48 protein-coding genes (2 of these 48 only partly in view) are annotated in these 57446 nt (G+C 74.0%); 22 read left to right on the plus strand and 26 right to left on the minus strand.

From position 1 onward, the window contains the following. Window positions 1-131, plus strand: the 3' end of a protein-coding gene (locus tag ABZ693_RS00815) for a zinc-binding dehydrogenase (protein ID WP_359871830.1). 835 nt of this gene lie to the left of the window's left edge; the window shows 131 of its 966 coding nt (coding positions 836-966); its start codon lies off the left edge, out of view; the stop codon is at window positions 129-131. A gap of 19 nt (window positions 132-150) precedes the next feature. Continuing rightward, entirely contained in the window at window positions 151-1665 is a 1515-nt protein-coding gene (locus ABZ693_RS00820) for a cellulase family glycosylhydrolase (RefSeq protein ID WP_435842312.1), read from the plus strand. Window positions 1666-1877: 212 nt separating this feature from the next. Here ABZ693_RS00820 and ABZ693_RS00825 read toward each other — a convergent pair whose 3' ends face one another. Both ABZ693_RS00825 and ABZ693_RS00830 read right to left on the minus strand, forming a co-directional pair. Beyond that, on the minus strand, window positions 1878-2780 hold the full coding sequence (locus ABZ693_RS00825) for a PadR family transcriptional regulator (protein WP_359871834.1): 903 nt from the start codon (window positions 2778-2780) through the stop codon (window positions 1878-1880). Between the two features lies 1 nt (window position 2781). Next, the gene (locus tag ABZ693_RS00830; protein ID WP_359871836.1) at window positions 2782-3657 is read right to left on the minus strand and encodes a DUF4097 family beta strand repeat-containing protein; all 876 of its coding nucleotides are present in this window, start codon (window positions 3655-3657) and stop codon (window positions 2782-2784) included. Window positions 3658-3902: 245 nt separating this feature from the next. Between ABZ693_RS00830 and ABZ693_RS00835 the strand changes: the two genes are divergently transcribed. Then, a complete protein-coding gene (locus tag ABZ693_RS00835) occupies window positions 3903-4721 on the plus strand; it encodes a hypothetical protein (RefSeq protein WP_359871838.1) in 819 nt (272 codons plus the stop codon). A gap of 105 nt (window positions 4722-4826) precedes the next feature. Here ABZ693_RS00835 and ABZ693_RS00840 read toward each other — a convergent pair whose 3' ends face one another. Further along, window positions 4827-5012, minus strand: coding sequence for a DUF6104 family protein (locus ABZ693_RS00840; protein ID WP_010061466.1), 186 nt, complete (start codon window positions 5010-5012; stop codon window positions 4827-4829). A 104-nt stretch (window positions 5013-5116) separates the two neighbouring features. Here ABZ693_RS00840 and ABZ693_RS00845 point away from each other — a divergent pair, with 104 nt between their 5' ends. From ABZ693_RS00845 to fxsT, 7 genes are all read left to right on the plus strand, one after another. Then, window positions 5117-5602, plus strand: a complete 486-nt coding sequence (locus tag ABZ693_RS00845) for a CU044_2847 family protein (protein WP_359871841.1) — start codon at window positions 5117-5119, stop codon at window positions 5600-5602. Next, window positions 5599-7908 (plus strand): VMAP-C domain-containing protein, encoded by a 2310-nt coding sequence (locus ABZ693_RS00850; RefSeq protein WP_359871843.1) that lies wholly within the window; start codon window positions 5599-5601, stop codon window positions 7906-7908. Before ABZ693_RS00845 ends, ABZ693_RS00850 begins: the two co-directional genes overlap by 4 nt. Window positions 7909-8081: 173 nt before the next feature. Further along, window positions 8082-9089, plus strand: a complete 1008-nt coding sequence (locus tag ABZ693_RS00855; protein ID WP_359871845.1) for an AAA family ATPase — start codon at window positions 8082-8084, stop codon at window positions 9087-9089. 6 nt (window positions 9090-9095) lie between these two features. Beyond that, window positions 9096-12371, plus strand: a complete 3276-nt coding sequence (locus tag ABZ693_RS00860) for an SAV_2336 N-terminal domain-related protein (protein ID WP_359871847.1) — start codon at window positions 9096-9098, stop codon at window positions 12369-12371. Window positions 12372-12519: 148 nt separating this feature from the next. Then, on the plus strand, window positions 12520-12807 hold the full coding sequence (locus ABZ693_RS00865; RefSeq protein WP_359871849.1) for a hypothetical protein: 288 nt from the start codon (window positions 12520-12522) through the stop codon (window positions 12805-12807). 183 nt (window positions 12808-12990) lie between these two features. After that, window positions 12991-14337 (plus strand): aKG-HExxH-type peptide beta-hydroxylase, encoded by a 1347-nt coding sequence (locus ABZ693_RS00870; RefSeq protein WP_359871851.1) that lies wholly within the window; start codon window positions 12991-12993, stop codon window positions 14335-14337. Between the two features lie 55 nt (window positions 14338-14392). Next, the gene (fxsT, locus tag ABZ693_RS00875; protein ID WP_359871853.1) at window positions 14393-17419 is read left to right on the plus strand and encodes an FxSxx-COOH system tetratricopeptide repeat protein; all 3027 of its coding nucleotides are present in this window, start codon (window positions 14393-14395) and stop codon (window positions 17417-17419) included. Window positions 17420-17522: 103 nt separating this feature from the next. On the opposite strand, the gene ABZ693_RS00880 is transcribed toward fxsT, so the two are convergent. From ABZ693_RS00880 to ABZ693_RS00905, 6 genes are all read right to left on the minus strand, one after another. Continuing rightward, the gene (locus tag ABZ693_RS00880; RefSeq protein WP_359871855.1) at window positions 17523-21305 is read right to left on the minus strand and encodes a multifunctional oxoglutarate decarboxylase/oxoglutarate dehydrogenase thiamine pyrophosphate-binding subunit/dihydrolipoyllysine-residue succinyltransferase subunit; all 3783 of its coding nucleotides are present in this window, start codon (window positions 21303-21305) and stop codon (window positions 17523-17525) included. Window positions 21306-21574: 269 nt separating this feature from the next. Beyond that, entirely contained in the window at window positions 21575-22627 is a 1053-nt protein-coding gene (locus ABZ693_RS00885; protein WP_359872126.1) for a HAMP domain-containing sensor histidine kinase, read from the minus strand. Between the two features lie 293 nt (window positions 22628-22920). Further along, window positions 22921-23658, minus strand: coding sequence for a response regulator transcription factor (locus ABZ693_RS00890; RefSeq protein ID WP_359871857.1), 738 nt, complete (start codon window positions 23656-23658; stop codon window positions 22921-22923). Window positions 23659-23718: 60 nt separating this feature from the next. Then, entirely contained in the window at window positions 23719-24414 is a 696-nt protein-coding gene (locus ABZ693_RS00895) for a spermidine synthase family protein (RefSeq protein WP_359871859.1), read from the minus strand. Window positions 24415-24578: 164 nt separating this feature from the next. Beyond that, window positions 24579-25133, minus strand: coding sequence for a hypothetical protein (locus tag ABZ693_RS00900; RefSeq protein WP_359871861.1), 555 nt, complete (start codon window positions 25131-25133; stop codon window positions 24579-24581). 151 nt (window positions 25134-25284) lie between these two features. Continuing rightward, window positions 25285-26241 carry a LysR family transcriptional regulator gene (locus tag ABZ693_RS00905; protein WP_435842316.1) on the minus strand — a complete coding sequence of 319 codons (957 nt, stop codon included), beginning with the start codon at window positions 26239-26241 and terminating at the stop codon, window positions 25285-25287. A gap of 122 nt (window positions 26242-26363) precedes the next feature. Between ABZ693_RS00905 and ABZ693_RS00910 the strand changes: the two genes are divergently transcribed. Then, window positions 26364-27296, plus strand: coding sequence for a zinc-binding dehydrogenase (locus ABZ693_RS00910; RefSeq protein ID WP_359871865.1), 933 nt, complete (start codon window positions 26364-26366; stop codon window positions 27294-27296). 38 nt (window positions 27297-27334) lie between these two features. Further along, window positions 27335-28423, plus strand: coding sequence for an alpha/beta hydrolase family protein (locus tag ABZ693_RS00915; protein WP_359871867.1), 1089 nt, complete (start codon window positions 27335-27337; stop codon window positions 28421-28423). 35 nt (window positions 28424-28458) lie between these two features. Here the strand turns inward: ABZ693_RS00915 and ABZ693_RS00920 are convergent, their stop codons facing one another. From ABZ693_RS00920 to ABZ693_RS00930, 3 genes are all read right to left on the minus strand, one after another. Beyond that, the gene (locus ABZ693_RS00920) at window positions 28459-28860 is read right to left on the minus strand and encodes a hypothetical protein (protein WP_359871869.1); all 402 of its coding nucleotides are present in this window, start codon (window positions 28858-28860) and stop codon (window positions 28459-28461) included. Continuing rightward, window positions 28857-29327, minus strand: coding sequence for a DUF4259 domain-containing protein (locus tag ABZ693_RS00925; RefSeq protein WP_359871871.1), 471 nt, complete (start codon window positions 29325-29327; stop codon window positions 28857-28859). Before ABZ693_RS00925 ends, ABZ693_RS00920 begins: the two co-directional genes overlap by 4 nt. Before the next feature lie 95 nt (window positions 29328-29422). Further along, window positions 29423-29785 (minus strand): hypothetical protein, encoded by a 363-nt coding sequence (locus tag ABZ693_RS00930; protein WP_359871873.1) that lies wholly within the window; start codon window positions 29783-29785, stop codon window positions 29423-29425. Window positions 29786-30100: 315 nt separating this feature from the next. On the opposite strand from ABZ693_RS00930, the gene lon reads away from it, so the two are divergent. Together lon and ABZ693_RS00940 are read left to right on the plus strand one after the other, a co-directional pair. Beyond that, the gene (lon, locus tag ABZ693_RS00935) at window positions 30101-32512 is read left to right on the plus strand and encodes an endopeptidase La (RefSeq protein ID WP_359871875.1); all 2412 of its coding nucleotides are present in this window, start codon (window positions 30101-30103) and stop codon (window positions 32510-32512) included. Between the two features lie 84 nt (window positions 32513-32596). After that, window positions 32597-33190 carry a DUF4240 domain-containing protein gene (locus ABZ693_RS00940; RefSeq protein ID WP_359871877.1) on the plus strand — a complete coding sequence of 198 codons (594 nt, stop codon included), beginning with the start codon at window positions 32597-32599 and terminating at the stop codon, window positions 33188-33190. A gap of 18 nt (window positions 33191-33208) precedes the next feature. Here the strand turns inward: ABZ693_RS00940 and ABZ693_RS00945 are convergent, their stop codons facing one another. Then, the gene (locus ABZ693_RS00945; RefSeq protein ID WP_359871879.1) at window positions 33209-34105 is read right to left on the minus strand and encodes a lytic polysaccharide monooxygenase auxiliary activity family 9 protein; all 897 of its coding nucleotides are present in this window, start codon (window positions 34103-34105) and stop codon (window positions 33209-33211) included. A 301-nt stretch (window positions 34106-34406) separates the two neighbouring features. Then, the gene (locus ABZ693_RS00950) at window positions 34407-35249 is read right to left on the minus strand and encodes a lysozyme (RefSeq protein ID WP_359871881.1); all 843 of its coding nucleotides are present in this window, start codon (window positions 35247-35249) and stop codon (window positions 34407-34409) included. 279 nt (window positions 35250-35528) lie between these two features. Here ABZ693_RS00950 and ABZ693_RS00955 point away from each other — a divergent pair, with 279 nt between their 5' ends. After that, window positions 35529-36008, plus strand: coding sequence for a MarR family winged helix-turn-helix transcriptional regulator (locus tag ABZ693_RS00955; RefSeq protein ID WP_359871883.1), 480 nt, complete (start codon window positions 35529-35531; stop codon window positions 36006-36008). A gap of 121 nt (window positions 36009-36129) precedes the next feature. Here ABZ693_RS00955 and ABZ693_RS00960 read toward each other — a convergent pair whose 3' ends face one another. Continuing rightward, the gene (locus ABZ693_RS00960) at window positions 36130-36918 is read right to left on the minus strand and encodes a protein phosphatase 2C domain-containing protein (RefSeq protein WP_359871885.1); all 789 of its coding nucleotides are present in this window, start codon (window positions 36916-36918) and stop codon (window positions 36130-36132) included. 373 nt (window positions 36919-37291) lie between these two features. Here ABZ693_RS00960 and ABZ693_RS00965 point away from each other — a divergent pair, with 373 nt between their 5' ends. The 5 genes from ABZ693_RS00965 (at window position 37292) to ABZ693_RS00985 (ending at window position 43739) form a co-directional block, all read left to right on the plus strand. Then, the gene (locus ABZ693_RS00965; RefSeq protein ID WP_359871887.1) at window positions 37292-40732 is read left to right on the plus strand and encodes a nitrate- and nitrite sensing domain-containing protein; all 3441 of its coding nucleotides are present in this window, start codon (window positions 37292-37294) and stop codon (window positions 40730-40732) included. Beyond that, window positions 40729-41229 (plus strand): roadblock/LC7 domain-containing protein, encoded by a 501-nt coding sequence (locus ABZ693_RS00970; protein WP_359871889.1) that lies wholly within the window; start codon window positions 40729-40731, stop codon window positions 41227-41229. The genes ABZ693_RS00965 and ABZ693_RS00970 overlap by 4 nt, the downstream gene beginning before the upstream one ends. Continuing rightward, window positions 41226-41639 (plus strand): DUF742 domain-containing protein, encoded by a 414-nt coding sequence (locus tag ABZ693_RS00975; protein WP_359871891.1) that lies wholly within the window; start codon window positions 41226-41228, stop codon window positions 41637-41639. The genes ABZ693_RS00970 and ABZ693_RS00975 overlap by 4 nt, the downstream gene beginning before the upstream one ends. Continuing rightward, on the plus strand, window positions 41620-42381 hold the full coding sequence (locus ABZ693_RS00980; RefSeq protein WP_381670062.1) for a GTP-binding protein: 762 nt from the start codon (window positions 41620-41622) through the stop codon (window positions 42379-42381). Before ABZ693_RS00975 ends, ABZ693_RS00980 begins: the two co-directional genes overlap by 20 nt. A gap of 122 nt (window positions 42382-42503) precedes the next feature. Further along, complete coding sequence (locus ABZ693_RS00985; RefSeq protein WP_359871893.1) at window positions 42504-43739, plus strand: styrene monooxygenase/indole monooxygenase family protein; 1236 nt, start codon at window positions 42504-42506, stop codon at window positions 43737-43739. A gap of 77 nt (window positions 43740-43816) precedes the next feature. On the opposite strand, the gene ABZ693_RS00990 is transcribed toward ABZ693_RS00985, so the two are convergent. The 4 genes from ABZ693_RS00990 to ABZ693_RS01005 all read right to left on the minus strand — a co-directional run bounded on the left by ABZ693_RS00990 (window position 43817) and on the right by ABZ693_RS01005 (window position 47515). Then, window positions 43817-45124, minus strand: coding sequence for a C40 family peptidase (locus ABZ693_RS00990; protein ID WP_359871895.1), 1308 nt, complete (start codon window positions 45122-45124; stop codon window positions 43817-43819). A 77-nt stretch (window positions 45125-45201) separates the two neighbouring features. Then, window positions 45202-45513: a DUF8847 domain-containing protein gene (locus tag ABZ693_RS00995; protein ID WP_359871897.1), complete on the minus strand. Its 312-nt coding sequence runs from the start codon at window positions 45511-45513 to the stop codon at window positions 45202-45204. A 163-nt stretch (window positions 45514-45676) separates the two neighbouring features. After that, window positions 45677-46399: a TetR/AcrR family transcriptional regulator gene (locus ABZ693_RS01000; protein WP_359871899.1), complete on the minus strand. Its 723-nt coding sequence runs from the start codon at window positions 46397-46399 to the stop codon at window positions 45677-45679. Between the two features lie 171 nt (window positions 46400-46570). Continuing rightward, window positions 46571-47515, minus strand: coding sequence for an AurF N-oxygenase family protein (locus tag ABZ693_RS01005; RefSeq protein ID WP_359871901.1), 945 nt, complete (start codon window positions 47513-47515; stop codon window positions 46571-46573). A gap of 261 nt (window positions 47516-47776) precedes the next feature. Here ABZ693_RS01005 and ABZ693_RS01010 point away from each other — a divergent pair, with 261 nt between their 5' ends. Beyond that, window positions 47777-48892 carry a ferritin-like domain-containing protein gene (locus ABZ693_RS01010; RefSeq protein WP_359871903.1) on the plus strand — a complete coding sequence of 372 codons (1116 nt, stop codon included), beginning with the start codon at window positions 47777-47779 and terminating at the stop codon, window positions 48890-48892. Between the two features lie 93 nt (window positions 48893-48985). Here ABZ693_RS01010 and ABZ693_RS01015 read toward each other — a convergent pair whose 3' ends face one another. The 7 genes from ABZ693_RS01015 to ligD all read right to left on the minus strand — a co-directional run bounded on the left by ABZ693_RS01015 (window position 48986) and on the right by ligD (window position 57366). Then, window positions 48986-49339 carry a hypothetical protein gene (locus ABZ693_RS01015; protein ID WP_359871905.1) on the minus strand — a complete coding sequence of 118 codons (354 nt, stop codon included), beginning with the start codon at window positions 49337-49339 and terminating at the stop codon, window positions 48986-48988. Continuing rightward, on the minus strand, window positions 49336-49815 hold the full coding sequence (locus ABZ693_RS01020) for a hypothetical protein (RefSeq protein WP_359871907.1): 480 nt from the start codon (window positions 49813-49815) through the stop codon (window positions 49336-49338). The genes ABZ693_RS01015 and ABZ693_RS01020 overlap by 4 nt, the downstream gene beginning before the upstream one ends. A 68-nt stretch (window positions 49816-49883) precedes the next feature. After that, window positions 49884-51359, minus strand: a complete 1476-nt coding sequence (locus tag ABZ693_RS01025; protein WP_359871909.1) for a penicillin-binding transpeptidase domain-containing protein — start codon at window positions 51357-51359, stop codon at window positions 49884-49886. Next, entirely contained in the window at window positions 51356-52756 is a 1401-nt protein-coding gene (locus ABZ693_RS01030) for an FtsW/RodA/SpoVE family cell cycle protein (RefSeq protein ID WP_359871911.1), read from the minus strand. Before ABZ693_RS01030 ends, ABZ693_RS01025 begins: the two co-directional genes overlap by 4 nt. Window positions 52757-52925: 169 nt before the next feature. Next, window positions 52926-55016, minus strand: coding sequence for a PBS lyase (locus ABZ693_RS01035; RefSeq protein ID WP_359871913.1), 2091 nt, complete (start codon window positions 55014-55016; stop codon window positions 52926-52928). Window positions 55017-55396: 380 nt separating this feature from the next. Beyond that, the gene (locus ABZ693_RS01040; RefSeq protein ID WP_359871915.1) at window positions 55397-56368 is read right to left on the minus strand and encodes an ATP-dependent DNA ligase; all 972 of its coding nucleotides are present in this window, start codon (window positions 56366-56368) and stop codon (window positions 55397-55399) included. A gap of 104 nt (window positions 56369-56472) precedes the next feature. Continuing rightward, on the minus strand, window positions 56473-57366 hold the full coding sequence (gene ligD, locus ABZ693_RS01045) for a non-homologous end-joining DNA ligase (RefSeq protein WP_359871917.1): 894 nt from the start codon (window positions 57364-57366) through the stop codon (window positions 56473-56475). A gap of 51 nt (window positions 57367-57417) precedes the next feature. Between ligD and ku the strand changes: the two genes are divergently transcribed. Then, window positions 57418-57446, plus strand: the 5' portion of a protein-coding gene (gene ku / locus ABZ693_RS01050) for a non-homologous end joining protein Ku (protein WP_359871919.1). 1138 nt of this gene lie beyond the right edge of the window; the window shows 29 of its 1167 coding nt (coding positions 1-29); it begins with the start codon at window positions 57418-57420; its stop codon lies beyond the right edge, outside the window.

A 57446-nucleotide genomic window follows, 5' to 3' on the forward strand; every position in this document is an offset into this window, starting at 1 on the left:
TGTCCTTCTGCGCCGCCACCGGCGTGCGTCCGGTGATCGACCAGGTGCTGCCGCTCGACCGGGCGCGCGAGGGCTTCGAGCGGATGGCCACCGGCGACCTCTTCGGAAAGATCGTGCTGACGACCTCTTGATGACCCGTCAGTAATACTGATGGGATCTCCGGCACCCGCACCTCGTCCCCACCCCCGTGCCGGAGGTCCCATCGTGTTGCGAACCACCTTGGCGGCAACCGCCGTTGCCGCAGCCCTGATCGCCCCCACCACCGCCCACGCCCAGGCCACGAGCGCCCGACCCGGGGGCACCACGGCCACCGGCGTGGCCCCGAGGCCCGGCGGCGGGCAGCCCGGCCGGCCCGGTCCCGGGGTCGCGGGCATACCCGCCCTCACGGACGCCCAGGGCCGTGTCCTGACCCTGCGCGGCTGGAACGTCGGTGACAAGGCCAACCAGGGTGACCAGGCCCTCTCCGCGATCACCGAGAAGCACTTCCGCGACATGCGCGCGAAGGGCTTCGACTTCGCCCGGCTCCTGGTCTTCTGGGACGACCTGGAGCCCCGGCCCGGCCAGTACAGCAAGAACTACCTCCGCAAGATCGAACGCGTTCTGGACTGGGCCCGGAAGTACGACGTCAAGGTCCTCCTCGACGCGCATCAGGACGTCTTCGGGCCCGCCTTCGGGCACCGGGGCATCCCGGAGTGGGCCACCCGGACCGACGGCCTGCCCTTCACCCCGCACCCCGACGACTGGTTCGCCGAGTACTTCGAACCGGCCGTGCAGCGTGCCTTCACCCATCTCTACGAGGACCCGGACCTGCGACGCGCCCAGGCCCGGATGTGGCGGACGCTCGCGGACCGCTTCGGCGACCACCCCGCCGTCCTCGGCTACGACCTGATCAACGAGCCCATGGGTGAGCTCAAGGAGGGCGAGGACCTGCCCACCGCCGCCCGCCGGATCGAACGCGACCAGCTCACCCCGATGTACAACCGCCTCGCGGACGCGATCCGTTCGGCCGACCGGGACGGCTGGGTGTTCGTCGAACCGACGCCGATCGTCGGCGAGGGCGTGCCGACCGGGCTCGGCCGGATCGACGACCCGAAGATCGTCTACGCCCCGCACTTCTACAACGCCGGCATGGAGGCCGGCGCCGACTACGACCCGGCGGCAGGCTGGCTCGAGGCCTACGAGCAGGCCGTCACCCGGTATCCGAAGGAGTACAAGGTCCCCGTGGTGGTGGGGGAGTGGGGGCCCCTCAACAACTCCCTGCCGAACATGAACCGCTTCTACCGGGAGGCGATGGCCTCGCTCGGCCGCTACAGCTCCGGCTGGGCGGGCTGGGAGTGGTGCTACGGCGGCGGCTACTGCGCGGTGGACGACGCCGGGGCCTTCCGTACGAACAAGGAGCTGACCGCCGAGCCGTACGCCGAGGCCGTCGCCGGAACGGTCCGCTCCACCGCGTACGATCCCGCGGCGGGCCTCTACCGACTGGAATACGACGCCGGCCGGCGCGGCTCCCGGGTCACCGAAATCTCCCTGCCCCCGGGCGCGTGGCAGGTCACGGCCCGGGGACAGGCCGCCGTGGTGCGCCCTGCCAAGAACCGCAACCGCGCCCTGGTCATCGCCGCCCCCGGCGCCCGCGTGACCGTGACGGTGAAGGCCGGACGCGGCTGACCCCAGCGACGGGGGCAGGCAGGAACGGCGCGGGCAGGGGCCGGGGCTCGCGGCCCGGTGCCACCCGGCCCGGCGCCACCCGCCTCGGTCGGCCCGGCCTGGGGCCGCCCGGGTCCGCGCCGGGATCACCCCGGCCGGGTCCCGGGCGCCTCGCCTGCTCGACACCCCGTGCCCTGAGGCCGACGGCCGGGCGGCCCCCGGCCCTGCCGGGGTCAGCTCTTTCTGCGGTCCGGGCTCAGCAGCGACAGGATGCTCTCCGCCGCCGTCCCCAGGTGGCGGCGGGCCTCCGCCGCCTGCTCGCGGCTCACGCCGTGGTCCCGGGCCGCGTCGCGGATGTCGTCGCGGAAGCGGTCGAGGAGACGGTCCAGCTCACGGGCCGGTTCGGCCGACTGCTCCAGGTCCTGGGCCCAGTCGGAGACGGCCTCCTCGGGGGAGCCGGGCCGGCTGCCGGCCGGTCCGTGGGCCGCGCCCGTGACCAGGTCGCCGAGCTGGGCCGTGATGCCCGAGACGTCCTCCCAGACGCCCTTGGGCCATTCCCCGCGGGTCATCCGGTCCAGCACCTGCTCCTGGAACTGCACCTGGACCTGCTTGGCCATCCGCTGGAACTCCTTGGCCTGGTGCTTGGCCGACTGGGCCTCGGCGCGCGCCTGGCGGGCCTGCTCCTTCCATTCCTGCTTGGCCTTGCGCAGATCGTCCTTGGCGTCGGAGAGCGACGAGGAACCGGCGGTGCGGGACGCGCTCGCCGCCGCCCGCATCTCGTTGCGCAGCTTGCCGGCGGCGCCCCGCACGTCGTCGCGGATCTCCGCGGCGAGTTCGGACACGGACTCGCGGATCTCCACTTCGAGATCGGCCAGCTCGCCGACCCGCGCCGCCAGCTCGGCGCGTCCGGCGTCGGTGATCGAGTAGACCTTGCGGCCGCCCTCGGTGGCGTGGGTGACCAGGCCCTCGGCCTCCAGCTTGGCGAGCCGCGGGTAGACCGTGCCCGCCGAGGGGGCGTAGAGGCCCTGGAAGCGCTCCTCCAGGAGGCGGATCACCTCGTATCCGTGCCGGGGGGCCTCGTCGAGGAGCTTGAGCAGGTAGAGGCGCAGACGGCCGTGGGCGAAGACGGGAGGCATGTCAGAGGACCTTTCCGGACGCGGGGGAGGGAGCGGACCAGTCGTCGCCCTCCGGCTCGGGCTCGGGGCGGCGCAGCAGGGCTATCGAGCCGGTGACCGTGGTCGCCTTGAGGGTGCCGCGGCCGGACCCCAAGGTGCCGGTGATGGTCTTGGTGCCCCACTGGCCGCCGACCCGCAGGTCCTCGAACGCGTTGGAGAGGGAGCCGCTGGTGGTGCTCGCCTCGACCCGGGCGTCCGCCGGGTGCGGCAGCCGGATGGCCACCTCGCCGGAGACGCTGGCGAGCCGGATGTCGGCGGGCGGCCCGTCGAGGCCCATGGCCGGGTCGAGATCGACCACCAGATCGCCGCTGACCGTCTCGGCGCGCACGGCGGCGCCCGCGCCCTCGACCACGGTCACGTCGCCGGTCACCGAGGTGATCTGGAGGTCGCCGGTGACGGACTGGGCCTCCAGGGCCCCCGAGACGGTCTCGGCGCGCACCGGGCCGGCCAGGCCCACCAGCGTGGTGTCGCCGGTGACGCCGCGCACCGCCGTACTCCCGGTGATGCCGGAGACCACGGTCTCGGCGCCGACCGCCCCCACCTCCACGTCCGTGCCCGCCGGCACGGCGAGGGAGACGACGACCCGGCGGCGGTGGCCCTTGGGGTCGAGCCACTTGAGGAGGCCCTTCCAGTGAAGGTCCTCGTAGCTCACGGTGAGGACGGAATCCTCCTCGGAGACGATGAGCGGCGGGCCCTCGATCTCGGAGATCTGCAGGCGGGCGGAACTCTCGTCGGTCCCCACCACGTTCACCACACCGTTGACGATTCTGACCTGGACCCGGCGCACGGGGCCGGTCGGCGTGATCTTCATGGGCTCGGTGACGGACCACTCTGGCATGGTGCTGACCTCCCGTGTGAGGGCCGGTGCCGCCGGCCGGCGATCCCGGCGGCGACCGAGACGCAACATATCGCGTCTCCGATAGACACGATATATCGCGGCCAGGTCAAGTCAACCCTGATTCACCCCTGAGAGGGAGCTCCGGGTTCGTCAGGGGTGGCGGGGCGGGAGCTCGGGGTGGGCGGGTGTGTCGCGGTCTGGTGCATGTGCCGTCGTACCGGGATAAATTGACCTAGCGTGGGGGCATGAACGCGACTTCGGGATCCCGCCCCGTCGGGGCGCTGCTGCTCTGCCGTGCCGAGCCGTCGGCGGTCCGCCCGCCGGCCGAGCTGCTGACGGAACAGCTGCTCCTCGCCCCCGCCGGACCCGAGTGGAGCGTTCTCGTCCCGGAGGGAAGGCCCTGGCTCGACGACGGCGAACCCGTCGAGCGGGTCGTCACCGGCTGGTCCACCGCGCTGGCCGTCGCCGTTCCCGGCCGGCCCGTCCTCGCGCTGTGGTGGGACCCCGACCGGGCCGGTTTCACGCTCGCCACGGGCTTCCGCCGCACCGTCGGCTACACCTGGCTGGCCGACGGCACCCCGGTCGGCGAGGACGAGGCCGTGCACACCTTCGCCGACCGTCTCGGGCTCGACCCGGTGCTCGACGTCCAGGCCCTGGAACCCCTCACCCGGTCCGACCCGGACGCCGACGCCGTCACCCGGCTCGTCGGCCTCACCGCCGTCCTGGCCCGCGTCGGACTCGTGCTGCCCGGCGGCGTCACCCCCGGCGCGAGCGCCGACCGGCTGCGTGCCGCCGCCCGCGCCCACGGCGCCGAACTCGTCGCCGGGACCGGCTGGCGCGAGGCCGTGAGGGCGGAACTGGAAGCGGTGGAGGAGGGCCCGTACGGCTCGTATCTCCGCGGCCCCCGGGCCCGCCTCCTCGGCGCGGCCCAGCTCGCGGCCGGGGTGCCGCTGCTCGGCTGGGGCCTCGCCCGCCGCAGCGGCGGCTGGGCGACCGCCGGCGCGCTCCTCGTCGCCCATGGGGCGCTCGGGATCCTCTACGACCGGTTCCGGGCCACCCGCTGAGGGCCGGGGCCCTCGACGACGCCCTGTGTCCGGCGTCCGACGTCCCGAAGCGCCGGTTCGTACGCCGCGCCGGGACTACGCGGCCCGATGCGGCCCGCCCGGCCCCTACTCGTCCTCGTCGTCCTCGTCGTCGAGGCGCGCCAGCCAGGTCGCGAGGCGCTCGACCGGCACCTCGAAGTCGGGGTTGAGGTCGACGAACGTACGCAGCTGCTCGGCGAGCCACTCGAAGGTGACCTCCTCCTCGCCGCGCCGCTTCTCCAGTTCCTCGATGCCACGGTCGGTGAAGTACATGCGATCAGAATAAGCCGGGCCGCGGACACGGCCCGCTTCCCCTGTTCCTCTCCGGCGGCACGGTCTAGCCTCGTTCATCATCGTTTCGGGGAGCGGGGGCCGCTGTGACGCATGGGATCGCTCGTATTCGGCTGGACGACGGCACGTCCGTCTGGGCCCGGGTCAGCGGGACGGAGGAACTGGACCGGGGCACCGGCTTCCAGGACACCGGTTTCGGCGACCGGGTCGTGTCGATGGCCGGAGGCCTGACCGACGTGGTGCGCGGGGTGGTCGGTTCGCTGCGCGCCGGACTGACCCCGGAGGGGCCGGTCGAGGTCGCCGTCAGCTTCGGCATCGAACTCTCGGCGCAGGCCGGCAAGGTGATCGGGGTCCTCGCCGACGGCGGTGGCACGGCGTCGGTCAACGTGTCCCTCACCTGGACCGAACCCGGCCGCCGGGCCGCGGCCGAAGCCGCCGAAGCCGCCGCGGCCGCCGCGGGCACCCCACCGGGTACCACCGGAGCCGGAAACGGAACCGGAATCGGGACCGGAGCGGGCTCCGCGCTCCCCGCGCCCGCGGACTCGCCGGAGAACGGCCCCGGGGCCGTATGAGCGCCTTCGACGCGCTCGTGCGCCCCTCGCTCGTACGCATCGCCGCGCCCGACGCCGGGTATGACCCGCACGGCGACCCGTACTGGGGCACGGGCTACTTCATCGCCCCCGGCTGGGTTCTGACCTGTGCCCATGTCGTGGCCAAGGGGGGTAGTGCGGTGTGGCGGAGCGAGCCGGCCCTCGGCATCACCTGGGCGGGTGGCCGGACCACCGGCCGGGTCGTGCTGGCCAAGCCGCGCCCCGCGACTCCCGAGACGGAGCCCGCCTCCTGGAGCTTCCCCGATCTCGCGCTGGTACGGGTCGAGGGCGCCGAGGACGCCGTCTGCGTCCGGCTCAGCGAGCGCCCGCCCGCCACTCCCACCGCGATCCGGCTGTACGGCTGGTCGCACCGGACCGGCGAGCCGGCCGTCCTGTCCCTGAGCGGCGAGGTGCGCGGCTCCGAGGGCAAGGCCCTGCTGCTGGACGCGGTGCCCACCGAGGGCTGTTCCGGCGGTCCCGTCGTCGACCTCGGCCGCGGCACCGTCATCGGCGTCGTCAAGGGCCGCGCCCGGGACGGGCAGGGACCGGCCCAGGGTGCCGCCACGTCGCTCACCTCGCTGCGCGAGCTGTACGACGTGCCCGGCGGCGAGGTGCTGCACGAGGTGCTGCGCGCCCACGACGGATTCCACCTCGCCCAGCACCGTTCCCTCGCGTCTCGCACCACCTGGACCGCCGTCCAGCGGGACCTGTGGGCCGGCACCGGCATCAGCCCCGCGCTGCGCGTCCAGCTGTACGGGCGGCTCGCCGCGCTGCCGTCGCCCACCGGCCCCGGCGAGGTCATGGATCTCGTCGACCGGGTCAAGCGCCGGGTCCTGCACCCCGACTACCAGGCGGTGCTCGAGAACGACGTCCGGACCTGGCGCGACGGTGTCGGCCTGCTCCGCGAACTGCACGCGGGCGACCGGCGGACCGGGGATCCGCTCGGGGACGCGCGCGAGGGTGGCTCCTGGGGCGGCGGCCCGCGGCAGAGCGACGCGTCGTCCCTCTACGCGCGCGAGGAGGGACCCGGGGGCTCCGCGGACGGCGGACGCGACGCCGTCCTGCTGTACGCGGCACACGTCGTCCGGCATGTCGCCGAGCGGTACGGGCCCGGCCCCGTACCGGGCGCCGTCGGCCTCGCGGACTGGATTCGCGAAGAGGCATATGCCGTGCATCCCGCCGTACGCGAGGACATCGCCGCCCTCCTCGACCCCGAAGCGCCGCGCGCCGGCGCACGCCCGGGGCAGGAAGCGGGCGCGCGGGCCGACGTCCGGATCGAGATCGACACCGTCCCCTGGGCCACCCCGCGACGCTACGCCTGGCGGGTCATGCTCCAGTTCGACGGCCGCACCATCAGCCCCCTGCGCGGCGACGACGGGGGCGTGCCCCGCGAGCGGCTGCGCGAGACCCTGCGCGGCCCGCTCACCGAGGCGCTCGCCCTCGGGGACAGCGGCGGCCACCTGGCCCGCGTCGAAGTGGTGCTGCCGCGCGAGCTGTTCGACGAACCCTTCGACACCTGGCGGCTCGCGCCCGACGACGAGCCGTTCGGCGAGCGCTCCCTGCCGCTCGGCCAGCGGCGCGCCGTCGTCCTGCGCGACCGGTACCGCAGCCACCATCCGCCCTCCCCGGAGTGGAGCGTGCGCTGGCGCGGCACCAAGGACGGGCCCCTGCGGGCCGTGCCGCTGCGCGAGGAGGTCCTCACCCCGGGCGCCGAGGGGCACGGCCGGCAGCTGCGCCGGGAGAGCCGGACGGCGGCGTTCGTACGCCTCGACGCGGCCGACGGCGGCAGCGTGCCCGTCTACTGCGGCCCGGTCGCGGCCGGCGACGGGCAGCGCGCCATGGAGGCCGCGCTGGCCGCCGGGCACCCGATCGCGCTGTGGCGGCGCTCGGCCGGCGATCACGCCGACTGCGCCGAGTTCCACAAGCAGGCCGACGCGTTCCTGCGGGAGGCCGGGCGCGCCGAGGACCTGCACCGGCCGGTGCGCACGCTGCGCCTGCTGACCGGGGACACCGAGGCCGACCCCCAGGACCGGTCCGAGCACGCCTGGGCCGAGGAGCTCGCGGTCCTCTACGACCCGCCCGACCGGCCGCCGTTCGACGCCCCGCTCCTCGGACCGCTTGTGCTGGACGACGCCGGTGAGACGCGAGGGGCCGGTGGGACGTACACCGGCGGCGAGGCGTACGGGACCGGCGAGGCGTACGGGGGTGCCAGGGCCAACGGGTACGGGAGCAACGGCCACGGCGGCGCCCGGGCGGCCCCCGACGAGACGCGCGCGAGGCGCGCATGAGGCCCGCATGAGGCGCGAGGACGGCGCGTGCGCGGCGCGCATGAGGCGCTTGTGAAGCGCGCAACATCCCTACGAACGGGCCGGTTTGGGCGTCGGCATACCGGTCCCGTGAGCGGTACCGTCGAAAGACCCGGCGCGCACCCCACCGTGTCACGAGCCAGGAGGGTTCAGGCGTGAACGATTGGCGGATCTACCGCGGGGCCGGCCATCCGCACGACGAGGTGCGGCGCCTGCCGCCGCCCCCGCCCTGGCGGGACTTCTCCTCCGGCGGCCCGGACGACACGCTCGCCGGCTCCGACCGGCGGCTCGGGGTGCGCCGCCGCCTCGTCCAGAACCACCACCCCCGGCCCGCCGAGACCGACGCCGTCAACGCGGCCCTCTATCTGCGCCGTCCGCTGCTGGTCACCGGCAACCCCGGCACCGGAAAGTCCACCCTCGCGCACGCGGTCGCGCACGAACTCGGCCTCGGCCGGGTGCTGCGCTGGCCCATCGTCAGCCGCTCCACGCTCCAGGACGGGCTCTACCGCTACGACGCGATCGGCCGGCTCCAGGACGTGCAGCTGGAGCGGGCCCGCGCCGACGCCGACGGCACGGCCGCGAGCCCGGCCGGCATCGGCTCGTACCTGCGGCTCGGACCGCTCGGCACCGCCCTGCTGCCCTCCGAACTGCCCCGCGTGCTGCTCATCGACGAACTCGACAAGAGCGACCTCGACCTGCCCAACGACCTCCTGAACGCGCTGGAGGAGGGCGAGTTCGCGATCCCCGAACTGGAGCGGCTCGCCGACCGCGAACCGGTCGTCGACGTGCTCACCGATGACGGGCGCAAGGTGCCCGTGCGCGAGGGACGGATCCGCTGCACCACCTTCCCGTTCATCGTGCTCACCTCCAACGGCGAGCGGGACTTCCCGGCCGCCCTGCTGCGCCGCTGCATCCGGCTGGAGCTCGAACCGCCCGGCGAGGAGCAGCTCGGCGCGATGATCGAGGCCCATCTGGGGTCCGAGGCGGCCGCGGCCGAACCCGGTCTCGTCGCCCGCTTCCTCGACCGCGAACCCGGCGAGGTCATCGCCACCGACCAGCTGCTCAACGCCCTCTACCTGACCCGGCACGCCCCGCGTACCGAGCGGGTCACCCGGGAACGCATCGCGGACATGCTCATGCAGCCGCTCGACCAGCCGAGGTGATCGTGGATGGACCGCCCGACGCGGCTGGCGGAACTCACCCGCAGACTCCGGGCCGCCGGGCAGGACCTGACGGCCGAGGAGATCGCGGACGCCGTCTGGCTCGCCCAGTGGCTGCCGTCCCCCGGCCCTGACGCGGGAGGGGCGGACGAGCCCGCCGGGACCGCCCCGGCCGGCCCGCTCGCCCCTCCCGGCCTCCCCGGTCCCCGCGACCCCCGTGAGGGGTCCGGTCCGGGCGGCCTCCACGGCTCGGACAACGGCCACCACCCCCACGACCCCGTACCGGACCGTCGGGATCCGGCCACCCTGGACGACCCGGCCACCGTCCCGCCGCCCCGGCGCGCGGAGTCCGTCGACCTCCGTCTGCCCGGGGACGTACGCGCGCGTACGGGCGGCGGCGGGGGCGCGGGCCTCGGCGCCGTGCTGCCCGTCCGCGCGCCCGGCGCCAACGCGCTGCCCGGCCTGCTCGGTCTGCAGAAGGCGCTCCGTCCGCTGCGCCGTTACGCCACCGGGCTGCCCGCCCGGCCCGGCGAGGGACGACTGGACGAGGAGGCCACCGCCGAGCACAGCGCCGCCTCCGGCATCCTCACCCCGGTCCTGCGCCCCGCCGCCGGCCGCCGCCCCGACATCCAGCTGCTCATGGACACCGGGCCCGCGATGGTCGTGTGGCAGCGGATGGTCGAGGAACTGCGCCAGGCCTGCCAGCAGTCCGGCGCCTTCCGCGACGTCCAGGTCCACCGGCTGTACGACACCGGCGAGGGCCCGCCGCTCGTCACCACCACCTCGGACCCCGAGGGCCGCCCCCGGCTGCGCCCCGCCGACCAGCTGCACGACCCCACCGGCCGCCGCCTCACTCTGCTCGTCAGCGACTGCGTCGGGCCGCTGTGGCAGCGCGGCGCGGCCCAGCGGCTCGTCCACCAGTGGCCCCGGCACGCGCCGCTCGCGCTGATCCAGCCGCTGCCGCCGCGGCTGTGGTCCCGTACGGCGCTGCGGGTCGAGCCCGGCACGCTGCTGCGGCCCGCCACGCCCGGCGGCCAGGTGCGCTTCGAGCCCGACGAGGAGGAGTGGGAGCCGGTCGCCGTCGACCGGCGGGCGGTGCCCGTGCTGACGCCCACGCCCGAGGCGTTCGCGTCCTGGGCCCGGCTGCTCACCGGGCATGGCGGGGGCGCCGTCCGCGGCTGGGCCGCGCGGGTCGGCCCGTTGCCGGTGAGCCCGTACCCGGCGGGACCGTTCGCCTCGACCGGCCCGGCGGCGGTCGGCCCGGCGGTCGGCCCGGCTGGGGTCGGCGGCGCGCCCGCCATGCCCGCCGGCGCCGCCCGGCGCACGGACGACGAACTCCTGCGCGCCTTCCGCGCCGGAGCCTCCCCCGGCGCGGTCCGGCTCGCGGTCCACCTCGCCGCCGCCCCGCTCGCCCTGCCCGTGATGCAGCTCGTGCAGCGCGCGATGCTCCCCGACACCGGCCCCATGGAGCTGGCCGAGGTCCTGCTCAGCGGCCTGCTGCGGCGGCTTCCCGGGGCCACCCCGTACCCCTGCTTCAGCTATCCGCCGGCCGTGCAGGAGCACCTCCTCGGCTCGCTCGACCGGGGCGCCGCCGCGCTGGTGCTCAAGCACTGCTCCGAGTTCGTCGAACGCCATTTCGGACAGGGCACCCGCAATTTCCCCGCCCTCGCCGCCGCCCGGCTCGCCGGGCACACCCCCGACGCCGCCGATCCCACCGACCCCGCCGGCGGTCCGGCCGCCGGGCCGGGGGAGGAGCACGAGCAGCCGGCCGGCGCCGCCTCGGAGCTGTTCGCCCGCATCCCCGCGCGCGTCCTGCGCTTCTACCAGCCCGACCTGGTCACCCCCGAACCGCTCGCCGCCGCCCGCCGCCTGTTCGCCCAGTGGCGCGGCCAGTCCGACCCGTCCCTGCTCGCCACCGCCCGCGAGATGGCCGAGGCCGCGCTGAGCGGCGACGCGGCGGGGACCGACGGCGCCCCCGTCCGCCCCGAGGAGGCCGCCGGGGCCCGGCTGGTGCTCGGGCAGGTGCTGTACGCGCAGGCCGGCACCGCCGCCGTACGCGACCGGGGGCAGCGCCAGGACCTGCTCACCCGGGCCCTCGGCGAACTCGCCCTCGCCGCGCGCGCCGCCCCGCCCGGCAGCCCCGACTGGGCCGAGGCCCGGCTCGAACAGGCCGCCACCCTGCACGCGTTGTGGCGGCACACCGGGGACGCCGCCCGCCTCGCCGCCGCCCTCGACGCGCTCGCCGGAGACGCGGCCGAGTGGCCCGAGAGCCACCGGCCCGCCCTGTTCGTGCGGCGCGGCCGACTGCTCCTCGCCCGCGGCGAAGGCCCCGGCGCCGCGGCCGCGTTCACCGCCGCCCTCGCCGTCCGCGAGACCGGCCCGCTGCTGCTCGACCTCGCCGACGCCCTCCACCTCGCCGGGGACGCGGCCGCCGAAGCCGGCGCTCTCGACCGGGCCGCGCCCCTGCTCGGCGACTCCACCGCGCTCCGGCTGCGCTGGACCACCGCCCGGGCCCGGCTGTACGACACCACCGGCGACGGGCCCGCCGCCGACGCCGCGTACGAGCGGGCCACCCTGCTCACTCCGGCCGACGGCGAACAGCGCGGCCTGCTCCTGCTCACCTGGGGCGAGTCCCTGCTGCGCCGCGCCGCCGCCGGCACCGGCACGGCCCCCGTCGACCGCGCCGAGTCCGTGCTGCGCGAGGCCCTCACCTGTCTGCCCGCCGACACCGCGGACCGCGCCCGGGCCCGCGTGCTCATCGGCAGCGTCCTCGCGCTCCGCTTCGACCGGGCCGGGTTCCTGCCCGACCTGTACGAGAGCCGCCACCTCCTCCAGCAGGCCGCCCGTGCCGCCCGCACCCCCGCGGAGCGGGCCGAGGTGTGGCTGCAACTGGGCTGGGTACGGCTCCGGTTGGCCGAGACCGGCTGGGACGAGGGGCCCGACCAGGCCCTCCTCGCCTACCGGCGCGCCGCCGAGGACGCCCGTACCGCCCACGGCGACACCCCCGGCACCGTCACCCTGGCCCGCGCGCTGCACTCCGAGGGCGCCGTCCTGCGGCTCACGGGCCGCCACGCCCGGGCCGCCGACGCCCTGCGCGCCGCCGCCGAACAATGGCGCCGGCTCGACGGCGCGCTCGTGCCGGTCGACCAGGCCGACATCGCCCGTACCCGGGCCCTCCTCGCCGAGACGGAGTCCGGCCCTGGCCCGCTGCCCGGCCGCGTCCCACCCGAGGAACGACGCCGGATCGCCCCGCCGTGGTGGCCCTGGCAGGAGGCGTCCGCATAGCGGCCAGGCCGACGTCGACGGAACGGCTCGATAACGGGGGCGTGAATGGGTGCAGTTGAGGCGAACGGGTTTCTGGCTCCACCGCGTCGGGAAGAACCGCTGCGCCACTACGGCCGTGGGGGACGAGGTCGGTGAGGAGGATCCGAGGGTGTTGGAGCACGTGGAGCCGGTGGCCGGGGACGGCCAGGACACCGGACGGACGGCCCCGAACCCGCCGGGCCTCCCCGAACCGCCCGGCCTGCTCGACCTGCTCGAAGCGGTCGAGCCACCCGGCCCCTCGGAGCTGCACGGACTGGCCGGCCTCGCCACCGCCGACCTGCGGACCCTGCGGCTCCTGGACCATCCCGCTCTGCTGGCACGGGCCGCGCGGCTGCTCGACTGTCCCGCCGACCTCGCCGAGTCCTGGGCCGGAGCCAGCGGTGACGGCCTTCGCTGAAGCCCGCCGGACCCCCGACGACCGGCGGTTTCCGGCCAGATTCGGGCGCCGGCCGGGTGCGGCGGCCGCCCGGGGAGCGCGTACGCGATACGCGCCGGGCGCGCTACGTACGGCGTGCGCGCCCCTGACACCCCGTACGGGACACGCGCCCCGCACGCCCGCCGAGGCCGCCCGGGGCCGGACATGACCTCCGCGCCGCTCAGCGACACCACCCTCACCCGGCTGGCCCGGACCCGCCCCGACCCCGCCGGTACGCCGTACCTGGGCGCCGCCCTCCGCGCCCGCCGGCGCCTGCTCCTCAAGGCCCTGCGCCTGCGCGTCGACCGGGGCCGCGACGGGCCGCGCCCCGAGCCGTACGCGCGCTTCGACACCTCCTGGGCGCTGCTGGAGCGCGCCGAACGGGACCACCCCGGCGCCGTCCGCGCCCTCGTCGACTACCCCACGACCGGGACCTGGCTGGCCGCCGTCCTCTCCGCCCCCGAGGGACCGGACTTCGAAGCGCTGCTCGCGCACTGGGACACCCTCGCCGTGGCGGCGGCGCTGCGCGCCCGCTGCCCGTTCGACCGGGAGATCGCCACCCCGGGCGGCGTGCTCGCGCTGACCGGCGCCGGACGGCTGCGGACCGGAGCCGAACGCACCCGGATCCACTACGACGGCGGCCGGACCGTCCGGATCGGCCCGGCCGGCGCCCCGCTCCGGCGCGCCTTCCCGTACGTCCTGCTGGTCACCGCCGGACCGGCGCCCGCCCGGCTGCGCGGCACCGGACCCCAGTGGAGCCCCCTGCGCGCCCTGCCCGGCGGGCGCGCCGTCCTCGACGACCTCGACCCCTACCGGGTCCCGCCCGACGGCACCGGCCTGGCCGGCCATCGCGCCGCCGGGCACAGCGCCGACGCCTATCCGGTCTGGGCGGCCCGCTGGCAGGAGGCCCGCGCCCTGCTGGCCCGTACCGACCCCGACCGGGGCCGGGAGATCACCCGCGCGGTCCGCCTCCTCGTCCCCGTGACTCCCGGCACCCCCGCCCCGGCGACCGCCCGCGCCCAGGCCCCCGGCTCCGTCCCCGGTTCCGTACCCGCCCGGCACTTCGGCGCCACCCTCGCCGCCGCGCCCGGCGCCGTCCTCACCACCCTGCCCGCGAGCCCACGGGAGCTGGCCGAGACCCTCGTGCACGAGGTGCACCACGGCAAACTCGCCGCCCTGCACGCCCTCGCCCCGCTCTACCGCCCCGGCGGCCGTGCCGTGTACCGGGTCGGCTGGCGGGCCGACGAACGGCCGGTCTCCGGCGTCTACCAGGGTGCCTACGCCCATCTCGCGCTCACCGATCTCTGGCGCCGGGCGGCCGAGGGGGACGGGCTGCCGGCCGGCTGGCGGACCCTCGCGGGGCAGCAGTTCGAGCGATTCCACGATCAGGTGGGCGAAGCCCTGGGGATCCTGCTTCAATCCGATCAACTCACCGACTCCGGGCGCGAGTTCGCCGAGCGGATGCGGACGCACCACGTGAGTCTCGGCGCCACGCGAGGCGCCCGTAGGTGACACTGTGAACGCGCCCCATGACCCAGCGTGGCGCATGAACGACGAGGGAGCACACATGGCGGAACAGGGGCGGTCGGGCGGCGGGGCCGTCGCGGACCGGGGTGGTACGACGGCACCCGAACACGTCCTGGTGGTCTTCCCGGGCTATCACCGCCCCTGGGCCACCTGGATCGCGCAGCGCCTGGAGTCGTACGGCATCCGGGTCACCCAGCAGCGCTGGGACCCGCCCCGCGAAGTCCCCCTCGAAGACTCCCTCGGCGACCTGCTGCTCGCCCGCGGCCAGGTCCTCCTCGTCCTCAACGACTGGTTCTTCGAACTCGGCCCGCGCCCCGCCGGTGAGTGGAACGACGTGCTGCGCGGCTTCGTCGCCGCCCACGCCGACCGCTTCGCCGCCGTCAACCTCACCAACCGGCCGCTGCTGCCCGCCACCGCCGTCCTCGAACCCGTCAGCCTCTGGGGCGCCGGCGAGGACGAGGCGGAGGCCCGGGTGCTCAGCCGCCTCGGCATCGACCCGCGCCGGGCCGGCGGCCGCCGCGCCGCCCCCGGCTCCGTCGTCCGCTACCCCGACACTCCGCCCGAGATCTGGGGCGAGGTCCCACGCCGCAACCGCCGCTTCACCGGCCGCGACGACCTCCTCACCGAACTCCAGCAGCGCCTCATGGACGCCGACCGCGGCAACGCCGCCTGCACCCTCCTCGGCATGTCCGGCATCGGCAAGACCCAGATCGCCGCCGAGTACGCCCACCGCTTCAGCCCCGACTACGACATCATCTGGTGGGTCAGCTCCGACGACCGCAACATCCAGCGCGACCGCCTCGGCGGCCTCGCCGTCGCCCTCGAACTGCCCGTCGGCAACGAACCCGGCGAACGCATCCGCGCCGTCCGCGAGGCCCTGCGCCGCGGCACCCCGCACTCCCGCTGGCTGATCGTCTTCGACGGCTGGGACGACACCGACGGCATCGACGTGATGCTCCCGCAGGGCCCCGGCCACGTCCTCGTCACCTCCCGCAACCGCGCCTGGGCCGACCACACCGACGTCGTCGAGGTCCCCAGCTTCGACCGCGCCGAGTCCACCGCCTACCTCATGCGCCGTGCCCCGCACCTCACCGCGCTCGAAGCCGACGAGGTGGCCGCCGAGTTCGGCGACGTACCCCTGCCGCTCGTCCAGGCCGCCGCCTGGCTCGGCGAGTCCGGCATGGAGGTCGACGAGTACCTGCGGATGGTGCGCGAGGGACGGCTCACCACCATGGACGAGCCCACCGGCGACGGCTTCCCGCACGCCTCCCTCACCTCCTGGTCGATACTGATCAACCGGCTCCGGCGGGCCCAGCCGCAGGCCGTCGAGATCCTCAGCCTGTGCGCCTCCTTCGCCCCCGGACGCATCCCCCTCGGCCTCGTCCGCACCCATCCCCAGGCCGACCTGCCCGAGGATCTCCGCTGGATGGCCACCGACCTCGCCGCCTGGACCCGGGCCCTGGACACCCTGGTCAACTACTCCGTCCTCACCCGTGACAGCCGCGGTGTCGCCAGTACGGAGACGGGCCCCCACCAGGAATCCGTCCACATGCACCGGCTCGTCCACGACATCGTCTCCCGGCTCACCGACGGAGAGCAGCGCGAAGCCCACCGCCGGGCCGTGCGTACGCTGATCGCCGAGGCCGACCCCGGCGACCCCATGGACAGCCGGCACTGGCCTCAGTACGCCGAGCTGCTGCCGCACCTCGCCCCCTCGGGCGCGCTCGCCAGCCGCAACCCGCGCGTGCAGAACGCCATCCTCAACTGCCTGCGCTACTGCTACCGCAGCGGCGAGTACACGGCCGGCACCCGGCTCGCGGAGCTGATCCGCGCCGAGTGGAGCGACTTCATGGACCCGCTCGCCCAGCCGATGCTCGACCTCACCACGCAGGAGAGCAACATCCTGCGCTCCAGCGGCCGGTTCCGCGAGGCCCACGCCCTCGACCGGGCCCTGCTCGACCGGCTCGGCCGCGCGACGCCCCGCAACGAGCTCGGCGAACTCTTCTGCAACAGCAACGTCGCCGCCAACCTGCGCTATCTCGGCCAGTACCGGGACGCCGAGGTCCTGCAGCGCGAGGTCCTGGAGTCCGCCCAGGCGCTCCTCGGCGACGCCGAGTTCGTCACGCTCGTCGCCCGCCACAACCTCGGCGTGGTCCTCCGCCTCCTCGGCCGCTACCAGGAGGCGTACGAACTCGACATCGACACCCTCGCCCAGCGCGAGACGGTCCTGCGCACCCGCCACATCAACACGCTCAACTCCGTCAACGCCCTCGTCCACGACCTCTTCACGCTCGGCCGCTACCGCGACGCCCTGGTACGCCAGGAGGCCAACGTCCGGATGCACGTCCAGGTCCTCGGCGCGCAGCATCCGCAGACCCTCTCCGCCCGCGCCCAGCTCGCCCTGTGCCGGCGCCGCGAGGGCGGCTTCCAGCAGGACATCGGCCAGCAGATGGAGAGCCTGCTGGAACAGATCGAGCAGGTGCACGGCCGGAGCCACTACGTGACCCTGTCGTTCATCACCAACTACGCCAGCTATCTGCGCGAACACGGCGACTTGAACAAGGCCCGCGACCTGACCGAGGAAGCCGAGGCCGCGTACCGCACCCTCCTCGGCCCGGTGCACCCCGTCTCGACGGGCATGCTCACCAACATCGGCCTCGTCATGCAGGCCTCCGGCGAACGGTCCGACGCGCTCGCGCTCCTCGAAGCCTCCCTCGCCGGGCTCACCTCCTCCCTCGGCGCCGATCACCCCTGGGTGCTCGGCTGCGCCCTCAACACGGCCGCCGCCCGCAACTTCAACGGGCGCGTCGCCGACGCCACGGAGCTGAGCCGGGAGACGCTGCGCCGGGCCCGCCATACGCTCGGCAACGAGCACCCGCTCACCCTGTCCGCGCAGATCGCGCTCGCCGCCGACCTGCGCGGACTGCGCGAGGTGGAGGAGGCCGGCAAGGTCGAGGCGGACGCCCTGAGCACCCTCACCCGGACGCTCGGCGCCCAGCACCCGCACACGCTGTCCGCCCGCCAGCGCAACCGCCCGTACTGGGACTTCGAGGCCTTCCTCGTCTGACCCGGGCCCGGAAGGGCCCGCGCGGACACGCCGGAGGCCCGGCACCCTTCTCGGGTGCCGGGCCTCCGTACGTACCGCCGTGTGCGGCTTCGTACGCCTTCGATCAGGCGTCGAAGACCTCCGCGACCAGCTGCGCCTGCTCCGCCTGGTGGCGCTTGGCCGAGCCGACCGCCGGGGAGGAGGAGTGCGGGCGGGAGATCCGGCGCAGGCGCTCGCCCGCCGGGATGTCCGCGCCGACCGCCAGGTCCAGGTGGTCGATCAGGTTGAGCGCGATGAACGGCCAGGCACCCTGGTTCGCCGGCTCCTCCTGGGCCCACAGGTACTTCTCGGCGTTCGGGTACTTGGAGATCTCGGCCTGCAGCTCGGCACCCGGCAGCGGGTACAGGCGCTCCAGACGGATGATCGCCGTGTCCGTGGCACCGCGCTTCTGCCGCTCGGCCTCCAGGTCGTAGTAGACCTTGCCCGCGCAGAAGACGACCTTGCGGACGTCGGCCGGGTTGACCGAGCTGTCGCCGATCACCGGGCGGAAGCCGCCGGTGGTGAACTCCTCCACCTTCGACGCCGCGGCCTTCAGACGCAGCATCGACTTCGGGGTGAAGACGATGAGCGGCTTGTGGTGCGGGTTGTGGACCTGCCAGCGCAGCAGGTGGAAGTAGTTCGACGGCAGCGTCGGCATGGCGACCGTCATGTTGTCCTGGGCGCACATCTGCAGGAAGCGCTCGGGACGGGCGGACGAGTGGTCCGGGCCCTGGCCCTCGTAGCCGTGCGGCAGGAGCAGGGTGACGCCGGAGGTCTGGCCCCACTTCTGCTCGGCCGAGGAGATGAACTCGTCGACGACGGTCTGCGCGCCGTTGACGAAGTCACCGAACTGGGCCTCCCACATGACCAGGGAGTCCGGGCGGGCCAGCGAGTAGCCGTACTCGAAGCCCATCGCCGCGTACTCGCTGAGCAGCGAGTCGTAGACGTTGTAGTGGGCCTGGTCGTCGGACAGGTAGAGCAGCGGGGTGTAGTCCTCGCCGGTCTCCTGGTCGACGAGGACCGCGTGACGGTGTCCGAAGGTGCCGCGGCGGGAGTCCTGGCCCGACAGGCGGACCGGGGTGCCCTCCATCAGCAGGGAGCCGAGGGCGAGGGTCTCGCCGAAGCCCCAGTCGATGGTGCCGTCGTCGACCGACGTCGCGCGACGCTGCATCTGCGGCATCAGACGCGGGTGGACCGTGATCCGCTCCGGGATGTTGACCTGGGACTCGGCGATCCGCTTCACGACCTCCTGGGAGATCGCGGTCTCGACGGCCACCGGGAACTCCGGCTTGGCGTCCGGCACGTGCGCCGCGGCCGGGGCCGAGGTGGCCTCGCGGACCTCCGCGAAGACCTTCTCCAGCTGGCCCTGGAAGTCCTGGAGCGCCTGCTCGGCCTCTTCCAGGGTGATGTCGCCACGACCGATGAGCGACTCGGTGTAGAGCTTGCGCACCGAACGCTTCTTGTCGATCAGGGTGTACATCTGGGGGTTGGTGAACTGCGGGTTGTCGCCCTCGTTGTGACCGCGGCGGCGGTAGCAGATGAGGTCGATCACGACGTCCTTGTTGAACGTCTGGCGGAACTCGAAGGCGAGCCGCGCGACGCGGACGCAGGCCTCCGGGTCGTCGCCGTTCACGTGGAAGATCGGCGCCTCGATCATGCGGGCCACGTCGGTGGCGTACATGGAGGAACGCGAGGCCTCGGGGGCCGCGGTGAAGCCGACCTGGTTGTTGATGACGACGTGGACCGTGCCGCCGGTGCGGTAGCCGCGCAGCTGCGACATGTTCAGCGTCTCGGCCACGACACCCTGGCCCGCGAAGGCCGCGTCGCCGTGCAGGGCGACCGGGAGGACGGTGAAGTCCGTGCCGCCCTTGTTGATGACGTCCTGCTTGGCGCGGACGACACCCTCCAGGACCGGGTCGACCGCCTCCAGGTGGGAGGGGTTGGCGACCAGGGAGACCTTGATCTGCTCGCCGTCGAGACCGGTGAAGGTGCCCTCGGCGCCCAGGTGGTACTTGACGTCGCCGGAGCCGTGCATCGACTTCGGGTCGAGGTTGCCCTCGAACTCGCGGAAGATCTGCGCGTACGACTTGCCGACGATGTTCGCGAGGACGTTCAGGCGGCCGCGGTGGGCCATGCCGATGACGACCTCGTCCAGGCGGGACTCCGCCGCGGAGTCGATGACCGCGTCGAGCAGCGGGATGACGGACTCGCCGCCCTCCAGCGAGAACCGCTTCTGGCCGACGTACTTCGTCTGCAGGAAGGTCTCGAACGCCTCGGCCGAGTTCAGCCGGCGCAGGATGCGCAGCTGCTCCTCGCGCTCCACGCGGGCGTGCGGGCGCTCCACGCGGTCCTGGATCCACTTGCGCTGCTTCGGGTCCTGGATGTGCATGAACTCGATGCCGGTGGTGCGGCAGTACGAGTCGCGGAGCACGCCGAGGATGTCGCGGAGCTTCATCATCGTCTTGCCGGCGAAGCCGCCGACCGCGAACTCGCGCTCCAGGTCCCACAGGGTGAGGCCGTGCTCGGTGATGTCCAGGTCGGGGTGCTTGCGCTGCTTGTACTCCAGCGGGTCGGTGTCGGCCATGACGTGGCCGCGCACCCGGTAGGAGTGGATCAGCTCGAAGACCCGGGCGGCCTTGGTGACGTCGTCGTCGTGCGACGTGTCGATGTCCCTGAACCAGCGGACCGGCTCGTAGGGGATCCGCAGCGACTTGAAGACGTCGTCGTAGAAGCCCTCCTCGCCGAGGAGCAGGTTCGCGACGATGCGCAGGAACTCGCCGGAGGCCGCACCCTGGATGACCCGGTGGTCGTAGGTCGAGGTCAGGGTCATGACCTTGGAGATGCCCAGCTTGTTCAGGGTGTCCTGGGAGGTGCCCTGGAACTCGGCCGGGTAGTCCATCGAGCCGACGCCCATGATGACCGACTGTCCGGGCATCAGACGCGGCACGGAGTGGACGGTGCCGAGGCCGCCGGGGTTGGTCAGGGAGACCGTGACGCCGGTGAAGTCCTCCATCGTCAGCTTGCCCACGCGGGCGCGCTTGACGATGTCCTCGTACGCCTGCCAGAACTCGAAGAAGCTGAGCGTCTCGGCCTTCTTGATGCCGGCGACGACGAGCTGGCGGTCGCCGTTCGGCTTGACCAGGTCGATGGCCAGACCGAAGTTGACGTGCTCCGGCTTCACCAGGGTCGGCTTGCCGTCCTTCACCGCGAAGGAGTGGTTCATCGTCGGCATGGCCTTGATGGCCTGCACCATCGCGTAGCCGATGAGGTGGGTGAAGGAGATCTTCCCGCCCCGGGCGCGCTTCAGGTGGTTGTTGATGACGATGCGGTTGTCGAACAGCAGCTTCACCGGGACGGCGCGGACGGACGTGGCCGTCGGCATCTCCAGCGAGGCGTTCATGTTCTTCGCGACGGCGGCGGCCGGGCCGCGCAGCGTGACCAGCTCGGGGCCGGCGACGGCCTCCGCGGCCGGAGCGGCGGCGGCCTTCGCGGGCGCGGCGGCGGGCTTGGCGGCCGGAGTCGCCGGAGCTGCCGGGGCGGCCTTGACGGGCGCCGGAGCGGCGGCCGCGGGCTGGGCGGCCGGAGCCGGGACGGCGGCCGGTGCGGGCACGGCGGCCGGAGCGGCAGGTGCGGCCTGTGCGGGGCCCGCCTGCGGCGCGGCCGGCGCGGCGGGAGTCTCCGCGGCACCGGGCTTGTAGTCGGCGAAGAAGTCCCACCAGGCGCGATCGACCGAATTCGGGTCCTGGAGGTACTGCTGGTAGATCTCGTCGACGAGCCATTCATTGGCGCCGAAGGCGGCTACAGGGGACTTGCCCTGTGCGCCTTGGTCGGCCGGGGAACTCGGGGTACTGGGGGACTGAGACGACACGGCGGCAACCGCCCTCTTCCGCTTCACAAGGTGATGGACAGCGGAAATAAAGGCTACGCCTCCCTGCCCGGGAGGTGCAGGCCGGGCGCTCCAACGTCACGTAAGTCACACTTGACGAGGTGTTTCGGAGCCGGGAATGGCGGGAAACAACCGTGGTTCCGCTTCGTTCCGCTGCGTTCTGGGTACGTGAAACCGCGGCTGCGGCCCCGTTCGGCCGCGCGCCCCGACCACGTACACGCAGAACGTGTTCTTCCGGTTCGAACCCTACGTCAATCGCACGGTGGAAGGCTGCCCGGAAGAGTGAGCCTGATCCGGCAGCCCCGTGAGGATTCGGCCACGCCGATGCGTCCGCCGTGCAGATCCACCGCCCAGCGGGCGATCGCCAGGCCGAGCCCGGTGCCGCCGTCGCTGCCCGGCCCGTACCGGGCCGGGACCGCGCCCCGGTTGAACCGCTCGAAGACCTTGTGCCGCTCCGCCTCCGGGATGCCCGGGCCCTCGTCCTGGACCTCCAGCTCCAGCGAGTCCGGATACGGCCCGCGGCGCGCCCGTACGGTGACGCGGCCGTGCGGCGGGGAGTGCTTGACCGCGTTGTCGATGAGATTCGCCATCACCTGGTGCAGCCGCTCCGCGTCCGCGTGCCCGGTCAGCTCCGGCGGGGAGACGTCCAGGTGGAGATGGACGTCGGTACGGCGGTGCAGGCCCGAGGTCGAGGACAGGCCGCGCTGGGACGCGGCCAGGTTCGCCTCGCGCAGAATTCCGGAGAGGTACGGCCACACCTCGAAGCGGCGCGCACGCAGTGTGACGACGCCGTTGTCCAGGCGGGAGAGGTCGAGCAGGGTCTCCACCAGCCGGCCGAGCCGCTCGGTCTGCTTCAGCGCGGTCCGCATCGTCTCCGGATCGGCCTCGGAGACCCCGTCCACCACGTTCTCCAGGACGGCCCGGAGCGCGGCGATGGGGGTGCGCAGCTCGTGCGAGACGTTGGCGACCAGCTCCTTGCGGTGGCGGTCCACCGCCTCCAGGTCGTCCGCCATCCGGTTGATGGTCGACGCCAGGTCGCCCAGCTCGTCCCGGCGGTCCGCGCCGCGCACCCGGCGGCTGAAGTCGCCGCGCGAGATCGAGCCGGCGACGTGGTTCATCTCGTCCAGCGGGGCGGTCAGGGACTGGGCCACGAACTGGGTGATCAGCAGAGTGGCGATCATCGCGAAGATCGTGATGTAGCGGAACTCGGTCGAGGTCCGGATCGCCACCAGGGCGAGTCCCGAGGTCAGCAGCACCGCGCCGACGACCAGGGAGCCCAGCTTGGTCTTGATGGAGATCGCGATACGGCGGCGGTGCGGGGGGCCGTGCCGGAACGGGTGGTCGTGGGTGCGGGGGCGCGCGCGGTACTTCCGGGCGGTCCGGTACGTGAGATCCCGCCCGTACGCGCGGCTCTTGCGGGCCCCGGCCCGGAGCTTGCGCCGGAGTGCGCGGGCCTCCGGGAGGGCACGGGCCTCCCGGAGCGCGCGAGCCTCCCGGAACACGTGCTCCCGGAACACCCGGGCCTCCCGGAGCAGGTGGTTCTCCCGGCACGGACGCTGTTCCGGGCGCCGGGTTCCGGGCGCCCACCCCCGCAGGTTCACGGTGCCGGGGTCTCCAGCGCGTAGCCCACGCCGTGCACGGTACGGATCCGCTCCGCCCCGATCTTCCGGCGCAGCGCCTTGATGTGGCTGTCCACGGTCCGGGTGCCGGAGGCGTCCGCCCAGTCCCACACCTCGGCGAGCAGCTGCTCGCGCGAGAGCACCGCGCGCGGGGTGTTCGCGAGGCAGACCAGCAGGTCGAACTCGGTCGGCGTCAGGTGCACGTCGTCGGCCCGGACCCGGACCCGGCGCTGCGCGTGGTCGATCTCCAGCTCGCCGAGCCGCAGGATCCCGCTGCGCGGCGTCGCCGCCGCGAGCGCGGCCCGCTCCACCCGGCGCAGCAGCACGTGCACCCGGGCGGCCAGCTCACGCATCGAGAACGGCTTGGTCATGTAGTCGTCGGCACCCACGCCGAGGCCGACCAGCATGTCCGTCTCGTCGTCCCGCGCGGTGAGCATGAGCACCGGCACGGGCCGCCGGGCCTGCACCCGGCGGCACACCTCCAGGCCGTCGAAGCCCGGCAGCATCACGTCGAGCACCATCAGGTCCGGCTGCCACGCCTCGGCGGCGTCCACGGCCGCCGGGCCGTCGGTCGCGGTCTGCACGAGGAACCCCTCGGCCCGCAGCCGGGTCGCGATCGCGTCCACGATCGTCGGGTCGTCCTCGACGACGAGCACGCGCCGCTGCGCCCCCGGGGTGGCCGCCGCACCGTGGTTCGTGGTGTGTGTCTGCTCCATTGCCCCGCCTCGCGTCGCCGATGTCGGTGCAGCAGCCTAGAGGCAGCGGCGGCGCCAAGGCTACGCAGGTGATCGGGAGGGCCGGACCGCGAGGTGGACCACGTCGGGGACGCCCCGGGCAACCGGCACCTCTTCCGTCCTTACCCCGGTGAAACCGGCATTCCGCAAGGACTCTTCGAAATCGGCCGACGGCCGGGCCGACCATACGGCCAGGATCCCGCCCGGGGTGAGGCGGGCGGCGCAGGTCGCCAAACCCTCGGCGGAGTAAAGGGATTCGTTGTCCTCGGTGACCGTCCAGTCGGGCCCGTTGTCGATGTCCAGACACAGCGCGTCGTACCGGTCGGGGGTGGTGCGCAGATGTTCGACGAGGTCCGTGTGCAGGATCACGGTGCGCGGATCGGCGAGCGCGGTGCCGGAGACGGCGGCGAGCGGACCCTCGCGGTGCCAGTCGATGATCGCGGTCTCGCGCTCCGCGACCACGATCCGGCCCCAGCGGGGGTCGGCCGCCGCGTGGACGAGCGAGAAACCGACGCCGAGGCCGCCGACGAGGACCGACGGCGCGATCCGGCCGGCCGGCAGCGCGTCGCGCGCCGCGTCGATCAGCAGCCGCTCGGAACGGCCGTCGGAGGTGTCCATCAGGAAGGTGCCGTTGGCGATGATCTCGTAGTGCTCGACCCCCTCCTCCCCGGCGCGTCTGCGCAGGACGACCTCGCCGTACGGGCCTTCACGGCGGTCGAGGGTGACGGGGCTCGTCATGATCACTCCGTGGCGCTCGGTGGTACGGGTTCGCCCGGCCATCCTGCGCGGGAGCGGGTGGCGGGGACAACCGCTTAAGGCGGGTGCGGGGGTGGAGCGGGGCGGGGTGGGCTCGGGGCGGGTTCGGGCGTACGGGGTACGGGGTGGGGCGGCGGGGCCCGGTGTCAGGGGCGGGCCGGCGGGGCGTCCTCCGGGAGCGCGTCGAGGACCCGCTGGAGCGCGGGCGGGCGCGGGGTGCCGTCCTGGGTGACGACGACCCGCTGCCCGTACGTGACCTGGTACGTGAACCCGTCGGCCACCGTCGGGGCGGTCGACGGCCGCTCGGGGACCCGGGCGTACGCGGGGTCCTCCAGGGCGGCGCGCAGCGCGGCGGTCCCGGCCGGATCCATGCGGCCGGAGGTGGGCTCCTTGGTGCCGCGGGTCCGGGTGTACGAGCCGTCGTAGCGGACCACCAGTCGGTGGGAGATCCCGGCGAAGCCGCCGCTGACGACCACCTCGACCAGCCGGTCCCGGGGCGCGGGCTCGGCGCCGGAGGCGGGCGCGGCGGACGAGGCCGGGGGTGGCGGCGGGGCCGCCGGGGCCTGGCCGCAGCCGGTCACGGCGAGGGCGGCGGCCAGGACGGTGGCGAGCCCGAAGCCGCGCCGGGCGCTGTGGCCGAATCCGTACCCGTACCCGTACCCGGATCTGTGGGTGTAGTGCTGCGTGCGCTCCGTCTTCATGGGGCGAGCTTGCCCGGCCGGACGGGGTCCGCGCCGTGGAACGCGGTCATTCGGCGGCAGGGGGTCCGGCGGCGGGGATTCCGGCGGCGCTGCCCGGATACCTGATCGCTCAGAGCGAACATGCGCCCGTACGGGTGATGCTTCCGGTGTCTCAGGGCCCCGAAGGCGGTTCGGGCAGCCAGTCGCGCGCCGGGTCGTATTCCAGCCAGCGCGCACGCCCCGCTCGCGCGGCGCACGCGGCGGTGAGACGGGCGAGCCCCGGATGGCCGTGGCCGGTGCGCCAGACCAGCGACCACGCGTACAGCGGCGTGGGATCGACCAGCGGGACGCAGCGCAGCCCGGGGACGTCGGGCAACGGCACGTCGGCGGGCAGCAGCGAGAAACGGCGCGGATCGTGCGTCACCTCCGCGAGGAAATGGGCGAGCCCCAGGTTGACGCCCGTGGCGATGTCGCGGACGCCGAAGCGCTCGGCGAACCGGTGGAGGAAATCGAGCCGGTCCAGCGCGCCCGGCGCCCACAGCAGGCCACCGCTCAGCTGGTCGGGGCGCAGCGCCGGTTCCGCGGCGAGCGGATGGTCCGCGCTCAGCACCGCGTCCACGGGTTCGAGGCGGACGAGACGGTGGGAGAGGGCGGGGTGCAGGGGAGGGTGGACCCGGCCGAAGGCCGCGTCGGCGTCGCCGCGCAGCAGGGCCGCCGTTACGGACGGCAGATCGCGTCCGTGGCCCAGCGCCAGCTCCCCGGCCCCACCGGTGATGTCGTCGGCGACACCGCCCGCGACCTCGGCCAGGGTGCGCATCGGCGCGTAGAGGTGTCCCCAGACGTCGACGCGCAGCGGACGGCCGCCCCGCCGGCCGTCCGGTGTCACCGCCGCGACCGCGGCGTCGGCGGCGGCCAGCGCCTGCCGGGCCGCCGGCAGGAACCGCCGCCCGGCCTCCGTCAGCCCGACCCCGCCGCGGTGCAGCAGCGTGGTGCCCAGCAGGGACTCCAGGCGCGCGACCCGCTTGGACAGGGCCTGCTGGGAGAGCCCGAGCGTCCCGGCGGCCCGCCCGAAGTGCAGTTCCTCGGCGACCCGTACGAAGGCCCGTACCTGCGCCATGTCGAGATCCAGATCCAGATCCATGGGCGGAACCCTAGTTTTCCAGGCGTCACCCAGGGGCGACAACCGATGGTTGTCGGCGTCCTCCGTCCGTTGTTGGATCGGCGGGCGGGCCGGGCGGTTGCATCCTCGCCATGCACAGACTGATCCCCACGGGGGAGGCGGCGCGGCCGGTCGTCTTCGCTCACGTTCCCCAGCCCGTGCCCGGGCCCGACGAGGCGCTGGTGAAGGTCGAGGCGTTCGCGCCGAACCGGGGCGAGACGTTTCTCCTCGACCGCCCCGAGTCCCGCGTGTCCGGATATCTGCTGGGCAAGGACATCGCGGGCCTCGTCGTCCAGCCGGCGGCCGACGGTTCCGGACCCGGCATCGGCACCCGCGTGGTCGGCCACCCGGCCCAGGGCGGCTGGGCGGAGTACGCGGCCGTCCCCACCGACGCGCTCGCCGTCCTGCCCGACACCGTCGACACCGTACGGGCGGCGGCCCTGCCGCTGGCCGGGATCACCGCCCTGCGCCTCCTGCGCACGGCCGGTTCCGTGGCCGGGCGGCGCGTGCTGCTGACCGGCGCCTCGGGCGGGGTCGGCCACTACGTCACCGAACTGGCGGTCGCGGCCGGAGCCGAGGTCACCGCGGTGACCGCCACCCCGGAGCGCGGGGCGCGGCTCGCGGAGCTGGGTGCCGAGGTGGTGCACGACGTGGCGGACGCGCGGGGGCCGTTCGACGTCGTCCTGGAGTCCACGGGCGGGCCGGCGCTGCCGGTCGCCCTCGCGAAGACGCGCCCCGGCGGCACGCTCGTCTGGTTCGGGCAGGCCGGCCGCACGCCGGTGACCCTCGACTTCTTCGACCTGCTGGGCGGCCCCGAACGCGTGACGATCCGGCACTTCCACTACGCCGGAGGCCCGTACGGCCCCGATCTCGCCACCCTCGTCCGCCTCGTCGCGCAGGGACGGCTGCACCCGGAGATCGGCCGGACCGCCGACTGGGCGGAGACCGCCGCCGTCCTGGTCGACCTGCGCGAGCGCCGTATCCGCGGCAAGGCGGTCCTGCTGACGGGAGGCGGCGTGCGATGAGCGACCAGGTGAGTGGACTCATGGAGGGAAGGAACCCGATGGACAAGCCGACCGGCGGGAACGATCCCAGGGGTGTGGCCGAGGCCCGCGCGTACGCCGAGGACCAGTGGACCCGTGCCCTCGGTATCGGGGTCGACCCCCACGAGTACCGGCGCGTCACCGGCGCGCTCGGCTCCCGCGCCGACTGGTGCCCGGCCCTCCGGCGCACCGGGCACGCCTACCTGGAGCGCGCCGGCACGCCCGTATCGGCCGTTACGGCCGGGGAGCATCTGCTGACGGCGGCCCGCTGGTTCCACCTCGCCACGCTCGTGCCGTACGAGGTGGCGGGGGTGGCGGCTCCGACGGGCCCGGAGGCACGGGCGGAGATGGCGCGGGCCGCCGCCGAGGCGGACGACGCCCTGGGCCGGGCCCTCGCCGTGCGGGAACCCGGCGCGCGGCGGATCCGCGGCGAGGGATTCACCGGCTGGCTGCGCGTCCCGCGCGACGCGGCGACGGCCGCCGGCACCGTGATCGTGATCCCCGGCCTGGACTCGGCGAAGGAGGAGTTCCTGGACGTGACGGACGCGCTGCTGGCCAGGGGCCTGGCGGTGTACGCGATGGACGGTTCCGGGCAGGGCGCGCTGGCCGCCACCTCGCCCCTCCGCCCGGACTACGAGCAGGTCGTGGGCCGGGTCGTCGACGCCCTCGACGTCCCCCGGGTCGGGCTTGTCGGCCTCAGCCTGGGCGGCTACTTCGCGGCCCGGACCGCGGCCCTGGAACCGCGTGTGGCGGCGGCCGCCACGGTCAGCGGCCCGTTCCGCCTCGACTGGGCGGAACTGCCCGCACCGGTAGCCGACATCCTGACCCGGCGCACCGGCGGCCCCGACGCCGCCCGCGCCTTCGCCCGCCGAGTGGACCTCACGGACCTGGCCCCGCGCGTCACGGCACCGCTCCTGGTGGTGGACGGCGACCAGGACGTCATCCCCGGCGTGACCAACGGCGAGCCGCTGGCCCGCCTCGCCCCCCACGCCACCCACCTCCGCGTCCCGCACGGCGACCACCTCCTCGGCAACGCCCGCCCCGACTGGCTGCCTCGTCTCGCCGACCATCTCGCCGGGGCTCTGACCTCGACGGGGACGGCCATGTGAGCCGTCGCGACACGGCCGGTGCCGTCGGTCGGGCGTCAGTCAGAGGTGCCGAGCACGCGGTCGCGGTACTCCTGGAAGGCGTGCCAGCCGTCGGGGCCGTCGGGTTCGAGCAGACCGGAGGAGAGGTCCAGAGCCCGGCAGCCCAAGGCGTCCGCGATCCGGAAGACGACAGCGAGTACGTCGTCGCCGGAGCCCCGGATGTGGAGCATGACCGAGTGCACGGCGTCGGCATCGCCGATGTTGAGCTCCATGGACCAGCTCGGGCCGACGAGTTCGCCCCACGCGGGGTCCGACAGATCGACCCCGGGCACGGCCGCCCGCACGGCGGCGCCGACGTCCTGGGGCGTGCCGAGCGGGGGCGGGGTGTAGTCGGCGGGTATGTCCTCCGACGACGTGATGCCGGCGGGCAGGCGGAAGAGGAGAACGTCCCAGCTCATGACGGCCTTCCGGGCGCGTCGACGGGGGCGGCGGGCAGCAGGTTCGGAGCGAGCTGTTCGCCGGGAGGCGTGGGGGCGAGTACGGTGCGCAGCCGGTCGATGCCCGACTGCCAGAGGTTGCCCTCGCCGGATTCTTCCCAGAGTTCGAGGAGTTCGGACGGCTCGGTCACGACGCGGTCGAGGGTCTGGAGGGCGAGGGCGCGCAGACCGGTGAGGTCGGGGAGGGGCTCGTCCGGTCCGTAGTGCGGGTGGGCGCGCTCGCCGCCAGGGAATTGCGTGGCGACCAGGGCGGCCGCGGCGACGGCTTCGGCGGCGACGTCCGCGTCGAGCTCGTCGGTCGTGCCGACCGCCCCCGCGAGCGTGTCGTGGACCAGGCCCTGGCGCGCCTCCAAGGAGGCGTCGTCGAGGGTGCCGCACCAGTCCGCGGCGGTGTCGTTGTCGAAGGGGCCGATGTCCCAGGTGCCCATGTCCGCTCCTCCTTGAGGTGGTGTGCGGGCATCGTGGCAGCCACCACTGACAACGGCCGGGGAGGTGGAAAGAGAAGGGGGAGGGCGGAGCGGGCTCACGGCTCCCGTTCGTCGCGTCCCGTGTTCGTGTTCGTCTCTGTCTCTGTCTCTTTCTCTGTCTCCGTGCCCGTGCCTCTGCGGCGGATGTGCACCGTGCCGGAGCCCAGGTCCACCCGGAAGGGCGGGTCCTCCGCCGGCTTGACGTTCTTCCGCACGCGTTCCTGTTCCATCGCGCGCTTGACCGCCTGGGCTCCGGGGTCGCCCTCCTGGACGAAATCGACGCCGATGGACGACAGGCCCTTGGTCTTGCGCCAGTAGATCCAGCCGCGCGCCTCCATCGCCAGCAGCACGCGGTCCGCCAGAAACGCGCCGGCCCCCAGCGTGACGATCACTCCCGCGACCCACAGCACCGTGGTCATCGGCCGGCACCCCGCCTCAGTAGACCGGCCCACCGGCCGAGCCCCCGGCGCCGTATCCGTACGGCCGGCCACGCGAAGAACGCCAGAACCGCGGCGAAGCCCGCCGTCAGATGAGAAACGGTAAGAACGCACCCATGGCGCGAGCCTATGTGGCCGCCTGCGGCAGGCCGAGTGTCCTGCCGCACCCCCACTTCGGCCGACGCCGTCCGAAGGCCCGGCCGGGGTGATCGCTCAGAGCGAACAAGGGTGGGGAACACCGGGAGGCTCACATGCATTGAGTCGGTGTAGCTCAACTTGACTGCCGAAGGGGAGATCATGGCTTCCGAGTCCGTGGCGTCCGCGCCGCTTACCCTGCCTGTGCTGCCGCTCGACGACGAGGTCGTGCTGCCCGGAATGGTCGTGCCGCTGGACCTGTCCGACAACGAGGTGCGGGCCGCGGTCGAGGCCGCGCAGGCCGCCGCGCGTGGGGGCAGCGGCAAGCCGAGGGTGCTGCTCGTGCCCCGGGTCGACGGCACGTACGCCGCGACCGGTGTGCTCGGCACCGTCGAGCAGGTCGGGCGGCTGTCCGACGGCGACCCCGGCGCGCTCGTGCGCGGTCGCGGGCGGGTGCGGATCGGCGCCGGGACGACGGGGCCCGGCGGGGCCCTGTGGGTCGAGGGCGGCACCGTCGAGGAGACCCTGCCCGACCCGATTCCCGGCTCCGTGACCGAGCTGGTCAAGGAGTACAAGGCGCTGGCCACCAGCTGGCTGAAGAAGCGCGGGGCCTGGCAGGTCGTCGACCGCGTCCAGCAGATCGAGGACGTCGGAGCCCTCGCCGACAACGCCGGCTACTCGCCCTTCCTCACCGTCGACCAGAAGGTCGCCCTGCTGGAGACCGCCGACCCGGTCGCCCGGCTCCGGCTCGCCACCGCGCAGCTGCGCGAGCACCTGGCCGAGCAGGACGTCGCCGAGACCATCGCCAAGGACGTCCAGGAGGGCGTCGACAAGCAGCAGCGCGAGTTCCTGCTGCGCCGCCAGCTCGACGCCGTACGCAAGGAACTGCGCGACCTCAACGGCGAGGGCGAGGGTGACGAGTCCGACGACTACCGCGCCCGCGTCGAGGCCGCCGACCTGCCGGAGAAGGTCCGCGAGGCGGCCCTGAAGGAAGTCGAGAAGCTGGAGCGTTCCAGCGACCAGTCCCCGGAAGGGTCCTGGATCCGCACCTGGCTCGACACCGTGCTCGAACTGCCGTGGAACGAGCGTACGGAGGACGCGTACGACATCCAGGGCGCCCAGGCGGTCCTCGACGCCGAGCACGCGGGCCTGGAGGACGTGAAGGAGCGGATCACCGAGTACCTGGCGGTGCGCAAGCGGCGGGCCGAGCGCGGCCTCGGGGTCGTCGGCGGCCGTCGCGGCGGCGCGGTGCTCGCGCTGGTCGGCCCGCCCGGCGTCGGAAAGACCTCGATCGCCGAATCGGTCGCGCACGCGATGGGGCGGAAGTTCGTCCGCGTCGCGCTCGGCGGCGTACGCGACGAGGCGGAGATCCGCGGTCACCGGCGGACGTACGTCGGCGCGCTGCCCGGCCGTGTCGTCCGGGCGATCAAGGAAGCCGGGTCCATGAACCCGGTGGTGCTGCTCGACGAGATCGACAAGGTCGGCTCCGACTACCGGGGCGACCCGGCCGCGGCCCTCCTGGAGGTCCTGGACCCGGCGCAGAACCACACCTTCCGCGACCACTACCTGGAGGTCGAACTCGACCTGAGCGACGTCGTGTTCCTGGCGACCGCCAATGTCCTCGAATCCATCCCGGAGGCCCTGCTCGACCGGATGGAGCTGGTCCGGCTCGACGGCTACACCGAGGACGAGAAGGTCGTCATCGCCCGCGACCACCTGCTGCCGAGGCAGCTGGAGCGGGCCGGTCTGGAGAAGGGTGAGGTCGTCCTGGAGGAGGCGGCGCTGCGCCGGCTCGCCGGCGAGTACACCCGGGAGGCGGGCGTCCGCACCCTGGAGCGTTCGATCGCCCGGCTGCTCCGGAAGGTCGCCGCCCAGCACGAACTCGGCGGGCGGGAGCTGCCGTTCACCATCGGACCCGACGAGCTGCGCGGCCTGATCGGCCGTCCGCACCACGTCCCCGAGTCGGCGCAGGACCCGGCCGAACGCCGTACCTCCGTGCCCGGTGTCGCCACCGGGCTCGCGGTGACCGGCGCGGGCGGCGATGTCCTGTTCGTCGAGGCGTCGCTGGCCGACCCGGAGACCGGCGCGGCCGGACTGACCCTCACCGGCCAGCTCGGCGACGTCATGAAGGAGTCCGCGCGGATCGCGCTCTCCTTCCTCCGCTCCCACGGCGCGGAACTGGAACTGCCCGTCACCGGCCTGAAGGACCGCGGCGTGCACATCCACTTCCCGGCGGGCGCGGTGCCCAAGGACGGTCCGAGCGCCGGCATCACCATGACGACGGCCCTCGCCTCGCTCCTCTCGGGCCGGCTGGTTCGCACCGATGTCGCGATGACCGGCGAGGTCTCGCTGACCGGCCGCGTCCTGCCGATCGGCGGCCTGAAGCAGAAGCTGCTGGCCGCCCACCGCGCGGGCGTCACGACCGTCGTGATCCCCAAGCGCAACGAGGCCGACCTGGACGACGTCCCGGCCGAGATCCTCGACAAGCTGGAGGTCCACCCGGTCACCGATGTCCGCCAGGTGCTGGAGATCGCCCTCGCCCCGGCGGAGGTCGCGGTGAGCGCGGCGGCCTGATCCGGCGGCGGTGGGTGGCGGCTGTGCGCTCTCCACGCGGGGGGCGCACAGCCGTTGTCAGTGCCGGCGGCGATGCTGAGGCGCATGACCGAAGACGACTTCTGGACCCTCGTCGCCGCGTCGGGCACGCGGCCCGGCGACCGGCAGGCCCGTAAGGACTGGCTGGGCCGGCGGCTCCTGGAGCTGCCGGCCGACGCCGTCGCCGCGTTCCAGGCGCGCTTGGAGGCGGCCGTCGACGCCGCGTACACCTGGCCCTTGTGGGACGCGGCGGCCCGGATCGAGGACGGCTGGTGCTCGGACGACGGGTTCGTGTCCTTCCGGCTCTGGCTGGTGGCGCGGGGCCGGACCGTGTACGAGACGGCGGTCGCCGACCCGGACACGCTGGCCGCTCTGCCCGAGCTCCGCGCCCTCGCCGGGCGGCGCATCGAGGACTGGGACGACGAGGAGTGGCCCGAGTGGGAGCGCCTCGACCGTATAGCCCGGGAGGTCTGGAACCAGACGACCGGACGCGACGGCGAGGACTTCGACGCCTTTTACGACGCGGTCGACGCGGCGGACCTGGTCACAGGCGACGCGGCCCGGGCGCGGGACCCGGAGGGCGGCGAGCCGTCGGGGCGCAGGGGAGAACTCCTGCCCCGGCTCGCCGCCCTCTTCCCGCGCCCGGACGGCCTGGACTAGGACGGTTGCCGGAACCCGTTATCGGGACTGGCGGGACTGGCCCCGGCGGCGGGTGAGGAGCAGGCTGCCCGCGCCGAAGGCGGCCAGGGCGCCGGCGCCCGCGAGGGCGAGGGGGAGCGGGGAGCCGGGAGTCCCGGCCGCGTCGGTGGCGAGGGCCGGGGGCTGCTCGTCGCCACCGTGGCCCGCGTGGCTGACCGTGGAGAGCGTGGCGCCCGCCGCGATCTCCTTCTCCGTCGGGGCCTTCGCCGCCGCCGCGGACGCGGTGGTCGTGCCGCCGCCGAAGGTGACGTCCGAGCAGCTGTAGAACGCCTCGGGGCTGTCGTTGCGCTGCCACACCATGTAGACGATGTGACGGCCCGTGCGGGACGGGAGGTCGCCGTCGAACGCGTAGTAGCCGTCGGTCGAGGTGCGGGTGGTGTTGTAGACGGCGGCCGGGGCGGGGTCGAGGTCGGACCACTTCAGCGGCTGCGTCGGGTCGAAGCCCTGCTTGGTGACGTACATGGTCATGGTGCCGGAGTGCGGCGCCGTCACCCGGATCTTGAAGCCGTAGGTGCCGGCGGACACCGCCGTGGCGGGCCAGTCGGAGCGGGCCCAGTCGAGGGCGCGGTACTTCTCGCGGTTGGCCGAACAGAGCTTGCCGTCGGGGATGAGGGCCTTGTGGTTGCCGTCGGCGTTGGCGATGTTGACCTCGTTCCAGTCGTAGAGCGGCTGGGTGCCCGAGTCGGCGACGAGGTCCTTGCACACCTGCGACTTCGGGGTCTCCGGCCCCTCCGCGTAGCAGGCCGCGATCCGGCTGACCGGGTTGAACACGGCGCCGTGGGCCTGCGCGACGGTGGGGGTGAGGGCGGTGAGCGCGGCGGCTGCGGACGCCGCGGCGGCGACCAGGGCGGAGGTGCGGCGGGAGGACGACGGCATGCGGGGGCTCTCTCTCGTACGCGGGGGAGGACGGGGAGCAACACATCGGCGGCACACGGGAGTTACGGGGATCCGCGCGCCGCCCCGAGGGTCGCATTGGTCCATACCAATGAGCAAGAGGGAGAACTGAAGAGCCCGGAAATCCCGCCGTCGTGCGCCCCTCGCCCCCGCGAGAGGGGTGCCCCCGCGGACACGCAAAGGGGCGGGGCCCCGGGGGGTCGTCACCCCGGGGCCCCGCGGGAGCCCGCCCGAGTCCGCGTACGGTGCCCGCCCCGTACGCGGCGTCCGGCGCGGCTCCGGCTCAGCCGTTCGCGAGTGCCTGCACGCGCGAGAGGTCGCCGTTGAAGTGGCTGTGGTCGCCGACGTTCGGGCCGGTGGAGGTGTACTGCCACATCGTGTAGTACGGCCAGCCGGCCGGCAGCGTACCGACGGTGGTGGCGTAGCGCGCGACCCACAGCGGGTTCGTCGCGGCGAAGCCGGCGTAGTTGCCGGTGCACTGGGTCCACCAGCTCGTCGCCGTGTAGATCACCGCGTCACGGCCGGTCCGGGCCTTGTAGCGGGCGAGGAAGTCGCGGATCCAGGTGACCATCGCGGCCTGCGTCTTGCCGTAGCAGGCGTCGCCGTACGGGTTCCACTCGATGTCGAGCGCGCCGGGCAGCGTCTTGCCGTCCTTGGACCAGCCGCCGCCGTTGTTGACGAAGTAGTCGGCCTGGGCCGCGCCGGTCGTGGTGTCGGGGGTGGCGAAGTGGTACGAGCCGCGGATCATGCCCACGTTGTACGAGCCGTTGTACTGCTGCGCGAAGTAGGGGTTCTGGTAGTAGGTCCCCTCCGTCGCCTTGACGTAGGCCCACTTCACCCCGCTGCTCCACAGGGTCGGCCAGGCCACGTTCCCCTGGTGGCCGGAGACGTCGACGCCCTCGGTCTGGACGGCCTCGATGGAGACGCCGCCGGGCTGCCCGCTCTGGCCGTCGTGGGCGAGGACGCCCATGCCCATGTGCGCGGAGCCGCGCGCGGGGATCTGCTTGGCGCTCGGGCCCGGGTCCTGGGCGGCGCTGGCGGTGCCGGAGAGGGTGAGGGGGAGAAGGAGCGCCAGGGCCGCGAGGGCGGCACCGGCGAGGGACTTTCCGGATCTGTGCACACGCATTGCGTGCCTCCGCAGAGTCGAGGGGGGGAAGGCCGGATCGTGAGGTTCCGCGCCGGTGGCGGCCCGGCGCGGAACCATGGCAAGGCGTGACGCGCACATGACATGTGATGGACATGTCATGTGCGTCGCCAGGGACGACGCTACGCACGTAGACCCGCCGACGGAAGGGGGTCCGAGTGCTTCCGTTGGTCTAATCCTGCGAAATACTGAGAGAGCTGCGGCGATGGCCGCGGCCGGAGGAAACTTTCAGCGAGCGGAAAGCGCGCGAGGGGTGCTGACGTGCACGAAAGCGGTACGGGGAGTGAAGCGCCGGCGTCCGGCGGGAGCGGCGTGGACCCGGAGTTCCTCGCGCTGGAGCGCGAGCTGGCGGTCCTCCTGCGCCGCGCCCGGGCTCAGTCCGGCGAGATGGCCCGCGAGGTCCACCCGGAACTGGAGTCCGCCGCCTACGGGTTGTTCGTCCGCCTCGACGACGTCGGCCCGCAGCGCGCCACCGACCTGGCCGCGTACATCGGAGTCGGCAAGGCGACGATGAGCCGGCAGCTGCGCGCCCTGGAGGACCTCGGCCTGGTCGCCCGCGACCCGGATCCGGTCGACGGTCGCGCCTCGCTGGTCCGGCTGACCGACGAAGGCCAGGGGCGGTTCCGTCAGGTCCGCGACGCCCGCCGGATGAGCTACGTCCGCAAGCTGGCCGACTGGGATCGCGCCGAGGTGGCCGAACTGGCCCGCCTGCTCCAGCACTTCAATGTCCGCTCGGCCTGATCCCCCCGACGCTCGGTCGGCCTGACCCCGGCATCCGACCGGTCGGCGGGATGCCGGCGAGGCGGAGCGGCGGTGGCATGGGCCGGAGCTCTCCGCCCCCGGTCCGTGCCGCCGCCGCGCGCTATTCCAGCCGTACGTACACCGCCGTCGCGTCGTCGTGCCGCTTGCCGCCCCGCGGGGTCGCCGTCTCCGCGTCGGCCGTCTCCAGGGCGCGGACGCGGTCGAGGAGGCGGCGGGTGCCCTCCTTCTCCAGGATGTCGAACAGGTCCGCCCAGTCGCCCGCCCCGAACCGCTCGACCCACCGGGTCGCCCCGTCCGACAGGCCCGCGAGGGCCCGCACCTCGGCCCGCGGGGTCGTGCCGGTGATCGCGCGGGCGGACACGGCCGGGTCGGCGGCGGCGGTGAAGAAGCCGCCCTCCTGGTTGCGCATCAGCCGGTCGGTGGCGGCGACCGAGCGCAGGATCTCGCGTGGGACGTGGTCGAGCCGGTCGTCGAGGACGGCCCGTACCGCGCCGTCGGGGGAGCGGAGGAGCAAGGCCGCGTCGGACAGGACGAGGTGGTCGACCGTCACCTCGTCCCAGCGCGCCAGGGCCACGGTCGCCTGGGGCGTACGGGGGTGAGAAAGGTCACAGGTGTTTCGGTGGGCGTCGGCGGTGCGCCGGATTGCCCGGGAGAGGATCTCGGACAGCGTCAGATCTCTTCGTGAAGTGGACAGTTCGGTCAAAGCGCCGCCGAGTCGCGCCGTGAACCACGGCACGCCGTGCACACATCCGTCCTCGCCCGCCGGGGGTGTCACCCCGTCCAGGACCACCAGTGTGCCGCCCGCGCCCGAGGCTGGCAGGGACGTCGCCGTCCAGTCCTCGTTGGGGCGTTCGGGGCTGCCGGGGAGGGTCGCCGCTTCCGTCTGCATGAACCCCAGTCTGCCCCCGCGTGCGCCTGTCCTGCATGGCTCCTTCACATCGCCTCCAAACGGCCGAATACGGTCTGTACCTGCGGTGGCGGATGCGGTGGGGGAGGGGAGGAGGGGCCCCGGGAAGCTGCGGGCGGGCATCCTGCCAAAGGCCGCGCGGAAGATCCAACCGGCAGGTAGGCGCACCGCCCCGGCGGCCGTGAGGGGGAGTTGTTTGCCAACTCCGGAGTGTTGTTCACTCGTTCGTGTGGCGGAGTGGCCGATGCGAGTCCCCTGACCAGAACCGCTGAAATGGTCGGAAGACACACCAGAGGTGGGGGGCTCATACATGTGACCGGTCGTCACCTCTGCTTCATGGGCGGACGAGTCAAGAATGCGAGCACCGGTGCAGAAGAAGCGGCCTCGGAGCAACAACGGCGCGCGGAGCCAGACCCCCGGTGACCCGCAGGCCACCGGCCTGCCCACCCGGCCTCTGCCGACCGGACCCCAGCAGGCCGCCGGCACCGGCGCCCCGGTCCCGGTCGCGCCCACGGCCCCCGCGCCGGTGGCGGTCGCGCCCACGGCACCGGTCCCGGTCCCCGTGGCGGTCGCCCCCGCGGCTCCCACCCCGCCCACGGCCGTCACTCCGGCTCCGGCTCCGGCCCCCGCCGCGGCGCCCGCCCCCGCCGGCCGCGCCAAGCGGGTCCGCAGCCGCCTCGTCGCCGGTGTCGCCCTCGTCGGCCTCACCGTCCTCGCCGCCGGTGCCCCCGCCGTCCTGGCCGCCTCCGCCGACCTCGACGAGTCCGTCGACCTGGTCGCCCTCGCCGAACTGGACCGCCAGGCCGTCACCCTCGCCCACTCGCTCTCCGACGAGCGCGACGAGGTCGTCGCGTACATCGCCGCCGGCCGTGACGAGCAGACCGGCACCGGCAAGCGCAAGCGCAAGGTCACCGAGGCCAAGTCCGCCCGCGTCGACCGCCAGATCGACGAGATCCGCGCCGCCGCCCCGAACGACCTGCGCCACGACCTGGCCGGCCTGCCCTCCATCCGGCGCACCGCGCTCACCGGCAAGGGCACCGCCCTGGACGCCCACCGGGCGTACAGCGACATCATCACCAAGCTCCAGGACCTCGCCGACCGGCTCGCCGAGCGCACCCCGCCCCGCGCCGCCGAGGCCGTCCGCGCCCCCGCGGCCCTGAGCCACGCCACCGAGCAGGCGTCCGCCGAGCGCGGCCTGCTGCTCGCCGCGCTCTCCGTGCCCCGGCCCGACTCCACCGGCAGCACCCACTACGACCCGGTCACCGGCACCTACGTCACCGACACGGTCCAGGGCTCGGAGGACGCCGAGCGCACCCGGAACGCGCTCACCGCCGCCGCCCAGCAGGCCCGGGTCCGCGAACTCGCCTCCCTCGCCGACTTCGACCAGGCCGCCACCGCCGCCGCCCGCGGCTCCCTCGCCGACGGGGTCACCGGGCCCGAGGTCAAGCAGGCCGAGCGCTACCTGGGCAAGCTCACCGACCGGCCCGAGCTGTCGGCGGCCGAGCTGAACACCGACCCGGCCGCCCTGGAGGCCGCGCTCTCCGCCCGGATCGAGCAGATGCGCGGCGTCGAGTCCGCGCTCGCCACCCAGCGCGTCGAGCGGCTCACCGGGCTCCGCGACGACGACGTCACCGCGCTGGAGACGCGCATCGCGCTGCTCGGCGGCTGTCTGCTCGTCGCGGTCGGCATCTCCACCTTCGTCGCCCGCAGCCTCACCCGGCCGCTCGCCGTGGTGCGCCGCGGCGCCGCCCGGCTGGCCGACGCGGCCGAGCCGCACCGCGAGGAGCCGATCCGGTTCACCGGACGGAACGACGAGTTCGGCCAGGTCGTACGGTCGCTCAACACGCTGCAGGGCACGTACGCCGCCCTCGTGGCCCGGGTCGAGCGGCTCGACGTCGACCAGGCCGAGCAGGCGGGCCAGGCCGGCGCCCTGGACTCCGTCGTCGCCGAGCTGACCGCCCAGCGCGCCGAGCTGCAGAGCCGGACGGCCGTGCTCGTCGCCGAGCTGGAGCGCCTGCGCGGCACCGTCCAGCACACCTTCGTCAACCTCTCGCTGCGCAGCCTCGGCCTGGTCGAGCGCCAGCTGGGCGTCATCGAGAAGCTGGAGGAGCGCGAGCAGGACCCCGACCGCCTCGGCACCCTCTTCAAGCTCGACCACATGGCCACGGTCATGCGCCGGCACAGCGAGAACCTGCTGGTCCTCGCCGGCCACGAGCACCACCACGGCCACCCCGGCCCGGTCCCGCTCGTCGACGTGCTGCGCGCCGCCGTCAGCGAGATCGAGCGGTACGAGCGGGTCGACATCCAGTCGCTGCCGCCGCACACCCAGATCGCGGGCTTCGTCGCCGACGACCTGAGCCACCTGGTCGCCGAACTCCTGGAGAACGCGACCTCCTTCTCGCCGCCCGAGACCCACGTCCAGCTGTCCGGCTGGCTGCTGGAGTCCGGCGAGGTCATGCTCTCCGTCCAGGACAACGGCATCGGCATCGCCGCCGACCGCCGGGACGAGCTGAACGCGCGCCTCGGGGACCCCGAGGTCGCCGGCGCGGACGAGGAGGGCGAGGGCCTCGGCATCCGGGTCGCCGCGCTGCTCGCCGCACGGCACGGGGTACGGGTCGAGCTGCGCGAGCAGAAGCAGGGCGGCACCGCGGCCGTGGTGGTCCTGCCGCTCCCGCTGCTGGCCGCCGCCGAGCCGGACGCCGTCCCGTCCACCGTCGCGGTCGGCGGCCCCGCCGCCCGGCCCGCGCCGCTCACCCTGCCGGGGACGGTCGCCGAGGCCAACTCCCACACGCTTCCCTCGCGGCACCGCGACCCGCTCATCGAGGCGGCGGAGCGCGCGATCGAGGAGTCGGGCTCCCACCCGGTCGTCAGGCCGGGGCAGGGGACCGAGCCGGAGGCCGGGACGGTACCGGGGACGGCGCCGGCGCGGACGTACGACGCCGATGCCGAGAGGGACGTCGACATCGACATCGACATCGACATCGACGTCGACGTGGACATGGGCGTCGACGCGGCGGCTGACATCGACCTGGAGACCCTTCCGGACATCGAGACCGGGCTCGGCGCCGACGCCCGTCAGGACGTCCGTCACGACGGGCGGCGGGACGGCGAGACCACGTCCCCGGTAACGCCGTCGTACGGCGCCGAGTCCGACGCCGTCGCCGGCCACGACGTCCACCCGGACGAGACCCCCGCCCGCCCCGGCCTGCCCGTACGCGGCGCGAGGGCGGCGGCGACAGAAGTGCCCGACACGGTGGACCCCGAGCCCACCCCCACGCCCGGTGAGTCCGTGTCGGAGACCACGCTCCAGGTACGGCTGCCCGTGCCGCCGCCCGCGGAGGAGGCCGCTCACGAGCGGGCTCCCGAGCGGGCCCGTGAAGGGGCCGTCGAGCAGGCCCACGACCAGGTCCGTGAGCCGGCCCCCGCGCCGGCCCGCGCACCCGGGTCCGCTCGCGTGCCCGCGCCCGAGTCCGTTCCCGAGCCCGCCGACGAAGCCGGGCTCGCGCCGGCCTCCGAGGACGCCGTCCCCGGCCCCCGGGAGGGCGCCTGGGACCGGGTGACCGAGAAGGGACTGCCCAAGCGCACCCCGCGGATCGTGCGGCAGCCCGGCCCGGCGGCCGGCAACCCGCGGATACGGCGCGGCGGCGTGGACGCGGAGGCGCTGCGCCGCAGGCTCGGAGGGTTCCAGCTGGGCGCCGCGAACGGCCGCCGTGACGTGGCCGCCGAGATCCGGGCCGGAGACACAGCACGTACCGAGGAGACCACGGGGGACACCGTCGAGGAGGCACGCAGTTGACTGCGACCGGAACATTCGGACTGAGCAGTGAGGCCCGCAACCTGCAATGGCTGCTGGGCAACCTGGTCGAGGAGGTGCCGGGGGTCCACTCCGTCGCCGTCGTCTCCTCCGACGGGCTCCTCCTGCTCTCGTCGGACCCGGACATCCAGAACAGCGCCACGGTGGCGGCCGCCGCGCCCGCGGCCCGCCGGCCCGGCGGCCCGCGCGGCTCCACCGCCGACCTCGCCACCATTGTCTCGGGCATCGGCAGCCTCACCATCGGCGCCGCCCGGCTCATGGACGGCGGCGGGGTCAAGCAGACGATGGTCGCGATGGACGAGGGCAGCGTCTTCGTCATGTCGATCAGCGACGGTTCGCTGCTCGGCGTGCACGCCGAGCCCGACTGCGACATGAGCGTCGTCGCGTACCACATGGCGCTGTTCGTCGGCCGGGCCGGACACGTCCTGACGCCCGAACTCCGCAGCGAACTGGCCAAGTCCATGGAAGGCGTCCAGTGACGTCCGCCGTGTCCGCGGGGCGGCTGCCGAAACGCGGGGAGGGGCGCCGCCCCTCCCGGGTCCGCCCCTACTCGCTCACCGGCGGCCGTACCCGCTTCGGCCACGTACTCCTCGTCGAGACGTTCGTGGCCGCGCTCGAGGCCGCGCCCGAGCGCAAGGTCCTCACGGACGGCGGGGCCGCCGCGCGCGGCCTGATGCCGGAGATGCGGGCCATCGTCGAGCTCTGCCGCCGGATGCGCACCGTCGCGGAGATCTCGGCGCTGCTGAAGATGCCGTTGGGTGTCGTCCGGGTGCTGCTCAGCGACCTGGCCGACCAGGGAAAAATACGTGTGTACGGGACCGGTCACGGCACCGACCGGCCCGACCGCGCGCTCCTCGAAAGGGTGCTGAGTGGACTCCGCCGTCTCTGAGGCCGCCGCCGTGGCCGAACCGTCCGTCACCGCCGAGACCACGGCCGCGCCCGCGGCACCGGCTCGTACGGCCGCGGGCATCCCCGCCCAGCCCACCGCCGCCGGGCTCATATCCGGCTCCGGTACGGGCACCAGTCCCGGCTCCGGACCCGACCCGGAGGACGGCGCGCGGGACTGGCAGCTGGACCACAGCCGGGCCCCCGTCGCGACCAAGGTCGTCGTCGCGGGCGGCTTCGGCGTCGGCAAGACCACCTTCGTCCGCGCCATCTCGGAGATCACCCCGCTCCAGACCGAGGCGCTGATGACGCAGGCGAGCGAGGAGACCGACGACCTCACCGCCACGCCCGACAAGCTGACCACCACCGTGGCCATGGACTTCGGCCGGATCACGCTCGACGACGACCTGGTCCTGTACGTCTTCGGCACGCCGGGCCAGCAGCGTTTCTGGTTCATGTGGGACGACCTGATCCGCGGCGCGATCGGGGCCATCGTGCTCGCCGACACCCGCCGGCTGACGGACTGCTTCCCGGCGCTCGACTACTTCGAGAGCTGCGGCCTGCCCTACCTCGTCGCCGTCAACCACTTCGAGGGCACCGAGCGTTACGCGGTGAGCGACGTCCGCGAGGCGCTGACCGTGCCCGAGCGCGTCCCCGTCGTGATCATGGACGCGCGCAAGCGGTACAGCGTCGTGGAGACACTCCTCGCGATGGTCGAGCACTCCCTCCAGGCCACCCCCGAATAGCCGGGGCCCCGAGTAACCCGGGACACCCCCGAACGACCGGGGCCCGGCGGGCTCCCCCACGCTCCGGCCCGCCTCGCCCCGTCCTGCCGCCCCGCCCCCGATCCCCTCAAGGTCGTTGCCTCATGCGGAAGATACTCATCGTCGGAGCCGGCCAGTCCGGCCTTCAGCTCGCCCTCGGTCTGCAGTCGAAGGGCTACGACGTCACCCTGATGTCCAACCGGACGGCGGACGAGATCCGGTCCGGCCGGGTCATGTCCACCCAGTGCATGTTCGACACCGCGCTCCAGCACGAGCGCGACCTGGGCCTGAACTTCTGGGAGCCGCAGGCGCCGCGCATCGAGGGCCTCGGCGTGTCCGTCGCCGCGCCCGACTCCTCGCGCGCCATCGACTGGGTGGGGAAGCTGAGGGGCTTCGCGCAGTCCGTCGACCAGCGGGTGAAGATGGCCGGCTGGATGGACGCGTTCGCGCGGCGCGGCGGCCAGCTGGTCATCCACGGCGCGGCGGTCGGCGACCTCGACTACTTCGCGCGCGGCTACGACCTCGTGCTCATCGCGGCCGGCAAGGGCGAGCTGGTGTCCATGTTCGGCCGGGACGCGTCCCGTTCGCCGTACAGCGAGCCGCAGCGCGCGCTGGCCGTGGCGTACGTGCACGGGCTGGGCCCGCGGCCGGAGCACCCGGAGTTCGACGCGGTGCGCTGCAACGTGGTGCCCGGCGTCGGCGAGCTGTTCGTGATGCCGACCCTCACCACCTCCGGCCGCGCCGACATCCTCTTCTGGGAGGGCGTGCCCGGCGGCCCGGTCGACGCCTTCCGCGGCATCAAGGACCCGGCCGAGCACCTGGCGCTCACCCTGCGGCTGATGGAGCGGTTCACGCCGTGGGAGCACGCCCGCGCGACCAAGGCCGAACTGACCGACGCCGGCGGCACCCTGGCCGGCCGCTACGCCCCGACCGTACGCCAGCCCATCGGCCGGCTGCCCGGCGGCGGCCTGGTCCTGGGCGTCGCGGACGTCGTCGTCGCCAACGACCCGGTCACCGGCCAGGGTTCGAACGCGGCCTCGAAGTGCGCCGCCGCGTACCTCGCCTCGATCGTCGAGCACGGCGACCGCCCGTTCGACGAGGCGTGGATGCGGGCCACGTTCGACCGCTACTGGGCGACGGCGCGGCACATCACCAAGTGGACCAACGCGATGCTCGGCCCCCTGCCCGAGCACGTCGTCGACCTGCTCGGCGCGGGCGGGCAGCTCCAGCCGATCGCGGACCGTTTCGCGAACGGCTTCGACGACCCGGCCGACTTCGAGAACTTCTTCTTCGAGCCGGAGAAGGCCGCCGCCTACCTGGCCTCGCTGACCGGGGCCTGAGCCGGTCCTCCGACCGGACGCCGGGTCAGGGAGCCAGGCCAGGGGGCCAGATCAGGGAGCTCGGTCAGGGAGCCGGGTCAGAGCTCCGTACCGCCGAAGCCCGCGTCCCCGCCGTCCGAGGCTCCCTCCGGGAGCTCGGGCGGCGCGAATGTCTCCAGGGGCGTCCCGCCGGGGTCGGGCCGGACCGCGCCCAGCAACGGGTTGGCGGCGATCGGGGAGACCTTGATCCGGGTGCCGGGGCGCGGAGCCTGGACCACCAGGCCGTGGCCCAGGTAAAGGGCGATGTGGGTGGCCTTCGGGAAGTAGACGACCAGGTCGCCGGGACGGAGCCGGTCCAGCGGCACACGCGGGAGCTCCGCCCACTGCTCCTGGCTGGTGCGCGGCAGCGCGCGGCCGGCCGCCGCCCACGACTGCTGGGTGAGGCCGGAGCAGTCGTACGTGTCGGGGCCCTCCGCGCCCCACTCGTACGGCTTGCCGATCTGCCGTACGGCGTAACGCAGCGCGCGGGCGCCCTGCGACGACGGCGTACGGGAGCCGTCGAGCGCGCCGGACGCCATGAGACGGCTCTGGGCGCCGGCGGTCTGCGCGGTGTCGAGGGCGGTGAGCCGGCCGAGCTGGTCGGCGGTCAGCGAGGAGAGCAGCTTCTCCACCTCGTGGAGCTTCGCCTCGACGGCCTCCTTCTGCTTCTTCCGGTCGGCGAGCAGGACGCGCCCGCGCGCGAGGGCGGTGCGCGCGGCCACCGCCAGACCGTCCGCCGACTTCTCGGCGGCCTGGAGGCGGTGCACGACGGTGGACCGCGCCCGTGCCGAGCGGCCGGCCTGATGGGTCTCGTCCAGGGCGGTCTGCGGGTGACGGGCGAGCAGCAGGGTGAGGTACGGGGAGAGGTCGGAACGGCCCTGGTACTGGAGCCGGGCCAGCCGGCCGGCCTCGTTCCGGCCCTGCTCCAGGGAGCGGCGGGCGGCGGTCAGCAGGGCTTCGGTCCGGCGGGTCTCGGCGGTCTGCTTCTTGAGGGCCTCGTCGGCGGCGTTGTAGGCCTCGGTGGCCTGCTCGGCCTCCTGGTAGAGGGCGCGCAGCCGGGTGAGCAGTCCGGTGACGGAGCCGGTGGCCGCTTCGGCGGCCGGGTCGGCGGTTGGATCGCCGAGGGTGCCGAGGGTGCCGAGTGGGTCGGCGGGGCCGGCCGGTGCGTCCGCGGTGTCCGTCGCCGCGCTCGCCGCGTCCGCCGTGTCCGGTCCGGTCGGGGCCTCGTCGGCGGCGGGCTCGCCCGGGACCGGTGCGCGGGGGGCCGCGGAGGCGGTCCCGGCCGCGGTCCAGGTCCCGGTTCCCGCCAGGGTCGTCGTCAGGGCGAGCACACCCGTACAGATCGTGCGCAGCAGTCGTCCCGGCACGTCATCACCTCCACGGCGACGATGATGACGGGGCGGATGGTGTGATTAGCGCACGAACAAGCGGGTGTTCCGCGCGCTCACTCGGACGGCGCAGCCGCGCCGTTCTCGCTCTTCGGGCGCGCCGCGGCCGGCTTCTGCCAGGGCCAGCGGATCTCCCGCCGCTCACGGCCGTCCGGCGCGTACACGTACACCCAGCCGCGCTGCAGCCCCAGCCGCTTGGTGTAGCCGGCCGGGTCGCGGCGGTACGTGTGGACGGTGGCCGGGCGCCCGTCGTGGGCCGGCACCGGCACCTCGTACCACTTCGGCGGGTGTCCGGTCGGGCCGGTCAGGATCGGCAGCACCCGGCCGTCGAGGGGGCCGCCGCGGAAGGGGGTGTTCTCGCTTCTCACCCCACCAGTGTCCGTCAGCGGCCGGCGGGCGGCGGATACACGGTGGGCCGGAGCGGTGTGGGGCCGCGGGGAACGGGGTGAAGCCAGGACGGGCCGGAGTGGGACGGCCCGGAGCGAGACGGGGCGGAGCGGAGCGAGACGGGCGGCGCCGGGGCCATGCGGGTCAGAGCAGGTGCGCGGCCTGGTTCACCAGCGGGACGACGTTCCGGGCCAGCCGGCCCACCGGACCGGCCGCCCGTTCCCGCGCGAGGAGCTTCGCCACCGCCGCGGCCGTCTCCGCGTCGTGCGCCGCGGTCGCCGCGAGCAGCGCCACCAGATGGTCCACCAGCCAGTCCCGGAGCTCCGCGGCCGGCGGCTGCTCGCCCTCGTCGAGCCAGATCAGGGAGGCCGCCTCGACCGCCGCGATCCACGTCCGGACCATCATCCCGAAGCGCGGGCCGGGCCGCTCCACCCCCAGGTGGAACAGGATCTGCCCGGCCGCCGCCCGGCGCACCTCGTCCACGATGGCGTCGGTGCGCGAGGTCTCGGCGACGCTGCCGCCGCGCAGCAGGGCGGCGAACCCGGCGCCGTGATCGCTCACGAACGCCAGATAGCGGTCCAGGACCCGGGCGAGGCGCTCGGTCGGCGGGCCGGCCGGCGGTTCGGTGAGGCAGTCCACCAGCGCGTCGGCCGACGAGCGGAGCGCCGCCTCGTACAACTGCTGCTTGCCGCCCTGGAAGTAGCGGTAGACGAGCGGGCGGGAGACCCCCGCGGCCTCGGCGACGTCGTCGAGCGACACGTCCTCCGGCGCCCGGTGCGCGAAGAGCGTCTGGGCCGCGTCGAGCAGCTGCTGCCGCCGCTCGTCGACGCTGAGACGGCGGTACGCGGGCGAGGCGGGACTCGTCATGCCCCGCAGCGTAACCCGCGCCCGGGCGGCCGGAACCGGCGCCGTCCGACCCTCGTCCGGTCCGCCGTCCGACCATCCTCCGATCCACCGCCCGGCAGCCTGAGGGAACGCTCGTGGCGCCCCCCGACGCCCGAACGTCCCCCGTGCGGCGGCCTTGTCCCGTGGTGTCCGTCAGGCCAGCAGGCCCGACGCCTTCCACATCCGCCGGCCCGCGCCCCGCAGCACCCCGACGTCGTCCAGGAAGTCCGTCAGCCGCTTCGCGCCCGACTGCATCACCTCGCGCCGGTGCCCGCTCGCCCGCACCTGGGCCACGGCCTCGCGGCGGTCGAGGCCGACGTTCTCGTACACCGCGGGATTGATGAAGCAGACGGAGAACACCCGCGCGGCCTCGCCGCAGCTCAGCCGGGTCAACTCCCGTTCCCAGCGCGGCGCCGTGATCATCTGGCGGCGCAACTCCTCGCGCGCGTACCGGACATGGCGCGCCTCCTCGACCACGTGGATGCGCGTCACGCCGCGCACCAGCGGCTGGATCCGCTCGTCCGGGAAGGTCAACCGCTGCATCCAGTCCAGGATTTCCTCGCCGAGCAGGGTCGCGGCGAACGAACCGGGCGTGGTGGACACGGTCTTCAGGACCCGGGCGAGGTTGTGGTACATCCGCGGCACCGGGTACTCCGGCGACCCGCCGCGCCGGATCAGCCGGGCGAACATCATCGAGTGCCGGCACTCGTCGGCGATCTCGGTGAGGGCGTAGCGGACGTGGTCGCTGGTGAGCGGCTTGTCGTAGATGTGCCGGACCAGCAGCTGCATGAGGATGATCTCGAACCAGATGCCCAGCGAGGCGAGCGAGGCGGCCTCGTGGCGGGAGAGGTCGATCCGCTGCTCCTCGGACATCCGCCGCCACAGCGGGGTGTCGTAGAGCGAGACCAGCTCCGGCGGCCAGAACCACTTGCCGTCCTCGAACGGGACCTCCCAGTCGAGTTCGGTGTCGGGGTCGAAGGAGTGCTTGAGGGAGGACTCCAGGAGCCGCCGCGCGACCTGTTCGCGGTCGCGCAGCGGACCGAGGGTGTCGGTGAGGAGGCTGAAGTCGGGCTCGGTGAGAAGACGGGCACGGGCCATGGCGGGAGGCACCTCGCGCTGGAGTCGTCGACGGGATCGGGATCGGGATCGGGATCGGGGGCGGGATCGGGGGCGGACATGGTGGGCGGGACAACCGCCGTACCGGCAAAGCAAGTTACCGGCGGTCACAGTCGTCACCTCTTATAGGACTCCCCGTCGGCAAACGTCGTCAATCCCTTGCGCGGGACTTGTTGACGCGGCGTCTATCAACGTGTGAGCCTCGGGGAGAACGCGCCGCAAGGCCGCCGGAAGGAGCCGTCCGTGTCGTCCACACACGATCGAGCCGCACAGGCCCCGCGGAGCGGGGAACCGGCCTGGCAGGTGCCGGCCTCCGGCGCGGCCCGCTTCACCTGGACCTACGACGAAGGCCGCGACCGTCTCCTCGCCCTCTACCAGAAGGGCAAGGACAAACAGTGGGACGGCGCCCGGCGCATCGACTGGGACCTGGAGGTCGACCCGTACGACCCGCTCGGCAGCCCCGACGAGGTCAACCCCCTCCACGGCAGCCGTCATTGGGCGAAGCTGACCGAGAAGGACAAGGCCGACATGCGCCGGCACTACGCCTCCTGGCAGTTCAGCCAGTTCCTGCACGGCGAGCAGGGCGCGATGATCTGCGCGGCCCGGATCGTCGAGTCCGCGCCCGACCTGGACGCGAAGTTCTACTCCGCCACCCAGACCATGGACGAGGCCCGGCACGCCGAGATCTACGCCCGCTTCCTGCACGAGAAGGTCGGGATGCTCTACCCGATCAACGACAGCCTCCAGGGCCTGCTCGGCGACACCCTGCGCGACTCCCGCTGGGACATGCCCTACCTCGGCATGCAGGTGCTCATCGAGGGCCTCGCGCTCGCCGCCTTCGGCATGATCCGCGACACCACCGACAAGCCGCTGCCGAAGCAGATCCTCGCGTACGTGATGCAGGACGAGGCCCGCCACGTCGCCTTCGGCCGGATGGCGCTGCGCGACTACTACCGCCAGCTCGGCGAGGCCGAACTGCGCGAGCGCGAGGAGTTCGTCATCGAGGGCTGCTATCTGATGCGCGACCGGCTGCGCGGCGTCGAGGTCCTGGAGAACTTCGGCGTCCCGAAGCGGGAGGCCGTCGAACTGAGCGAACAGAGCGACTTCCTGCACCTGTTCCGCAAGCTCCTCTTCAGCCGGATCGTGCCCTGCGTCAAGGACATCGGCCTGTGGGGCGAGCGCCTCCAGAAGGCCTACCTCGACATGGGCGTCTTCGACCTCGGCGACTCCAGCCTCGACCTGCTCATGACCCAGGACGAGGAGATCGCCGACGCCCTCGACCGCGAGCGCTTCGCGCGGGAGGAGCGGGAGCGTGTCGCCGAGGTCCACGAGGCCGTCGCCCAGGGCGAAGCCCCGTAAAGCTTCGTCCAGAAGGCCGGCGGCTCGACGGACGACCGCCGGCCGTCAGGGGCAGTCGGCCACCGGGGCGGGCGGACAGGGGGCGAAGGACGATCAGTCGGTGGCCTTGGGGTGCCCGGTGCCCGCGTGGGTGATCCGGGCGGTGCGGTTGACGTCGTCGACGAGGTACCAGATGCGGCCGCCGCTGGTGACCTCGTACTGCCGGCGTTCCAGCGCCTGCCCCTTCCAGAGGGCGGAGCCGAGTGTGCCCTTGAGGCGGTGATGGCGCGCGGGGTCATCGGTGGCCCGGGGTGTGGATCGGATCTTGTCGAAGGCGCGACGGAGGTTCCCCGCCGCGTGACGGGACAACTGGTCCCGGCCGTTGGCGGCCTCGGTGGTGGCGAACCGCAGGTCGTATTCGTCGCCGACCGCGGGTGGGGCCGCTCGGTCACCGCGCTTGGGGCTCACCCCGTGGTCTCTTCCGCGGGCGTGGGGACAGGGCCGAGATCGCCCTCGGGCTCGCGGGTGACGATGGCGTGCAGGGCCGGGTCGGCATGGATCTCGGCGCTGTGCCGCCACTGGGCCAGGAGCAAGGCGATGGGGGCCAGATTCTCCAGCGCGGCGGCTCCGCGGGCGGTCTCCACCAGTTCACCGAGCATCGCCTCGACGTCCTCCTCGGGGAGGAAGACCGACCAGGGCAGGGCGTCGGGCAGGACCTGGCGCAGAGCGGTGGTGTTCTCGGTGCGGACCAGCCCGGCGAGCAGGCGCGCGGTGAAGTCGACCACGGTGGAGTCCTGCTCCAGCTGGTCGGCGCGAATGAGCGCGAGGTCGCTCGCGTCGCGCCGGCGCAGACGCAGGGCGCGGACCGCGTCCAGGCGCCGGGCGGTGGCGGCGGGATGGTGGAGCAGCTCGCTGAAGGGCACATCCTCGTAGGCCGTCGACATGACATCCACAGTAGCTCGGATGTCCCGCCCCGGACAGCGGATCGCGCACGCTCTCCGTCTCCTATCGGCTACCCCCGCTCCTCCGCCTCCAGCCGCAACGCCTCCTCCATCACCGACTTCGCGATCGGGGCCGCGTTGCCGCCGCCGCTGATGTCCGTGCGGTCGGCGTCCGCGTCCTCGACGACGACGGCGACCGCCACCGCCGGCTGGAGGGTGTCCGGGGCCTGGGCCCAGGCGATGAACCAGGCGTACGGTGTGCCGGTGTTGCCCAGGCCGTGCTGGGCCGTGCCGGTCTTGCCGCCGACCCGGGCGTCGGGGATGGCCGCGTTCGTGCCGGTGCCGTCCTCGACCGCGCGCACCATCAGCTCCCGCAGCCGCCGCGCGGTCGACGGGCTCATGGCCTGGCGGTAGCCGCGCCGCGCGGTCGTCGACACCGTGCCGCCGCGCGCGGTCGTGGTGCGCTCGACCAGGTGCGGCTGGGCGATCTCGCCGTTGTTCGCGACCGCCGCGGCCACCATGGCCATCTGCAGCGGGGTGGCCGCCGTGTCGAACTGGCCGATCGACGACAGCGCCAGCTGGTCCGGGCTCATGGAGGTGTCGAAGTCCGACTTCGCCACCCACGACGGGATCCGCAGCCCCGGGTCGTCGAAGCCGAAGCCGCGCGCCGCGTCGACCATCCCCGTGAGTCCCACCTTCACCCCGAGTCCCGCCATCACCGTGTTGCAGGACCACTGGATCGCGTACGCGAGGGACGCGTTCTCGCAGCCCGTCGCCTCGTTCGGGAGCACCTGGCGGGTGCCGGGCAGAACGAACGGGTCGGGGATCCCGGTCGGCGCGTCGACGTCCGTGACCACCCCCGCGTCCAGCGCCGCCGCGGCCGTCACGATCTTGAACGTGGAGCCCGGCGGGTACGTCTCCCGGATCGCCCGGTCCAGCATCGGCCGGGTCGGCGCCGCGTTCAGCCGCTGCCACGCCTGCGCGACCTCCGCGCCCGTCCCCGACAGCGTCCCCGGGTCGTACGACGGCGACGACACCAGCGCCAGGATCCGCCCGCTCGACGGCTCGACCGCCACCACCGCGCCCCGCCGCCCCGCGAGCCCTCGGTAGGCGGCCTCCTGCATCCGGGCCCGGATCGTCGTGACCACGGTGCCGCCCGGCCGCCGCCCCCGGCTCAGGTCGTCCCACAGCGGCAGCGGCGCCAGCATCGGGTCGGTGCCGGAGAGGAGCGCGTCCTCGGTGTTCTCCAGGAGCGAGGTGCCGTACGTCTGGGAGGCGTAGCCGGTCACCGGCGCGTACAACGGGCCCTGTGTGTACGTCCGTTCGTACCGCAGTTGCTGGCCGCTGTCCCGGGAGCCGGTGACCGGACGCCCGTCCACCGTGATCGCGCCGCGCGGCTGGCCCCAGCGGGCGATGGCGATCCGCCGGTTGGCCGGGTTGTCGTCGTACGAGCCCGCCCGCACGACCATCACCCGCGCCGCGTTGACGAGCAGTGCCACCAGCAGGATCAGGCAGAACGCGGCGGCTCTGCGGATGTAGCGGGTCACCGGGTGTCCTCCACGACAGGGGCGATGACCCCGGCGGCGGGCAGCTCCGGGTGCGGGGCGCGCGCCGAGTCCGAGACCCGGACGAGCAGGGCGACGATCACCCAGTTCGTGACGACCGACGAGCCGCCCTGCGCGAGGAACGGCATCGCCATGCCGGTGAGCGGGATCAGCCCCATCACCCCGCCCGCGATGACGAAGACCTGCAGCGCGAGGATCGACGACAGGCCGACGGCGAGCAGCCGGCCGAACGCGTCGCGCAGCGCGAGCCCGGCCCGGTAGCCGCGGCCGACGAGCAGCGCGTACAGCAGGAACACGGCCGTGAGCCCGACCAGTCCCAGCTCCTCGCCGACCGTGGCGAGGATGAAGTCGGACTTGGTGGCGAAGCCGATGAGGACGGAGTGGCCGAGGCCGAGGCCCGTGCCGAACATCCCGCCCGCCGCGAACGCGAACAGCGACTGCGCCAGCTGCCCCGGCCCCTGCCCCGCCCGGATCGACGCGAACGGGTCCAGCCAGTCCTGCACCCGCGAGTGCACATGCGGTTCGAGCGACCCGACGAGGAACGCGCCGGCCGCGGCGAGCAGCAGCCCGACCGCGATCCAGCCGGTGCGGCCGGTCGCCACGTACAGCATGATCACGAAGAGTCCGAAGAACAGCAGCGAGGTGCCCAGATCCCGTTCGAGGACCAGGACGCCGACGCTCACCAGCCAGATCGCCACGATCGGGCCGAGCACCCGGCCGGTGGGGAAACGGATCTTCCACACGGTGCGGCCGGTGTGCGCGAGCGCGGCGCGGTTGGCGGCCAGATACGCGGCGAAGAAGACGGCGAGCAGGATCTTCGCGAACTCGTCCGGCTGGAAGGAGAGTCCGCCCACCCGGATCCAGATCCGGGCCCCGTTCACGGCGGGGAAGAAGATCGGCAGGATCATCAGGCCGAGCGCGGCGGCCACCGACAGATACGCGTAGCGCTGGAGCGTGCGGTGATCGCGGATCAGCAGGACGACCACGATGAACAGACCGACGCCCAGCGTCGACCACACCAGCTGGGTCGGCGCCGCCTGGTCGTCCGCGGTCTCCAGGTCGAGCCGGTAGATCAGGGCCAGGCCGAGGCCGTTGAGCAGGACGGCGATCGGCAGGAGCAGCGGATCGGCGTACGGGGCGCGCAGCCGGACCGCGACATGGGCGAGCAGGGCGAGGGCGCCGAGCCCGGCGCCGTAACGGGCGGCGTCCGGGGGGACGGCGCCGCTGCGGGCGAGACCGACCTCCGCGTAGCCGAGCACCGAGATCAGGACGGCGCCGACGAGGAGCGAGAACTCGACACCGCGGCGCCGGGGGACCCGCGCCCCGGGCGGGGGTGAGGGCGGGGGCGGGTCCGCGGGCTCGGTGCGCGGTGCGGTCATGGTCCGCAACGTAGCAAGCAGTAAGCCTTATGTCCCTTTTGTGTGACGGTGTGCCGCCCGGTGGCCGGGGTCGCGCCGCGGGACGGTGGGGGATGAGGGGGGATGAGGGGGGACGGGACTCAGGGGGTACGGAGTCCAGGCGTCGGGCGTCAGGCGTACGGGCCCCCGCTCACAGCCCCCGGCGCGTCATCCGGTCCAGGGCCGCCTGGCACAGCGTCAGCAGCTTCTCGTCGTCGTGGACATCGTGTGAGCCGGCGCCGTCCTCGCGCGCGTTGTGCCGTCGCCGGCGCGCCAGTTCCGCGCGGATCACCGGCTCGGCCTCCGCCGCCAGCGGGCCCATCTCCGCCAGGCACTCGGCGACCTCCACGCGGGCGAACCGGTTCTCCTCCCAGGCCGCGAGCAGCACCGGCAGTACCGCGTCCGGTTCCCCGGCGGCCCGCCACAGCGCCGCCGCCGAGCGCACCCGCACCCACAGGTCGCGCGATCCGAGCCCCGCGCGCAGCGCGGGGGCCGCCTCCCGGGCCGCCGGGCCGATCGCGCCGAGCGACAGCGCCGCCGCGCACCACTCGGCGCAGGTCACCCCCGGCCGCAGCCACCCCTCCAGCGCGGCGACCGCCTCCTCGGGCGGGCCGTCGATCGACCACAGCGTGTGCGCCGCCACCGACGACACGGCCGCCGACTCGGCGCCGAGCAGCTCCCGTACCTCGGGCAGCGCCTCCCGCGCCGCCGGGCCGAACGCGGCCAGCGTCCGCAGACACGCCTCACGCACCCACTCGCGCCGGTTCGGCGGCGCGCCGCGCAGCACCCGCAGTACCTCGGGCAGCGCCTGCGCGCCCCGTACCGCCGCCAGCGCGAACAGCAGCGGCGCCGCCCGCTCGTGCAGCCGGTCGTCGAGCGTCACCTCGGCGAGCCGGCGGCGCAGCACCGGGGCGAGCGGCAGCGCGGCGGGGCCGAGCGCGTCCACGGCGTACAGGAGTTCGCTCCGTACCTCGTGCTCCTCCAGAGCCCGTGCGAGCAGCGGCACCGCCCGTGCGTCGCCGGAGCGGGCGAGCGCGAGAAGCGCGGCGCTCTTGCCCGACCGGTCGCCCGTGCCCCGCCGGCCCAGCGGCGCGGCGGGCCCGGTGGCGAGGCGGGTGGCGAGCGCGTCCGCGGCCGGCGCGGCCAGTTCGAAGAGGCGCTCCAGGAACGAGGTGGCGGCCTCGCGCAGTCGCGGCTCCGGGTCGCTCAGCTGCTCGCCGACGAGCCGTACGACCTCCTCGTACCGCCCCCGCCAGATCCGGATCAGCCCGCCGGCCAGCCAGATCGCGTCCGACCGCTGTCCCCAGTCGGGGCTGCGCAGCTGGGCGAGGAGCAGGGCGTGGCGGTCGTCGACGCGGTCGTCGAGGGCGGTGTGCAGGGTACGGAGCAGCTCCTCCGTCCAGGGGGTGCGGCGGCCCGCGGAGTGCTCTTCGAGGAGCTCGCGGACCTGGCCGATCAGGGTCGGCGCGGCGGTCCGCGGGGTCTCGGCGGGGCGGTCGGGCGGGGTGGTGCGCACCTCGTCGAGGAGGACGGTGACGAGTTGGACCACGTCGTCCGGGATCTCGGCCGGCGCGCAGCGGGCGAGCTGGGCGAGGGCGGCGAGCCGCAGCCCCGGCGCCTGCGCGGCGCGTGCCAGCCAGGCCAGCCAGTCCACGGTCTCGCCGTGCAGCGACTCGTGCCGCAGTGCGATCCGGCCCACGGCCGCGACCAGTGCGAGCCGTACCTCGGTGTCCCGTTCGATGGTGAGACGTTCCCGCAGGAGTCCGAGCACCCGCGCCGGGTCCGGGTGCAGCGAGGCGAGCGCGCACGGGGTGGCGAGCCGCACTTCGAGGTCGGGGTCGTCGATCAGCCCCAGGAAGACGTCGGCGCCGGCGGCGATCGCGGCGGCGGCCATCGCGTAGTTCCCGGCGGGGATGAACTCCTCGTCGTCGGGATCGAGTTCGTCCATCTCTTCGTCGCCGTCCAGGTCGATGCCGCCGACGCTGGTCAGTAACTCGACGATGCCGCCCCGGTCCTGGACGGTGGCGTCGGCGACGAGTTCGAGGAGGAAGGGGATGCAGGCGAGCGTCGAGTCGTAGACGTCGCCCTGGTGGTGCACGGCGCCGTACATGCCGTCCAGGGCCTGTTCGCGCTCGGCGGGGTCGTCGGAACCGAGTCCGCGCAGCAGCTCCGGCACATCGTCGGCAGGGCCGTACGCATGCCCCAACGAGGCCCAGTCGACCTCCTCGATCCCCGTCAGCATGCCAGGCCGCCTTCCCCGTGAGCGCTGTACCAGGGAGCAAGTGTGCACCAATGGGCCGACATCAAGGCCCTGCCTGCGCGGCCGGGAGCGCCGAGCCGCGCCCGGCCGCTCGCTTTGCGCCACGCGAGGGTGCGTGAGGGGGGCCGACCGGCCCTTGACCCGGCGCTCTCGGGCGTCCGTGAGCCCTCTGGTGACACTCCGCTCACGCGCGCGCGCCCGCTGGACCGGCGCACTTGTGCGCGGGGGCGCAGAAGGGGGCGCTCGTGAGGGGCGCACAGGCACTTTGTCCGGAACGGAGCGCAGATAAAAGGCAGTCGTGATTCGGCCAGCGCGGTCCGATTGGGGACGCTTGCTGCTAAAGGGACGGGCCCGGTGCCTGGTCACCGGCCGTCTGCGGGCGGGTGCTCACCCGGCGGGCGCTCACCAGGCAGCGCGGTCGGCGCGGCCGACGCGTCGGGCGCGGTCGCGTCGCGTACGCGGACGAAGCGCGCCGTGTCCGGCCGGTCCTGGCGCCCCGCGGGCAGGCGCAGCTCGACCGGCAGGGGTGCGGCGAGCGGCCGTACGGTCCCGTGCTCCGGGTCCTCCTCCGGCGCGCCGAGCAGCCCCGCGCCCGCCGTCAGCTCGGCGACCTGGTGCGCCTGGGGGCCGGTGAGGCGCGGGCTGGTGCGCAGGGTGCGGCCGTCGGCGAGCCGGACGAGCAGCGCGTGCGGCCGGTCCGGCGGCCCGAACACCCCGACCAGCAGGGCGTCCTCGGTGTCCGCGTGCCGGATCTTCCGCCACGACCAGGTGGGCCCCGGACGGTACGTGGAGTCCCACGCCTTCGCCACGATCCCCTCCACGCCCGCCGCGCGCAGCGCGCCGAACCACTCGCGGGCCGTCGCCTCGTCGTCGGTCGCGAGCACCCGCTGGAGCGGCGGGCCGGTGCCGGCGAGCGCCTCGGCGAGCAGGTCCCAGCGTTCCCGCAGCGGCCGGCCGCGCAGATCGCGCCCGGGCAGGGCGAGCAGATCGAAGGCGATGTACGAGACGGGGACGCCGGCCCGCTCGCGGTCCCGGTGCGTGCGCAGCAGGTCGGTGAAGCTGAGCCGGCCCTCGCGGTACGCGCACAGCTCACCGTCCAGGACGACGCCCGGCGGCAGCCGTTCGCCCAGGTAGCCGGCGATCCCGGGGAACTCCGGCGCCAGGTCGCGCCGGGCCCGGGACTGCAGGACGACCCGGCCGCCGTCGAGGACGAAGGCGAGGGCGCGGAAACCGTCGAGCTTGAGGGAGTACTGGAAGCCGCCCGGGACCCCGCCCTGCCGGGGGATCTCGTCCACGGAACGCGGCCGCATGACCTCCAGCGGCGGGCGCAGCACGATGCCGCCTGCCCCGCCTGCCCCGCCTGCCCCTCCCGCCCTGCCTGCCCCGCTTGCCCGGCCCGGGTCGCCTGCCCCGCTTGCCCGGCCCGGGTCGGCGGCGGTCACGGCAGGGCTCCGGCCGCCGACGTATCGAAGAGCGGGGCGAGCAGATCCCCGTACCGCTCCAGCCGCGGCGGTACGGCGTCCAGCAGCAGCACCAGCCGCCCCGGGTCACCGCCGGCCGCCGTGTCCGCGACCTCCTCCCAGGTCACGGGCGCGGACACGGCGGGCAGCCGGCGGGCCCGCAGGGTGTAGGGGGTCGCGGTGGTCTTCGCGGCGGCGTTCTGGCTGAAGTCGACGAAGACCTTGCCGGGGCGCAGGGCCTTGGTCATCCGGTGCACGACCAGCGCGGGCAGCTCCGCCGCCGCCTCGACGGCGAGCCGGCGCGCGTACGCGGACACCTCGGCGGACGGGGTCGGGGCCAGCGGCGCGAGCAGGTGCAGGCCCTTGGAGCCGGAGGTCTTCGGGTACGCCGTGATCCCGTCGGCCGCGAGCCGTTCCCGCAGGTGGAGCGCGACCCGGCAGCACTCGACGACGGTCGCGGGCGGCCCCGGGTCGAGGTCGAGGACCAGCCGGTCGGCGACGGCGGGGGAGCCGGCCCGCCACTGCGGGGTGTGGAACTCCACCACCAGATTCGCCGCCCACACCAGCGACGGCAGGTCCTGGATCATCACCTGGCGGGCGCGGGGCGCGTCCGAGCGGGGCACCGGGGTGGTCGTCACCCAGGCGGGGGTGCCGGGCGGCGGATTCTTGGTGAAGAAGAGCTGGCCGTCGGGGCCGTCGGGATAGCGCAGGAAGGACACCGGGCGGTCGCGCAGATGCGGCAGGATCGCGGCCCCGACGGTGGCGTAGTAGTGGAGCAGCTCCCCTTTGGTGGTGCCGGTGGCCGGGTGGATGACCTTGTCCAGGTTGCTCAGGGAAAGGCGCCGCCCCGCCACCTCCGTGACCGGCGTCATACGATGAGAATCCCACGAAACCCGAATTCTCGGTGCGAAAGGGATTGAACCGTGCGATCCATCTGGAACGGCGCCATATC

Origin of the sequence: Streptomyces laurentii (genome assembly GCF_040635425.1) — a bacterium.
In the GTDB taxonomy this organism is placed as follows: Bacteria; Actinomycetota; Actinomycetes; order Streptomycetales; family Streptomycetaceae; genus Streptomyces; species Streptomyces laurentii.

Bases quoted from the DNA above. Each gene is read 5' to 3' on its own strand.
- ABZ693_RS00925 (WP_359871871.1), bottom strand. From the start codon at position 29,327: ATGGGCACCTGGGACATCGGCCCCTTCGACAACGACACCGCCGCGGAC.
- ABZ693_RS00895 (WP_359871859.1), bottom strand. From the start codon at position 24,414: ATGACGAGCCCCGTCACCCTCGACCGCCGTGAAGGCCCGTACGGCGAG.
- lon (WP_359871875.1), top strand. From the start codon at position 30,101: ATGGCTTCCGAGTCCGTGGCGTCCGCGCCGCTTACCCTGCCTGTGCTG.
- ABZ693_RS00890 (WP_359871857.1), bottom strand. From the start codon at position 23,658: ATGGAGCAGACACACACCACGAACCACGGTGCGGCGGCCACCCCGGGG.
- ABZ693_RS00910 (WP_359871865.1), top strand. From the start codon at position 26,364: ATGCACAGACTGATCCCCACGGGGGAGGCGGCGCGGCCGGTCGTCTTC.
- ABZ693_RS00985 (WP_359871893.1), top strand. From the start codon at position 42,504: ATGCGGAAGATACTCATCGTCGGAGCCGGCCAGTCCGGCCTTCAGCTC.
- ABZ693_RS00930 (WP_359871873.1), bottom strand. From the start codon at position 29,785: ATGACCACGGTGCTGTGGGTCGCGGGAGTGATCGTCACGCTGGGGGCC.
- ABZ693_RS00920 (WP_359871869.1), bottom strand. From the start codon at position 28,860: ATGAGCTGGGACGTTCTCCTCTTCCGCCTGCCCGCCGGCATCACGTCG.
- ABZ693_RS00940 (WP_359871877.1), top strand. From the start codon at position 32,597: ATGACCGAAGACGACTTCTGGACCCTCGTCGCCGCGTCGGGCACGCGG.
- ABZ693_RS01000 (WP_359871899.1), bottom strand. From the start codon at position 46,399: ATGACGAGTCCCGCCTCGCCCGCGTACCGCCGTCTCAGCGTCGACGAG.
- ABZ693_RS00965 (WP_359871887.1), top strand. From the start codon at position 37,292: ATGCGAGCACCGGTGCAGAAGAAGCGGCCTCGGAGCAACAACGGCGCG.
- ABZ693_RS00945 (WP_359871879.1), bottom strand. From the start codon at position 34,105: ATGCCGTCGTCCTCCCGCCGCACCTCCGCCCTGGTCGCCGCCGCGGCG.
- ABZ693_RS00820 (WP_435842312.1), top strand. From the start codon at position 151: ATGGGATCTCCGGCACCCGCACCTCGTCCCCACCCCCGTGCCGGAGGT.
- ABZ693_RS01035 (WP_359871913.1), bottom strand. From the start codon at position 55,016: ATGCTGACGGGGATCGAGGAGGTCGACTGGGCCTCGTTGGGGCATGCG.
- ABZ693_RS01020 (WP_359871907.1), bottom strand. From the start codon at position 49,815: ATGTCGACGGCCTACGAGGATGTGCCCTTCAGCGAGCTGCTCCACCAT.
- ABZ693_RS00870 (WP_359871851.1), top strand. From the start codon at position 12,991: ATGACCTCCGCGCCGCTCAGCGACACCACCCTCACCCGGCTGGCCCGG.
- ligD (WP_359871917.1), bottom strand. From the start codon at position 57,366: ATGACGCCGGTCACGGAGGTGGCGGGGCGGCGCCTTTCCCTGAGCAAC.
- ABZ693_RS00850 (WP_359871843.1), top strand. From the start codon at position 5,599: ATGAGCGCCTTCGACGCGCTCGTGCGCCCCTCGCTCGTACGCATCGCC.
- fxsT (WP_359871853.1), top strand. From the start codon at position 14,393: ATGGCGGAACAGGGGCGGTCGGGCGGCGGGGCCGTCGCGGACCGGGGT.
- ABZ693_RS00860 (WP_359871847.1), top strand. From the start codon at position 9,096: ATGGACCGCCCGACGCGGCTGGCGGAACTCACCCGCAGACTCCGGGCC.
- ABZ693_RS00830 (WP_359871836.1), bottom strand. From the start codon at position 3,657: ATGCCAGAGTGGTCCGTCACCGAGCCCATGAAGATCACGCCGACCGGC.
- ABZ693_RS00835 (WP_359871838.1), top strand. From the start codon at position 3,903: ATGAACGCGACTTCGGGATCCCGCCCCGTCGGGGCGCTGCTGCTCTGC.
- ABZ693_RS01030 (WP_359871911.1), bottom strand. From the start codon at position 52,756: ATGACCGCACCGCGCACCGAGCCCGCGGACCCGCCCCCGCCCTCACCC.
- ABZ693_RS00900 (WP_359871861.1), bottom strand. From the start codon at position 25,133: ATGAAGACGGAGCGCACGCAGCACTACACCCACAGATCCGGGTACGGG.
- ABZ693_RS00950 (WP_359871881.1), bottom strand. From the start codon at position 35,249: ATGCGTGTGCACAGATCCGGAAAGTCCCTCGCCGGTGCCGCCCTCGCG.
- ABZ693_RS00840 (WP_010061466.1), bottom strand. From the start codon at position 5,012: ATGTACTTCACCGACCGTGGCATCGAGGAACTGGAGAAGCGGCGCGGC.
- ABZ693_RS00915 (WP_359871867.1), top strand. From the start codon at position 27,335: ATGGACAAGCCGACCGGCGGGAACGATCCCAGGGGTGTGGCCGAGGCC.
- ABZ693_RS00960 (WP_359871885.1), bottom strand. From the start codon at position 36,918: ATGCAGACGGAAGCGGCGACCCTCCCCGGCAGCCCCGAACGCCCCAAC.
- ABZ693_RS01005 (WP_359871901.1), bottom strand. From the start codon at position 47,515: ATGGCCCGTGCCCGTCTTCTCACCGAGCCCGACTTCAGCCTCCTCACC.
- ABZ693_RS00825 (WP_359871834.1), bottom strand. From the start codon at position 2,780: ATGCCTCCCGTCTTCGCCCACGGCCGTCTGCGCCTCTACCTGCTCAAG.